At 69.9% G+C, this 56775-nt stretch carries 52 protein-coding genes (2 of these 52 cut by a window edge); 16 read left to right on the forward strand and 36 right to left on the reverse strand.

Going from position 1 to position 56775, the window contains the following annotated elements; translation table 11 throughout:
- A protein-coding gene (locus tag VZL07_RS01300; RefSeq protein ID WP_426753487.1) for a DUF3427 domain-containing protein crosses the window boundary here: on the reverse strand, positions 1-752 show its start. The gene continues 2398 nt to the left of window position 1, outside the view; 752 of the gene's 3150 nt are visible here — the first part of the coding sequence; its start codon is at positions 750-752; its stop codon lies beyond the left edge, outside the window.
- 499 nt (positions 753-1251) lie between these two features.
- Here VZL07_RS01300 and VZL07_RS01305 point away from each other — a divergent pair, with 499 nt between their 5' ends.
- Positions 1252-1602, forward strand: coding sequence for a calmodulin (locus tag VZL07_RS01305; protein ID WP_426753488.1), 351 nt, complete (start codon positions 1252-1254; stop codon positions 1600-1602).
- A gap of 521 nt (positions 1603-2123) precedes the next feature.
- Here the strand turns inward: VZL07_RS01305 and VZL07_RS01310 are convergent.
- From VZL07_RS01310 to VZL07_RS01320, 3 genes are all read right to left on the reverse strand, one after another.
- Positions 2124-3152 carry an EGF domain-containing protein gene (locus VZL07_RS01310; protein WP_426753489.1) on the reverse strand — a complete coding sequence of 343 codons (1029 nt, stop codon included), beginning with the start codon at positions 3150-3152 and terminating at the stop codon, positions 2124-2126.
- Positions 3153-3486: 334 nt separating this feature from the next.
- A complete protein-coding gene (locus VZL07_RS01315; protein WP_426753490.1) occupies positions 3487-3774 on the reverse strand; it encodes an SDR family oxidoreductase in 288 nt (95 codons plus the stop codon).
- Positions 3775-3906: 132 nt separating this feature from the next.
- The gene (locus tag VZL07_RS01320; RefSeq protein WP_426753491.1) at positions 3907-4431 is read right to left on the reverse strand and encodes a hypothetical protein; all 525 of its coding nucleotides are present in this window, start codon (positions 4429-4431) and stop codon (positions 3907-3909) included.
- 182 nt (positions 4432-4613) lie between these two features.
- Between VZL07_RS01320 and VZL07_RS01325 the strand changes: the two genes are divergently transcribed.
- Positions 4614-5078: a hypothetical protein gene (locus VZL07_RS01325; protein WP_426753492.1), complete on the forward strand. Its 465-nt coding sequence runs from the start codon at positions 4614-4616 to the stop codon at positions 5076-5078.
- Between the two features lie 57 nt (positions 5079-5135).
- Here VZL07_RS01325 and VZL07_RS01330 read toward each other — a convergent pair whose 3' ends face one another.
- The gene (locus tag VZL07_RS01330) at positions 5136-5936 is read right to left on the reverse strand and encodes a hypothetical protein (RefSeq protein WP_426753493.1); all 801 of its coding nucleotides are present in this window, start codon (positions 5934-5936) and stop codon (positions 5136-5138) included.
- Between the two features lie 856 nt (positions 5937-6792).
- Between VZL07_RS01330 and VZL07_RS01335 the strand changes: the two genes are divergently transcribed.
- Both VZL07_RS01335 and VZL07_RS01340 read left to right on the forward strand, forming a co-directional pair.
- A complete protein-coding gene (locus VZL07_RS01335; RefSeq protein WP_426753494.1) occupies positions 6793-7188 on the forward strand; it encodes a hypothetical protein in 396 nt (131 codons plus the stop codon).
- A gap of 118 nt (positions 7189-7306) precedes the next feature.
- Positions 7307-8344 (forward strand): PA0069 family radical SAM protein, encoded by a 1038-nt coding sequence (locus VZL07_RS01340; RefSeq protein ID WP_426757215.1) that lies wholly within the window; start codon positions 7307-7309, stop codon positions 8342-8344.
- Between the two features lie 21 nt (positions 8345-8365).
- Here the strand turns inward: VZL07_RS01340 and VZL07_RS01345 are convergent, their stop codons facing one another.
- The 3 genes from VZL07_RS01345 to serC form a co-directional block, all read right to left on the reverse strand.
- Positions 8366-8614 (reverse strand): GlsB/YeaQ/YmgE family stress response membrane protein, encoded by a 249-nt coding sequence (locus tag VZL07_RS01345; RefSeq protein WP_426753495.1) that lies wholly within the window; start codon positions 8612-8614, stop codon positions 8366-8368.
- A 182-nt stretch (positions 8615-8796) separates the two neighbouring features.
- Positions 8797-9354, reverse strand: a complete 558-nt coding sequence (locus VZL07_RS01350) for a chalcone isomerase family protein (RefSeq protein WP_426753496.1) — start codon at positions 9352-9354, stop codon at positions 8797-8799.
- 41 nt (positions 9355-9395) lie between these two features.
- Positions 9396-10484, reverse strand: a complete 1089-nt coding sequence (gene serC / locus VZL07_RS01355) for a 3-phosphoserine/phosphohydroxythreonine transaminase (protein ID WP_426753497.1) — start codon at positions 10482-10484, stop codon at positions 9396-9398.
- 159 nt (positions 10485-10643) lie between these two features.
- On the opposite strand from serC, the gene VZL07_RS01360 reads away from it, so the two are divergent.
- Genes VZL07_RS01360 through VZL07_RS01380 form a run of 5 tightly spaced genes read left to right on the forward strand, consistent with a single transcriptional unit; the run spans position 10644 to position 17610 of the window.
- Positions 10644-11219: an RNA polymerase sigma factor gene (locus VZL07_RS01360; protein ID WP_426753498.1), complete on the forward strand. Its 576-nt coding sequence runs from the start codon at positions 10644-10646 to the stop codon at positions 11217-11219.
- A 6-nt stretch (positions 11220-11225) separates the two neighbouring features.
- Positions 11226-12038 carry a hypothetical protein gene (locus tag VZL07_RS01365; RefSeq protein ID WP_426753499.1) on the forward strand — a complete coding sequence of 271 codons (813 nt, stop codon included), beginning with the start codon at positions 11226-11228 and terminating at the stop codon, positions 12036-12038.
- Positions 12039-12048: 10 nt separating this feature from the next.
- On the forward strand, positions 12049-13689 hold the full coding sequence (locus VZL07_RS01370) for a caspase family protein (RefSeq protein ID WP_426753500.1): 1641 nt from the start codon (positions 12049-12051) through the stop codon (positions 13687-13689).
- Positions 13689-14810, forward strand: coding sequence for a carboxypeptidase-like regulatory domain-containing protein (locus VZL07_RS01375; protein WP_426753501.1), 1122 nt, complete (start codon positions 13689-13691; stop codon positions 14808-14810). The genes VZL07_RS01370 and VZL07_RS01375 overlap by 1 nt, the downstream gene beginning before the upstream one ends.
- A 4-nt stretch (positions 14811-14814) precedes the next feature.
- Entirely contained in the window at positions 14815-17610 is a 2796-nt protein-coding gene (locus tag VZL07_RS01380) for a PKD domain-containing protein (protein WP_426753502.1), read from the forward strand.
- Here VZL07_RS01380 and VZL07_RS01385 read toward each other — a convergent pair.
- From VZL07_RS01385 to VZL07_RS01410, 6 genes are all read right to left on the reverse strand, one after another.
- Positions 17595-18338, reverse strand: a complete 744-nt coding sequence (locus VZL07_RS01385; RefSeq protein ID WP_426753503.1) for a DNA-binding domain-containing protein — start codon at positions 18336-18338, stop codon at positions 17595-17597. The genes VZL07_RS01380 and VZL07_RS01385 overlap by 16 nt on opposite strands.
- Positions 18335-19180, reverse strand: a complete 846-nt coding sequence (locus tag VZL07_RS01390) for a DUF692 domain-containing protein (protein WP_426757216.1) — start codon at positions 19178-19180, stop codon at positions 18335-18337. Before VZL07_RS01390 ends, VZL07_RS01385 begins: the two co-directional genes overlap by 4 nt.
- Before the next feature lie 105 nt (positions 19181-19285).
- Complete coding sequence (locus VZL07_RS01395) at positions 19286-19531, reverse strand: hypothetical protein (RefSeq protein WP_426753504.1); 246 nt, start codon at positions 19529-19531, stop codon at positions 19286-19288.
- A gap of 55 nt (positions 19532-19586) precedes the next feature.
- Positions 19587-21029 (reverse strand): hypothetical protein, encoded by a 1443-nt coding sequence (locus VZL07_RS01400; protein WP_426753505.1) that lies wholly within the window; start codon positions 21027-21029, stop codon positions 19587-19589.
- 127 nt (positions 21030-21156) lie between these two features.
- Complete coding sequence (locus VZL07_RS01405) at positions 21157-21774, reverse strand: TetR/AcrR family transcriptional regulator (RefSeq protein WP_426753506.1); 618 nt, start codon at positions 21772-21774, stop codon at positions 21157-21159.
- Between the two features lie 12 nt (positions 21775-21786).
- On the reverse strand, positions 21787-22311 hold the full coding sequence (locus VZL07_RS01410) for a PaaI family thioesterase (RefSeq protein WP_426753507.1): 525 nt from the start codon (positions 22309-22311) through the stop codon (positions 21787-21789).
- Positions 22312-22491: 180 nt separating this feature from the next.
- Here VZL07_RS01410 and fabF point away from each other — a divergent pair, with 180 nt between their 5' ends.
- The 3 genes from fabF (at position 22492) to VZL07_RS01425 (ending at position 26526) form a co-directional block, all read left to right on the forward strand.
- Positions 22492-23754, forward strand: a complete 1263-nt coding sequence (fabF, locus tag VZL07_RS01415) for a beta-ketoacyl-ACP synthase II (RefSeq protein WP_426753508.1) — start codon at positions 22492-22494, stop codon at positions 23752-23754.
- A gap of 310 nt (positions 23755-24064) precedes the next feature.
- Complete coding sequence (locus VZL07_RS01420) at positions 24065-25642, forward strand: helix-turn-helix domain-containing protein (protein ID WP_426753509.1); 1578 nt, start codon at positions 24065-24067, stop codon at positions 25640-25642.
- Positions 25643-25650: 8 nt separating this feature from the next.
- A complete protein-coding gene (locus VZL07_RS01425; RefSeq protein WP_426753510.1) occupies positions 25651-26526 on the forward strand; it encodes a tetratricopeptide repeat protein in 876 nt (291 codons plus the stop codon).
- A gap of 49 nt (positions 26527-26575) precedes the next feature.
- Here the strand turns inward: VZL07_RS01425 and VZL07_RS01430 are convergent, their stop codons facing one another.
- From VZL07_RS01430 to VZL07_RS01440, 3 genes are all read right to left on the reverse strand, one after another.
- Positions 26576-27064 (reverse strand): hypothetical protein, encoded by a 489-nt coding sequence (locus VZL07_RS01430; RefSeq protein ID WP_426753511.1) that lies wholly within the window; start codon positions 27062-27064, stop codon positions 26576-26578.
- Positions 27061-27843 carry a sulfite exporter TauE/SafE family protein gene (locus VZL07_RS01435; RefSeq protein ID WP_426753512.1) on the reverse strand — a complete coding sequence of 261 codons (783 nt, stop codon included), beginning with the start codon at positions 27841-27843 and terminating at the stop codon, positions 27061-27063. Before VZL07_RS01435 ends, VZL07_RS01430 begins: the two co-directional genes overlap by 4 nt.
- A 90-nt stretch (positions 27844-27933) precedes the next feature.
- Complete coding sequence (locus VZL07_RS01440; RefSeq protein ID WP_426753513.1) at positions 27934-28827, reverse strand: hypothetical protein; 894 nt, start codon at positions 28825-28827, stop codon at positions 27934-27936.
- Between the two features lie 136 nt (positions 28828-28963).
- On the opposite strand from VZL07_RS01440, the gene VZL07_RS01445 reads away from it, so the two are divergent.
- The gene (locus VZL07_RS01445; protein ID WP_426753514.1) at positions 28964-30556 is read left to right on the forward strand and encodes a leucyl aminopeptidase; all 1593 of its coding nucleotides are present in this window, start codon (positions 28964-28966) and stop codon (positions 30554-30556) included.
- A 214-nt stretch (positions 30557-30770) separates the two neighbouring features.
- On the opposite strand, the gene VZL07_RS01450 is transcribed toward VZL07_RS01445, so the two are convergent.
- The 6 genes from VZL07_RS01450 to ruvB form a co-directional block, all read right to left on the reverse strand.
- Positions 30771-31379 carry a hypothetical protein gene (locus VZL07_RS01450; protein WP_426753515.1) on the reverse strand — a complete coding sequence of 203 codons (609 nt, stop codon included), beginning with the start codon at positions 31377-31379 and terminating at the stop codon, positions 30771-30773.
- 54 nt (positions 31380-31433) lie between these two features.
- Positions 31434-32669, reverse strand: a complete 1236-nt coding sequence (locus tag VZL07_RS01455; protein WP_426753516.1) for a DUF4388 domain-containing protein — start codon at positions 32667-32669, stop codon at positions 31434-31436.
- Between the two features lie 27 nt (positions 32670-32696).
- Positions 32697-33779 (reverse strand): thioredoxin domain-containing protein, encoded by a 1083-nt coding sequence (locus VZL07_RS01460; protein WP_426753517.1) that lies wholly within the window; start codon positions 33777-33779, stop codon positions 32697-32699.
- A 47-nt stretch (positions 33780-33826) separates the two neighbouring features.
- Positions 33827-34771, reverse strand: coding sequence for a UDP-3-O-acyl-N-acetylglucosamine deacetylase (gene lpxC, locus VZL07_RS01465; RefSeq protein ID WP_426753518.1), 945 nt, complete (start codon positions 34769-34771; stop codon positions 33827-33829).
- A gap of 470 nt (positions 34772-35241) precedes the next feature.
- Positions 35242-36717, reverse strand: coding sequence for a hypothetical protein (locus VZL07_RS01470; protein ID WP_426753519.1), 1476 nt, complete (start codon positions 36715-36717; stop codon positions 35242-35244).
- A gap of 6 nt (positions 36718-36723) precedes the next feature.
- Positions 36724-37755 carry a Holliday junction branch migration DNA helicase RuvB gene (gene ruvB, locus VZL07_RS01475; RefSeq protein ID WP_426753520.1) on the reverse strand — a complete coding sequence of 344 codons (1032 nt, stop codon included), beginning with the start codon at positions 37753-37755 and terminating at the stop codon, positions 36724-36726.
- 227 nt (positions 37756-37982) lie between these two features.
- On the opposite strand from ruvB, the gene VZL07_RS01480 reads away from it, so the two are divergent.
- The gene (locus VZL07_RS01480; protein ID WP_426753521.1) at positions 37983-39062 is read left to right on the forward strand and encodes a hypothetical protein; all 1080 of its coding nucleotides are present in this window, start codon (positions 37983-37985) and stop codon (positions 39060-39062) included.
- A 24-nt stretch (positions 39063-39086) separates the two neighbouring features.
- Here VZL07_RS01480 and VZL07_RS01485 read toward each other — a convergent pair whose 3' ends face one another.
- The 5 genes from VZL07_RS01485 to VZL07_RS01505 form a co-directional block, all read right to left on the reverse strand.
- A complete protein-coding gene (locus VZL07_RS01485; protein ID WP_426753522.1) occupies positions 39087-40613 on the reverse strand; it encodes an ELWxxDGT repeat protein in 1527 nt (508 codons plus the stop codon).
- A 273-nt stretch (positions 40614-40886) separates the two neighbouring features.
- Positions 40887-41495 carry a Holliday junction branch migration protein RuvA gene (gene ruvA / locus VZL07_RS01490; protein ID WP_426753523.1) on the reverse strand — a complete coding sequence of 203 codons (609 nt, stop codon included), beginning with the start codon at positions 41493-41495 and terminating at the stop codon, positions 40887-40889.
- Entirely contained in the window at positions 41492-42067 is a 576-nt protein-coding gene (ruvC, locus tag VZL07_RS01495) for a crossover junction endodeoxyribonuclease RuvC (protein WP_426753524.1), read from the reverse strand. The genes ruvA and ruvC overlap by 4 nt, the downstream gene beginning before the upstream one ends.
- 24 nt (positions 42068-42091) lie before the next feature.
- Entirely contained in the window at positions 42092-42841 is a 750-nt protein-coding gene (locus VZL07_RS01500; RefSeq protein WP_426753525.1) for a YebC/PmpR family DNA-binding transcriptional regulator, read from the reverse strand.
- An 85-nt stretch (positions 42842-42926) separates the two neighbouring features.
- On the reverse strand, positions 42927-44186 hold the full coding sequence (locus VZL07_RS01505) for a response regulator (RefSeq protein WP_426753526.1): 1260 nt from the start codon (positions 44184-44186) through the stop codon (positions 42927-42929).
- Positions 44187-44291: 105 nt separating this feature from the next.
- On the opposite strand from VZL07_RS01505, the gene VZL07_RS01510 reads away from it, so the two are divergent.
- A complete protein-coding gene (locus VZL07_RS01510; protein WP_426753527.1) occupies positions 44292-45014 on the forward strand; it encodes a hypothetical protein in 723 nt (240 codons plus the stop codon).
- Positions 45015-45103: 89 nt separating this feature from the next.
- Here the strand turns inward: VZL07_RS01510 and VZL07_RS01515 are convergent, their stop codons facing one another.
- The 5 genes from VZL07_RS01515 to VZL07_RS01535 form a co-directional block, all read right to left on the reverse strand.
- Entirely contained in the window at positions 45104-45346 is a 243-nt protein-coding gene (locus tag VZL07_RS01515) for a hypothetical protein (protein ID WP_426753528.1), read from the reverse strand.
- Between the two features lie 59 nt (positions 45347-45405).
- On the reverse strand, positions 45406-47895 hold the full coding sequence (locus VZL07_RS01520; protein ID WP_426753529.1) for a CARDB domain-containing protein: 2490 nt from the start codon (positions 47893-47895) through the stop codon (positions 45406-45408).
- Between the two features lie 382 nt (positions 47896-48277).
- Positions 48278-49132, reverse strand: coding sequence for a bifunctional DNA-formamidopyrimidine glycosylase/DNA-(apurinic or apyrimidinic site) lyase (mutM, locus tag VZL07_RS01525; RefSeq protein ID WP_426753530.1), 855 nt, complete (start codon positions 49130-49132; stop codon positions 48278-48280).
- Between the two features lie 147 nt (positions 49133-49279).
- Complete coding sequence (gene rtcA, locus VZL07_RS01530; protein WP_426753531.1) at positions 49280-50299, reverse strand: RNA 3'-terminal phosphate cyclase; 1020 nt, start codon at positions 50297-50299, stop codon at positions 49280-49282.
- Between the two features lie 163 nt (positions 50300-50462).
- A complete protein-coding gene (locus tag VZL07_RS01535; RefSeq protein ID WP_426753532.1) occupies positions 50463-51698 on the reverse strand; it encodes an RtcB family protein in 1236 nt (411 codons plus the stop codon).
- Between the two features lie 146 nt (positions 51699-51844).
- Here VZL07_RS01535 and rtcR point away from each other — a divergent pair, with 146 nt between their 5' ends.
- A complete protein-coding gene (gene rtcR / locus VZL07_RS01540; RefSeq protein WP_426753533.1) occupies positions 51845-53479 on the forward strand; it encodes an RNA repair transcriptional activator RtcR in 1635 nt (544 codons plus the stop codon).
- Positions 53480-53486: 7 nt separating this feature from the next.
- Here the strand turns inward: rtcR and VZL07_RS01545 are convergent, their stop codons facing one another.
- The 3 genes from VZL07_RS01545 to VZL07_RS01555 form a co-directional block, all read right to left on the reverse strand.
- A complete protein-coding gene (locus VZL07_RS01545; RefSeq protein WP_426753534.1) occupies positions 53487-54887 on the reverse strand; it encodes a M24 family metallopeptidase in 1401 nt (466 codons plus the stop codon).
- A 282-nt stretch (positions 54888-55169) separates the two neighbouring features.
- Positions 55170-55400 carry a hypothetical protein gene (locus VZL07_RS01550; protein WP_426753535.1) on the reverse strand — a complete coding sequence of 77 codons (231 nt, stop codon included), beginning with the start codon at positions 55398-55400 and terminating at the stop codon, positions 55170-55172.
- A gap of 453 nt (positions 55401-55853) precedes the next feature.
- On the reverse strand, positions 55854-56775 hold the 3' portion of the coding sequence (locus tag VZL07_RS01555) for a CHAT domain-containing protein (RefSeq protein ID WP_426753536.1). The gene runs 2066 nt beyond the window's last position; only the last 922 of its 2988 coding nucleotides appear in the window; the start codon falls outside the window, past its right edge — the gene reads right to left on this strand; the stop codon is at positions 55854-55856.

Here is a 56775-nt window from a genome sequence, read left to right on the forward strand (position 1 = left end):
ACCAGCGCGCTGTGGGTCAGGTTGGATGAGCCGATGTAGGCGGTGTGCAGGCCCGTCTTGCGGTGGAAGAGCCAGGCCTTGGCATGGAGGCGCGTCTGGTCGGTCTCGAAGGAGACCTTCACGTTGGCGCCCAGCTTCACCAGGTCGTCGAGCGCGCGGCGCTCCGTGGAGCCGGTATATACGGTGGTGATGACGCGTAGCCGGCCACCCCGGCGGACGAAGTCTTCGAGCTGCTTTCGGACCAGGCGCAAACCCGCGAAGCGGACGAAGGCACAGAGGAGGTCGATGCGATCGGCGCTTTCGATTTCCCGCGCGAGCTCGGGCCCCACCTGGTAGTCGCGGCGGCCATTCACCAGCAGCCCACTCTCCGCGAGGGAGAGGTGGGGCCGGGGTGTTGGCTTCGGCGTCGTGAGGCCATTCCCGACCCGTCGCGCCTCGCGCAGCATCTGCGCCTCTTCGTACACCTGGTCTGTCAGGAGGACGGTGTCGTCGTTCCCCGCCTTGTTCAATAGCGAGATGAGGTCATTGGCGAGACGCACCTGATTTTCGACCTGCGCCTCGTCCGAGGGCACGGAGGCCAGCGCGCGGCGCGCCAGCACGTAGACATGGCGGGCGAGCACCTCGGGCAGCATTGCCGCATCGCACTTCTGAACGTCGAGCCACCAGCCCTCACGGCTCGAAGCATCGAGTTGGTCACGCAGTGCCAGGCTGAGGAGCGTCTCGTAGAGTCCGGGCTCGAGCGAGGAAGACATGCGTGGAGTTTACACCTACGCCCTGGACCGTCGCGCTGATTGCCGCCGCCGCGGCATGCCCTTGCTCGAATCGAAGATGGGCATGACTGCGATGCGAATCCAAGCTCCTGCAGGACATCGTCCCAGGCCCCGCCTCGTCCTATCCGCAGGACCTGCTGCGCGCCGGCGACTTCATCTACTTCACGGCACTGGATGGACAATTCAGCCGGGAGACTTGGGTGTTGCCCGTACCGGCCCCCCTGGCTGCAAGTCACTGACGCCTCGCCACCCCGTCGCGCTGGCGGCCTGCCGGTTCTCGGAGGCCGCCCCAACCCGGCGGAGACGGAGCGCAACGCCGTGAGCACGAGCTCCTTCTCTCGAGGCCCCACTGCCCCTTGCGGCTGTCTCGGACGCCACGCCTCACGGCGCTGCATTCAAGACACACCTCCCCTACCGGTAGGTGATGCAAGCGTGCGAGGACAACCTCCTATATGGGGCCCCTACCCCAAGGAGCCCTGCAATGGCAAACCCAGTACGCTTCGCCTTCACGCAGCATGCCCAGCCCAACCTGGAGTTCATCATCGAGTTGACTGACGAGAATACGATTGCACATGCACGGAGGATTCTCTCTGGCGAGGAGCGGAACGAAGTCCACGTCCACGGACGCATCATCAAGCGGGCCGCGGCCTACAACCCGAAGTTCTCCTTCCACCTGGACCCGAACACCATCCGCTTCTTCTCGATGGCCATCGAAGTCTGCGATGCCAACATGACGTATGTGGAAGACCACCTGGACGAGGCGGGCGGTGCATTCCTCCCGGGCGGCCACTGGTGCCCGTGGGACTCGAGGCTGACGCGCGAAGTCACCTGATCCTGTTCAGGTAGGTCGGCGAGGGGCTGGCCCTGCGTGGCCGAAGAAGCCACGCAGGGCCGAGGGGCTGCGAGCTCACGAACGCCGCATGGATGGCACGGGCCGCCGCAACCCCGTGCCACGAGTGGTCATCGCGGCCAGCAAACGGGCGCCCAGGAGTGAAACTGGGCCGAGCACCCGCGAGCGATGCTCAGCCCCGATGACTCCCCACGGATTGTGCCACCCGCGTTCCCTCCGGCGGCGGCATGTCGCGCCGCGAGGGACGTGCCCCCTCAGCTCACGAGGTCAGCTGGAGACCACTGGGGTACAACCCGGGGCGCTCCGCGCCGGGCAGGCGAGCGAAGCCCACTGCCTTGAAGCAGACGCCATTCGACGGCGTCTTGCCAGCGGTCCCAATGCCCCACTCCAGCCCTCTCCCACCTGACTCCTTCAGGGCCATCGCCTTGAAGTCCTCCCTCGTCAGGGCCCCGGTTGTCGGAGAAGTTGCTCCTCCCCGTGGGGTCCTGACGATGAGGTTCCCATCACCTTCGCGGTTCCACGTCGTGACCATCTTCACCGGGAAGCGCGCCCAGCACGCAGACTCCCGACGAGCAGGTCTTCGCCGCGGGGCAGACAACGCCGCAGGCGCCGCAGTTTTGCTCATCCGACGTCACATCGACGCACTGTGAGCCGCACTGCATCAGGGGAGCCGAGCAGCCACCGCCCACGCAATCGAAGCCACCAGGCGTGTTCACACACTGCTGGCCCGGCTGGCACGTGGCCGTTCCGTTCGAGCACTCGTCGATGTCACTGCACACCCAGCCATTGCCCCAGTAGCCCGGCTTGCACGTGCAGGTGTAGCTGCCCGGCGTGTTCGTGCAGGATGCATTCACCGAGCACTGGGCGGTGCCATTCGCGCATTCATTGACGTCGCCGCAGATGCTGGGCTGCGTGCCCTGGCAGGTGTAGCCCGGCTCCTGCTGGCAGGTGCTGCTACAGCCGTCCGCCGCCACCCGATTGCCGTCGTCACACTGCTCTCCGGTGCCCACCCGGCCGTCTCCGCAGAAGGCGCCCACGCCGCCACCCGTATCCTCCACGGCGTCCAGGCCGTACAGCGCGGCCAGCCCACTGCGCAGCCGCACGTAGCGGTACGGCGTGGCGTTGCTGAAAGCCACCAGCGTGGAGTGTCTACCGAGTCCCAGGTCCAGCAGGTTCGCCTGCCCCGTGCTGATGACGCTCATGTCGGCACGGAGGAAATCCACCTGGGCAATCACCGCCAGCGAAAGTCCCTGATAATAGATGCGCAGAGGTCCCGTGCCTTCTTCGCCCTGGCCCATGTCCAGCACCAGCGAGCCGCCCAGGAGGCCCAGGAAGGTGGCAACGTGGCCGTCCGGCGCGCCCACGGCGTTGTTCGGGTTGAGGACGGCGATGACGCCGCTCTGGACCACTGCGTCGGCGTAGCGGTCACCCGCCATCGCCGACACCGTGTCCGACGTCCCCTCGTCCTCCACCAGCGCCTCATCGGCAACGAGGAGTTCCTCCTCCAACTCGGGGCCGCACGCGCCCAACATTCCGAACGCCAAGGCCGCACTCAGCCATTGCCACCTGGGGGCCACTCGTCTGCCATTCATTGTCTCGCTCCATTCCACTGGGAGTTGGGGGTCGGCGGCCTGGCATGTAGACAGTCACGGAGGAGAGCCGCCAAAGCAACTTACGCACGAGGGCCCGCCCGAGTTTTAATCACACGTACTCGGCTCGAATTCGCGTATGCCATTGGACAGCATTCCCGCCAGGTATCGCTGCGACGAATACAAGGCGACACCTACCCTGGACACGAAGGCTGAGACTGACGTCCCAACGCGAAACAGCCTTCTCGATTCTCGGGAGTGGAGAGGCGTGAGTCAGTCACGCGCCGGCGGAGCGGACTGACGCAGAAGTGGAGGCCGCCCGCGACGCGGCTCGACGCAAGAGCGAGCTGACGCCGCCATCCACCATCATCGAATGGCCGGTGACCAAGGAGGTTGCATCCGAGCAGAGCCCGAGCACCACGGCCGTCGCCTCGGAGGCGTCACCGATGCGCTGGACGCCCAGGGCGCTCCATTGTGCGGCGTCGCTGCCTGACGCGGCGAGCCGCGCGATGCGATGGCCAATGACGACGAACGACTTCCGGGCCGCTGTGGAGCCCGAAGCCACATCGCCGATATGAGGGGCACGCGGAGGAACCGAGGAGCGCCGCTGGACGGGTGCTCCTCGGGAACGGCATCGCAGGCAGGTTCCAACGCCTGCACGGGCGCTCAATGGAGGGCGCCATTTGGCGGAGAGCCGTCAGTTCTTGACGACGGTGGTGATGGTCAGCGGAGTCGGGGTGCCGATGAAGCTCCCAGCGGTGTTGGTGCACGGCATCGGCACCTGCGAGAAGTCCGCGGCATAGTAGCCGTAGGTGGAGCCATTGCCCTTCTCATAGAACTCATGGCCATCCGGAAGGACCACCTTCCAGACGTAGTTGATGCTCGTGTACTGCGTGGACGACCGCGCCCGGATGACGCCCGTCACCGTGGTCCCCCAGTGGTACGGCGCCACGGCCGGCACCTCGACGGTCTGCGGAGCCGGGGCCCAGTCGAACGTGCTGGAGGGGCCAGAGCTTCCGCCCCAGCCATAGATGAGGAACACGCTGGTTCCCCACGGCAGGTCGTCGTTGCGGTATGTGAGGGTGATCTCCGCCTGCGCGGTGCTGAAGTAGCCGCACGTGTTGAGCACCGTCCGCGCCTGTACCCACTGCGCCCCCGCGAGGGCAGAGGTGGAGGTGAGCAACAGGGCGAGGACGAGCGCGTGGCGGGAAAACCGGGACATGCGAAGACTCCTGGGAGTGGGTTGACAGCCGCGTCCCTCTACCAGAGCCGGCGAATCACTGAAACCCAGACGGGGCCATCCGTCATCGCCACGCTTCAGCCGGATGCCTGCACGCGCTCGTCGCGGAACTGTTCGAATGCCTGTCCGTCACGTGCGACCTCGGTCGTCGCGTACGCCCACGCATGCCTCGCGAACCTCCCATCGTCCTGCCCGTTTCCCTGTCGTTGCTCCGGCACGCGAATCCGTGGGCGCTGCTCCTCGCGAAGGAGGAAGGCTATCCGCTCGCTACCGCGAGCCTCCTCTCCGAGCGCTACGCCCTGAAGAGTGACGAGAAGCCCTTCGTGCGAGAGCTGCTCGACCGCAAGCGAAACCTGTGGGTCTTCCGGTGCGATCAGCGCCGCTTCGCGGGTGACTTCGTCGTCGTGGATATGGCGGAGCCCCGACCCGCGCGGCGCCGGGTGGTGGTGCTCGACCTCAAGATGGGCGCCCCCCTCGTTCTCGGTGGAGGCGGAGCCGGCGTACAGCTCACCCACGCCCAGGACGCGGTGGACGGTGTGGCGGCACGCAAGGGCGTCATCGCACCGGGCACACCGTACGTGCTCGCAACAGGCGACAAGGACGTCATCCTCGCCTACCTGCGCGCGTGACGGCTCGAGTCGCGAGCCCGTGGCGCGTGTTGCGCTCCCACCGCGAGCGAAGACAGCTCAGCGCACCTTGTAGCGAAACGCCCCGGCACCGATGCGACGGAGCTTCCTCTCCCGCTCGGGATTCGACTCGGCCGCGTTCTTGATTTCCTCCTCGCTGAAGATGACGCCGAGCAGCTCCAGCGAGTGGGGATTCTTGATGCGTTCGAGCGCCGTCGCCATCTGCTTGAGGTAGCGCTCCTGCCAGTCCAGCTCGGTCCCTGACTTCAGCTCGTCCGGGGACGTATGCACCATGACGGACAGCTCCGCGAGCAGTCCCATCCGGGCGTACTCGTCCTCGGGCGTGAGCCGCAGCACCTCCTCGAAGTGGTGGATGGCACGCTCCGTCTCGTACTGCTCCGCCAGACAGCGCGCGAGGACGAAGTGCCCCAGCGCGCGCAGGTCCGCGGGCGCGTCCTGAGGCGAGGGCTCCAGGACGTGCCCAAGCGTGCCGACGCAGGCCTGGATGCCGGGCGGGTTGTGGCCAAAGCGGCCCTGCCGGTAGTGCCGGACGCCGCGGACGACCGTCTCGGTCAACGAATCCGCCGCGGTAACGGGCCAGCCCAGTCTTTCCCCGCCCATACCGACGGCGACCGGCAGGGGGGCATCGGGCGGGAGATGAAAGACGACGTTATCTCCCTCCTGCACGTCCTTGAGGTGTCGGGGGGCGTTGAGCAGGATGCCCAGGAAGGCGCCGCTCGCCGCATCATGGGCGATGACGGTCACCCACATCACCTCGTCCTTCATCGGGTCTTCGGACTCCGGATTGGGGAAGAAGACCTGGATGTCGTCCGGTGCCTTCTCGTGGAACCGCCCTTTCATGCGGGGATGGTCCCGCCACACGGAAGCGCGGGCAGCGTCCGCCTCCCCCCACACCACCAACTCGCGCTCCCATCGGGGACGCGGCGCCGGAGAGCTCTCGACCGAAGAAGGCGGCGTGTGGGCGCAGCCGAGAGCCCCCATGACGGCGATGAGGAGACCTGCGGAGGCAGTGCGAAGGGACATGAAAGGATTCCAAGGCAAGGTGTGGTGGAGCCTACGCCACTCCCCGTCCTCATGGAACGCGGGCCGCCGCCCTCACCTCCCGCGCCGCGGTGACGTGAGCAGCACCCGCCCTGACGACATGCGCTTCGAAGGGCATCACCCTCCGCGCGCCTGCACAATCGAAAGCCCCAGCAGCGACTCCACGAAGGCGAAGAGCTTCGAGTCATCCGGCCGAAGGCTGCTCAAGACGATGACCGTCCGGCCGTCATCGAGAACACGCCAGGCAACGCTGCGATAGGCGCCCGAGGTCCCGTCATTCGTCGCGACAGTCAGGGATGCCTTCCCCGCGGCCTCGAAGGTCCGGACGCACCCGACGAGGGCATAGGCCGACTCGGGACGCTCGTTCGACTGACTCGTGGCCCTTGAGGCCCTTCACGACCCGATATTCACCGAGCCGCTTCCTTCGGAGTCCGGACTCGCGAACTCGAAGCAGAGGGCGGAAACAGCGAGGGCTTCAGGCATGCGCGGAAGCTCCGGCGCGTGAACAAACCCAGACAGCCGCTGCGACGCGTCACCCGCAACACAATCATGTTGACCCCACCAGGTGTCAAAAACACACCATTTACAATATATGAAGTCATACACACACAGCGCGAACCCCAATCCTGGGGCAACTCGCAATGAGGGGGAAGCCATGAAGAAGTTCCATACGTTGGGAGTCGTGGGTCTGCTGTCTCTGGCTGCCGTGGGCTGCGGCGGGGAGTACACGCCGGAAGAGGAGCAGGCCCTGCAGCAGCGGGAGCTGGGAGATATGGGGCAGGCCATGGAGTCCGCGTGGATTGACGCAGGCCAGACGCGCGACTTCTCGACCTGGCTGTTCGGCGTGACGCCGTTCTCCATCCAGAACGTCGGTACCGCCCCCACGTCCTACTACGCGTACTGCGGAGGCAATAACATCTCCGGTACTGTTGACGTCGGCCAGACGCACAGCAACCTGAATCTCAACTGCGCGTGGCCCGGGGCGCGGCTCTACGTGAGCAACACGGGGGGCACCGTGGGTGTCCACAAGCTCTACGTCTGGACCTGGTAGCGCGGATTCCAGAGCCCGCCATCCGGATGGAGCACCGGGGAGCCCTCTGCAGGGGGTTCCCCTTCTTCACGCTCGCAGGGCCCTTGACTGAACGTGCTTTCAGGCCCACGGTATGCCTGTGAAGGCGCGCCCCATCGACAATCCGCCCAACCCCTGGGCCAGCACCGCGGTGGAGTACCTGGACGAAATCCCGCCGTCCAAGCTGGAGGTCTTCGAGGACCACAGCCGCCAGGTGCTGTCCCACAACGACAGCCCGGACGTGGGCTTCGACTGGAGCGTCAACCCCTACCGGGGCTGCCTCCATGCCTGTGCGTACTGCTACGCGCGGCCCACGCACCAGTACCTGGACCTGGGCGCCGGCACCGACTTCGAGACGAAGCTGGTGGTGAAGCCGCGCGCGCCGGAGCTGCTGCGCGAGGCTTTCGAGAAGCCCTCCTGGAAGGGTGAGACCGTCGTCTTCAGCGGCGTCACCGACTGCTACCAGCCGCTGGAAGCCTCGCTGCGCCTGACGCGCGGCTGCCTGGAGGTCTGCGCGGAGTACCGCAATCCGGTGGGCATCATCACCAAGGGCGTGCTCATCGAGCGCGACCTGGACGTCCTCCAGCGGCTGGCCCGTGACGCACGGCTGTGGGTGAGCATCAGCCTCCCCTTCTACAATGCCGAGCTGGCCCGGGCCATGGAGCCCTATGCCGCCTCTCCCAGGCGCCGGCTGCTCACCATCCAGCGGCTCACCGAGGCCGGCATCGACGTGGCGGTGTCGGTGGCGCCCATCATCCCGGGCCTCAACGACGAGGACATCCACCGCGTGCTGTCCGCGGCGCGCGAGGCCGGCGCCACGCGCGCGCACCACACGCTGGTGCGCCTGCCCGGCCCGGTGAAGGACGTGTTCGCGGAGCGCCTGCGCGCGAAGCTGCCGCTGCGCGCCGAGCGGGTGCTCCACCGCATCCGCGAGACACGCGGCGGAGAGCTCAACGACAGCCGCTTCAAGCACCGGATGCGCGGTGACGGCCTCTACGCGGAGACCATCCACCGGCTCTTCCAGACGGCGGCGCGCAAGGTGGGCATGCGCGCCTCGTGGGTCACCGAAGCAGCTCCGGACACCTTCCGGCGCCCGGAGCGGAAGCCGCCGCCCACGCCCCAGCTCAGTCTCTTCTGAGCCCGGGCGCGGCGGCGGCCCTCATTTCCGGATGGCCTGGACGATGGTGATGAGGATGACGGAGCCCACCGTCGCCACCAGCAGCGACCAGAGGTTGAAGCCCGTCACCCCCGTCCCGCCCATCATGCTGAAAACCCAGCCGCCAATCATGGCCCCGACGATGCCGGTGGCGATGTTGGCGAACAGGCCCATGCGCGCATTGGTGCCCTTTATGATGCTGGCCAGCCACCCCGCGATTCCACCCAGGACCAGCCACGTGCAGATTCCCATGACGACCTCCTTCGAGCCCTCCGGTTGCTATCAGACCTCCCGCCGGCGTGCAGCGGCGGCCGTCTCCCCCCACCTACGAATGAGCCGCGGAGCCATTGCCCCGCGCCCCTTAAAAACGGCGACGCCCCGTGCCTCGCCTGGGAGACACGGGGCGCCCGCGGCGCAGCGGGTGCGCGCGTCACTCAGTCCTTGCCGAGCATGCCGTCACGCAGGCCGCCGTCCACCGGGCTCTTCCCCACGAAGACGGAGAAGAGCGCGTCGGCGAAGTCCTTGCCCTCGATGGAAATCTCCTTGCCCGACTTGCTCGACACCTGCGTGCCCTGGCCCGGGATGTACGTGAGGAGGAGCTCGTCGCCCTTCTTCACGTCCGGAATGGCCGAGTTGAAGGTGTCCAGCTTGGGCTGGAGCTCCGCCAGCTTCGAGCCCGCGTTCTTCTTGAACCCGTCACCAATGGCCTCGACAATGGTCTTCTTGTCCAGGTCGCGCAGCATGTACATGCGCACGCGCTTCACCTGGTCCGAGCTGATGATGGCCGCGCCGTCCTTCGACGGCGTCTCCAGGTAGAGCCCCGCCGTGTAGACCTTGAACACGAACTTGCTGCGCAGCCCCACGCCGTTGAGCTTGAGCTCCTTGCCGGCGACGGTGGCCGTCTCCGGGTACTTCACCCCCGCGACCTCCTTGGCGAAGGCGGGGACGGCGAACATCAGGGAGAGCACGACGGCGGTCAGCGTGGCTTTCATGAATCCTCCGGGAGTGGGAAATCCGTGCGGTTGGACGCAGCCTAGCCGCGGGTCTTCACGAAGTGGTCCATGAAGGAGACCAGCGTCCGCACATTCTCCACGCTCACCGCGTTGTACATGGAGACGCGGATGCCGCCCGCCGTGCGGTGCCCCTTGAGGCCCACCATTCCCTGCTGCTTTGCGTCAGCGATGAAGGCCGCCTCCAACGCCTCGGTGGGAAGCTGGAAGACAGCGTTCATCATTGAACGGGACTCGCGCTCCACGGGCGCGCGGTAGAAGTCCGGGTATTTGTCGACGAGGCCGTAGACCAGAGCCGCTTTTTCACGGTTCCATTGCTCCAGCTGTCCCAGGCCCCCCACGGACTCCGCCCACTCCAGCACGTTGCGCATCAGGTAGACGGCGAAGGACGGCGGCGTGTTGTAGAGCGAGTTGCTCGCCGCGTGCGTCGCATAGTGGAAGATCTTCGGAACATCCTTGCGCCCGGTGGCGATGAAGTCCTTGTGCGCCAGGACCACCGTCACGCCCGAGGGCCCCACGTTCTTCTGTGCCCCCGCGTAGATGAGGCTGAAGCGGCTCACGTCGAACTTCCGCCAGAGGAAGTCCGAGCTCATGTCCGCCACCAGTGGCACGCTCCCCACGTCCGGGAACGACTGCCACTGCGTGCCGAAGATGGTGTTGTTGCTCGTCATGTGGACGTAGGCGGCCTTCGGGTCCAGCGCGAGCTCCTCCTGGCGCGGCACGCGGGTGTAGCGCTTGTCGGGCCGCACCGTGGTCGCGGCAACCCGAGGGACGCCGAAGAACTTGGCCTCCTCGAAGGCCTTCTCGCTCCACACGCCCGTCATGATGTAGTCCGCGCTCGCGCCGGGCGGCAGGAAGTTCATGGGCACCTGCGCGAACTGGTGCGACGCGCTCGCCGCCATGAAGAGGACCTGGTGGGTATCCGGAACACCGAGCAGCCTGGACACCAGGGCGAGGGCCGCCTCGTGAACGGCCATGTACTCCGGGCTCCGGTGGCTGTGCTCCAGCACCGACATGCCGGTCCCCTCGAAGTCGAGCAGTTCGTCACGGGCGCGCTCGAGCGCGGGCAGGGGCAGACTTGCGGGGCCGGGATTGAAGTTGATGACGCGCATGGCAGTGTCCTTTAGGGAGATGAACAGCCGTGGAGGCATTCTTCTCCCCACCGCCCCCCTCTGTGCCAGCGGGAAGAAGTCCACCCGTCTGCCCGCTGGGGGACGGGGGTGTTCACCGGCACTGTGGCCGGCGGTCGTTCGCGAGGGTCTGGAGGACAGGTGGCTGCGTCAGAGGGACTGACGGAGTGGGTACGGCGGGCATCGCAGGGGGAGGCGTCTGCCTACAGCGAGCTCTATCGGCGCATGCGCCCGCTGGTGGCGCGCTTGGTGGGTGGTTTCACGCCGCTCGACGCGGATGAGGTGGAGGACGTCATCCAGGAGACCTTCGTCCGGGCGTTCCGGGCGCTTCCTCGGCTGAAGGAGCCGGGGGCGTTCGAGCCCTGGCTGCTGTCCATCGCCCGCAACCGGGCCCGGACACGGCTGGAGCGGAAGTCCAGCACCCGGCGACTGGAGGAGGACGTGGCGGACCCGGAACCCGAGACGGTCCCCCACATTCCCGAGGCACTCCAGCTCGAGCGCGACATCGAGGTGGTGCGGCGGCTCATCGCGGAGCTGCCCGAGGGCGAGGAGAAACGGACGGTGCACCTTTTCTACATTGAGGGTGAACTGTCCGCGCGAGAGATTGCGGAGAAGCTGGGCGTGGGAAAGAGCGCGGTGACGATGCGGCTGGAGCGGTTCCGGTCTCGAATCAAGCGAGAGCTGCTGCGGCGAGTCCTCGCCGGCCGGTGGGAGTGAGTGCTCATGAGACACCTGGATGACGCATGCCTGCGCGCCCTGGCCCGCCGTGAGCCGGAGACGGTGGCGTACTTCGCGGAGCATCTGGCGCACCCGTGCGAGACGTGCGAGGCCTTCCTCGCCACGCACCCAGGCCCGGACCTGCTCGATGGACAGGTGGACGCGCTGCTCCTGGGCCTCTCCCAGCGCGCGACCACGGACGCCCCGCTGGACGAGGTGGGCCTGGCGCGGATCCGCCGCGCGCTGCGCGGGCCCTGGCGGCATGCCCGGAGCTGGGGGCTGGCGGCGGGAGGAATCGCCGCCTGTCTGCTGGCCGTGGTGCTCGTGCCGCGCATGCGGGCGGAGGACCCCGCCATCCAAGCCGGCACGGCGGCGCGGTGGACGGGGGAAAAGGGAACGACGCCGCGTCTCGCGCTGGAGCTGTCCGTGGCGGCGCGCGACGGTGAGGGGGTGCTGCGGCGCCTGGACCCGGGCAGCCCGGTGGCGGACTCGGATGTGCTGCTCCTGCGCTACCACGCCACCGAGGCCGGTACCGCCCTGCTCTTCGAGCAGCGGGAGGGCCAGCCCGCGGAGCTGCTGGGCCACTTCCCCATCAAGGCGGGAACCCATGATTTACGGGGAGCGCAGGGGCTCGCCGGGGTGAGCCTGGCGGGTGAGACTGGCTCGGTGACCCTGTGGCTGGTGGGCACCGCGGGGGAGGCGCCCCCGGCCGAAGTGGTGAAGGAACTGTTGGAGGGCGACAACGACGGCTGGGAGCATGCCGCACTGGCAGTGATCCGGTTCGACGTCAGCGTGGGAAGCAGTCAGAATCGTCCCTGAACGGTTCCTCGTGAGGCGACTCCTTCCCATCCTGCTGACGTGCATGGCCGCGTGCGCGGCGCCCTCCTCGCGGGAGAAGGGCGGCCTGGTGCCTCTCGAGCTCGATGAGGCCTCGCTCTCCAGCGCCTACCAGCCGCGGCGGATGGCGCTGCTGGTGGGCATCTCCTCGTTCGACGACCCGCGCTGGCAGGGGCTGCGCTACACCGGCAAGGATGCCCGGGACCTCGCCGCGGCCTTCCGGGACCCGGCGCGCGGCCGTTTCGACCAGGTCCGGGTGCTCACCCGCCCCGAGGAGACGACGCGCGACGCCATCCTCGCGGCGCTCCGCCGGCTGAAGAAGGAGGCGAACCGGCCGGACGACGTGGTGGTCGTCTACTTCTCCGCGCACGGCACGCTGGCCCGCGACGCCCGGGGCGAGCTGCGGCGCTACCTCGTCACGAAGGACGCGTCGTACCGCAACATCCCCCAGACGGCGCTGAGCATGGACGCGCTGAAGGCGGAGTTCGACGGGCTGGCCAGCCGGCGGCGGCTGCTGGTGCTGGCCACCTGCCACAGCGGCAGCGGCAAGTCGTTGCTGCCCAAGGAGCTGAAGGCGGAGCTGGCCGGCATCAAGGCCGGGTTCTACGCCCGTCCCCTGGAGGAGTCGTCGCGCGCGTCCATGGTCTTCGCCGCCTGCGACTGGGGCGAGACGGCGCGCGAGGACGAGAGCCTGCGCAACGACATCTACACCCACTTCCTCATCGACGGACTGGGCGGCGCGGCCGACCGCAACGGCGACGGCGCCGTCACCGCCACCGAGGCCCATGACCACGCACGCCGCCGCACCTTCGCCTTCACCGAGGGACGGCAGCGGCCGTCGGCGGAAATCCTGGAGGTGGGCGCGGACCCGGTGGTGCTGTCCGGCAGCATCACCCGGACGGGCCGCCCCGAGCTGTTCTCCTACAACCCGCGCCTGGACGGCTTCACGCTGAAGGTGGATGGCGAGCCCCGCACGGAGCTGCCCGGCGGCGCGGCGGTGACGCCCGGCAAGCGGACGGTGGAGCTGACCAAGGGCGACGCCATCCTCATGCGGCGGGAGGTGGACGTGGGTGAAGGGGCCCGACTGCCCCTGGAGCGGCTGCTGGCGGAAGCCTTTCCCCGCCGCTCGCTGTCGCTGCTCGGCGGGATGTTCTCCTTCGTGGACGCCCGGAGCCGCGCCGAGCTGCTGCCCCTGTCGCCCGAGGTGGCGCTGTCACTGCGACTGGAGGACCAGCCGCTCCAGGACTTCGGACTGCTCTTCGACGTGGCCTTCAGCACCGGCCGGCGGGCCCTCCAGCTCACCCCCGGGAGCGAGCTGCCCTTCCGATACACCACGTTCTCCGTGGGCACGGCCCTGCCCTATCTGTGGCGATGGAATCGGCTGACGCTGTTCGCCGGCCCCCGTGTGGCCGGCCTGTACCTGAGGCGGTCCTTTGACGTAGACGCTGCTTCCCAGGGGCAACGGTACTTCACCGTCAGCCCGGGCGTGGTGGGCGGAGTCGTATGGCGGGTGGGCGAGCGGTTGGAGCTGACGACACAGGCTCAGCTCATGTTGACGTACGTCGTCGTGGACGGGCAGGGGCAGGCCGTGGGGTTCACGGGTGGCTGGGCCGGCGCGGGATATCGGTTCTGATGCGCTCAAACTTCATTGCGGTGACCGCCCTGGTGGTGTCGGGGGCGGTGGCCTGCGGAAACCTGGAGAACGCTCCCTTCCGCGTGGGCACCGTGCATGGGCAACTCACGGAGAGCGACACCTCCGTGGCACTGGTGTCCCTGGTGGGGCAGCCGGGCGTGAGCAGCCACGTCGCCGAGGACGGGCGCTTCACGCTGGAGGACGTCCCCGCGGGCCCCGCCGAGCTGTTCATCGTCGCCACCGCCGAGAAGGCCGCGCGCGTCCAGGTGGAGGTGCTGGGCGGCCAGTCCGTGCATGTCGAGCCAGTGGCCCCGACGCCCGCGGGCTTCTTCGACATGCGGGTGAGGACGACCAACGGCTTCCGCCTGTCGGCGGCGGAGGTCTCCGTCGAAGGCACGCCCTTCCAGCGCCTGCTGCTGGATGCGCAGGGACGGCTGCGCGTGGGCCCCCTGCCGAACGGGTGTTACACGGTGTCGGTGTCGGCGAGGGGCTTCCCGACCACGCTCATCGAAGGCTGTGCGGGCCCGGGCGAGAGGAAGGAGGTCAAGGTCGACCTGGCGGTGGACGACGAGCTGCTCGAGCAGGGCTGCGAGGCGGTCGGCTGTGAGGACGGCCTGGTCTGCGCGCCGAACAAGAAATGCCTCGAGTGCTTCGGCAACTCGCACTGTGGCGAAGGCCTGTCGTGCCGGGGCAACCGCTGCGAGGGCCCCGGCCCCCTGTGCGCGCCCTGCACCGGTGACTGGCAATGCGCCCCCGGCACGCACTGCGAGGTGCTGCCCGAGGGAAGCGCGGCCTGTGTGGCCCGGTGTGGCGGCGATGATGACGTCCCCTCCGTCGCGCGGGCGGGCAGGGGCGAGGCGTATGCGACAGGCTGTCACGCGGGCTTCACCTGCGAGTCGGGCCGGTGCCTGCCGGATGCCGCGCGCTTCGCGGGATGCCACGCCCTGCGCCAGATGGACGCGCCTTGCACCAGCAACGCGAGCTGCCATGAGCTGGGGCTGAAGGACGGTATCTGTGACAGGGGCGCGTGCACGGTGACGTGCATGGAAGACAGCGACTGCCCTGGAGACAGGCACTGCGGCACCTCGGCCGCGGGCCGCATCTGCCAGCCGAGGACATGACGCCGTGGCCCACCTCACCACCACGACGCTCCGGCTCGTGCTGGTGGTGCTGGGCGCGTCCGTGGCGTGGGCCTGCGGGTCCGGGCCACGCCCCGCCTCGGCGGACCCCAGCAATACCCCGCCCCGCCTCGCGCTCCACCGGGGCTCGGAGCTCACCGTCGTGCGCGTGGGACAGTCCGTCGAGTTGGAGGCGGTGGTTCACGACGCGGAGGAAGGCGGCGCGCTCGCCGACAGCGTGCTGTGGGTGTCGTCGGTCGAAGGTCAGCTCGCCCGTGGCGCGCGGGCCACACTCGTCTTCACCGAGCCGGGGGAACAGCGGCTGACGGCCTCGGTGGTGGACGCTGGCGGTCTGGCCGCGAGCGCGTCGCTCACCTTGACCGTCCTCGCGCGGGGCGCGCCCGTCACCACCGTGCTCCGGCCGGCCCCTGGCAGCACCTTCAACCTGGGTGAGGTGCTGCTCTTGGAGTGCGAGGCCCTGACGGAGCGCGGCGTGCGGCTGCGAGGGCGCGCCGTGCAATGGGCCTCCGCCCTGTCGGGTCCGCTGCCAACCGGCGATGTGGTGCGGGCGGCGCTGTCGGTCGCGGGCGAGGACACGCTCCGTTGCACGGCAGTGGATCCGGAGTCGGGCGTCTCCGCCACGGCGGCCGTGCGCGTCACGGTCCGCGCCACGCGAGCGCCCACCGTGCGCATCACCCGGCCCGAGCCAGCCTCCGAGGTGTTCGTGAAGCAGGGCGAGGCCCCACCCCATGGCACCACCGTCCGCTTCCAGGCCACCGCCCAGGACTTCCACACCGAAGGTGGCGCGGGGAACCTGGACGACGCCGTGGAATGGACGCTGGCGCCAGGTGGCCTGCCGCTGGGCCGTGGCCCCACGCTGACGCATACCTTCACCGCGCCTGGCGACTACACGGTGACGGCGCGGGTGGTGGACTGCCAGGGGAACACCGCCACGGCCAGCGTCCGCGTGCGGCAGGTCACCAACCTGCCGCCTCGCTGCGAGATGGAGCTCCCCGCCAGCGAGAGCCCGCGCCTGCTGCTCGACGTGCCGAGCCCGCTGCGCGCCCGCTGCGTGGACCCGGAGACGGAGCAGCCCCTCCAGCCCGTCTGGGCCACCAGCGCGGGGCCCAGGCGCCTGGGCGCGGGCGAAGCCGTGAGCGCCGTGCTGCCTGTGGCCGGTGCCCAGGTGCTGTCCGCCTGCGCCGTGGACCCGGAGGACGCCACGCTGCGCGGCTGCGTGGAGCGGCCCGTGCGCGTCATCGTCAACGCCCCGCCCACGGACTGCGCCATCCAGGCTCCCCTTCCTGACACCGTGGTGAACGCGGGCGTGCCGCTGGCGCTCCAGGGCTCGGCTTCAGACGCCGAGGACGCGCGAACGGGCCTGCGCTACACGTGGATGTCCTCACGGGACGGCGCGCTGGCACAGGGGGCGAGCACAAAGACGGTGCGCCTGGCCACGCCGGGCCGCCATGTGCTGACGCTCACCGCGACGGACCCATGGGGCCTGGCCTGCGCGGCCACCGTGGCCGTCCACGTGAATGGCGCGCCCGAGGTGCGGGTGGAGGGTGCGCTACAGGGCCTCCTCGACTGCGGCCGGGTCCCCTGCGTGGAGGGACAGCCCGTGCTCCTCTCCGGCTACGCGAGGGCGGTAACGAGTTCGGGCAGCATCGCCGAGCTGACGTGGCGGGACAGCCTTGCTGGAAGCCTGATGTCCGTCGGCGCTCCGCCCTTGCCTTCCGCGACGCTGGCCCTCCCCCGCGCGGGGCGGCACACGACGGTGCTGACCGCCAAGGAGGCTGGGGGGGCGGTGGGCCGGGCCGCGGCCTCCTTCACGGTGCTGCCGCCGGGACACACACGATTGCTGGAGGAGGTGGGCGACACCGAGCGGCCGGTGGTCGCCCTGGCGCTCGCCAGTGATGGGCTCCGCCATGTGGACGGCACTTCGCCGTGGGTCTACGGGGCCGCCTCCGCCCCGGCGCTGGCGGTGAGCGCGCCGGCGCTCTCGCTCTTCGCGCTGAGGGGGACAGGGGAGGAGACGCTCTTCGTGGGCACCGAGGGCGCCAGCGTCCACCGGTGCGTGCGCGGCGCTTGCTCGCGCCATGCGGGGGCCATGCTGGGCGCGGCGGATGCGGCGGTGACCGCGCTGGCCGCGTGGGAGTCCCCGGACCTGCTGCTGCTGGGCACGCGAAAGGGGCTCGTGCTCACGCGCGCGAGCGACCCCTCCGCGGGGGGACGCGCGGGCACGGTGGGCGGACGCCGCCTGCTGCAAGGTCGCGAGGTGCGGCAGCTCGTCGTCTCTCCGACGTCCACCGAGGACGCGGTGAAGGCATGGGCCGCCACCTCCGCGGGCCTGGCGGAAATCACCATCTGGGCGGAGGAGGACTTCGAGCCCGCGCTCGCCGCCGTCGCGGTGGTGCTCCACACGCCGCCCGCCGTCCCTGACGATGACATCCTGTCCGTGGCCGTGGGGCCCGAGGGCCAGGTATTCGCCGGCACCCGGAAGGGCTTCAGTGCGTTGGGGCAGCCCGGCCCGGCCCTGCGGGATGCACCATGGGGACTCCAGGACGAGGAGATTCGCGCGCTCCACTTCGAGCGGCAGTCCCTGGAGGGGCGCGCGCACGACATCCTCTGGGCCGGAACGAACGGAGGCCTGGTCCGCCATGACCTGACGGCGGACATCGTCACCCACTTCGGCACGGAAGAAGGGCTGCCGGCCCCGGGCGTGAACACACTGCTGCTCAACCCCGAAGGCGCGCTCTACGTCGGCACTGCCCAGGGCCTGGTGCGCTACCCCTGGGACTGAGCACTCGACGCGGGGAGGAACACCAGCCCGTCCTGGGCGTGGCGGGCCACCGTGGCGCGCAGCTCGGCCTCCGGCATGCCCGTGGCGCTCACCACGTCCTCAAGGGGCAGCCCCTCCACCGCCATCTTCAGCACCAGCAACGCGGGTGGCGTGGCGGCCATGTAGAACGTCTTCAACTGCTCCGGGTGCCGCCACAGCAGTGCCAGCTCCGCCCCGGCCTCCGGTGCCGCCGGGGCGCCTCGGGCGCGCACGTAGGCGCAGAGGCGGAAGCCGTGCTCCAGCACGACCAGCGTGGGATTGGCCGTCAGCCGCGCCACGCATTCGGGGCCGGCGTCCTCGGCCGCGTACACGGCGAAGTCGGTCCACTCGAAGCGCGCCAGGGCGGCGACGAAGGGCGCCAGCCCCCGTGGGGCCGATGTGTCGGCGACGAAGGCGGGAAAGCCCTCGCACAGGTGATTGAGCTCGTGGTGACGCGCGGGCCGCGTCCGCGTGAAGCCCTCCACCAGTGCGTCCCACGCGCCCTGCCCCACCGCCTTGCGCGTCAGCGGAAACACCTTCTCCAGCGCCGCGCGCACGTGGCCCACCACGAAGTCCCCGTAGAGCGCCACCCGCTCGCGCGGTGCCTCCCAACCCGGGTGCCGGGCATACAACGCGGACAGGGACTCCGGACCCGGCCGGGCGAGGTACGCGCCCATGCTGTCGAAGAAGTCCCGCAGGGAGGGTTTCATCGTCCAGCAACCTCCCCCAGCACGGCCCGCGCGGCGTCCGCCTCGTCGAGCACCGCGTCCATGGAAGGAATGTCCTGGTCCCACTCGATGAGCGTCGCCACCGGGCCCGTGCGCGCCAGCACGTAGCGATACAGCGCCCACACGTCGCCGCAGACGCGGTCACCATGCGTGTCCACGATGACGTCCGGGTAGCGTGTGTGGCCGGCCAGGTGAATCTGCACCACGCGCTCCAGCGGCAGCGCGTCGATGAAGGCGCGCGCGTCGTAACCGTGGTTGAGCGCGTTGACGTAGACGTTGTTCACGTCCAGCAGCAGGCCGCAGTCCGCCTGCTCGACGACGTGCCGGAGGAAGTCGGCTTCCTGGAGCGTGCCGCCGGGCATGCGCGCGTAGTAGCTGGGGTTCTCCAGCAGGAAGGGACGCCCGACCCGGGCCATCACCTCGCGCACGCGGGGCACGACGTGCTCCACCGCGGCCTCGCTGAAGGGCAGCGGCAGCAGGTCATGCAGATACACGCCGTCCAGCCGTGAATAGCAGAGGTGGTCCGAGAAGAAGGGCGCATCCACCCGCTTCACCAGCGCCGCCAGGCCGCGGACATAGTCCTCGTCCAGCGCATCCGGCCCGCCGATGTTCAACCCCACGCCGTGGGGCAGCACGGGCCACCGCTCCGCGCAGGCGTCCAAGGCGCGCTGCGAGCGCCCGCCCAGCGCCAGGAAGTTCTCCGGGATGATCTCCACCCAGTCGAGCGCGCGCTGCGTGCGCGGCAGCTCCGCATAGAAGCTCCTCCGCAGCCCGATGCCCGCCCCCAGCGGCCTCAACCCATGTCGCTGCGCATACGTCACCACCACGGCGGGAGCCCTCTTCCGGAGCAGAAGAACAGCCCGGGCGGCGGCAGACATTTCCGACCGCCCGGAAGCCACAGGGCCCGGCCTTCACCAGGCCCGCGGCCACTACTCCTGCTTCTGGCCGCCGCAGGAGCCGGAGCCGCACGAGCCGGCGCCACAGCTGCCCTCGGCGCCCTTCTCCTCGGTCGCGGCGGGAGCGGCCTCCTGCGACTCGGTCGCGCCGCTGCTCTCGGCGCCCGTCTCCTCCGCCGTGGCGGGCTCGACCTCCGCCGACTTCTTGGTGGCGCAACCGGTCGCCAGCGAGGCCAGGGACAGGGTGCCGACAACCGCTGCAAGAGCCTTGACGTTCATGACTGGGTACTTCCTTTCGGTACTGCGTGGGGGGTGTGCGGGGTCGTGGATGCATTCAGGGTGTTTCGCCGTGGCTGCGCCGACCGACCACCGAATCACGCAACAGACTGTCTCGACCTGGGATGAGCGAGACGCCGTTGGGTCCATCCTGGACACCCAGCGCTTCTAGCAGACCCGCCTGTTCCGCAAAAGCAGGCCGCCGCAAGTGCCGCTCCAACAGAGCATTGAAAAGCGGCTGTCCGGCAATGGCATCCACCGCCGCGCCGAAAGCACCCAAGGTGGAGGAACTTCCACGCCGCGCGAGCCACTCCAGGACGTCATCCAGGCCCCGCGTGTTTCCAGTGAGACGGCGCAATTCCACGTCGACATGCAACGCGAACAGCGCTCCCGTCCAATAGACAGCGAGCGAAAAGCCGTCCTGAGACACGGCCTCTTCCATGGTCCGCGTCTCGTTCCCTTCGCGTCCGCGCGCGAAGCCGCCCACCAGCTCCGTCCAGGCCTGTAGCGCGTCCTGGCGTCCGGAGCGGGCGCGGGCGACCTCGGTGTAGTAGGTGGCCAGCCCCTCCGACAGCCACGGCACGCGGGGGAGGAAGACGGGGTGGGCCAGGTGCAGCATCTCGTGCACGGCCACCCAGTCCCGCTCGAAGTCCTCGGGCCACGCCTCCTGCCCCACGCTGATGGAGATGCTGGGCGGCGAGCTCCAGCGCACCATGCCGAAGACGCTGGGGCCCGGGTGGCCCGGCACGGGGATGACGCGCACGGTGATGCGTGGATGGGGAAAGCCGCGCCGCACGGTACGGACCTCCTCGGCGGCCTTGCCCAGCCACGTACAGACCGCCGCATCGCTCAGGTGCGTGAAGTGCCCCAGGATGGCCACGTCCAGCACGGCGTCCGGCAGCCGCACCTGGCATCGGCGCCCGCCGAAGCCATGGAAGCCCGAGTCCACCAGGTCCTCGCCCCGCAGGTGGTAGATGCCATGCGCGTCGGGGTGCCACGGGAGCAGCGCCTCGGCGCCGGACAGCGAGAGCTCCACGCGCATCCCCGGCGTCACCACCAGCGGCCGGATGAGATAGACGCGGCCCGCGACGTGGCGTGCGTCTCCCTCTCCCGAACCTTGAAAGAAGTCCGGCCCCCGCTCGCGGATGAACGCATCCAGCGCGTAGCGGTAGCGCAGGACGCGGGTGCCCCGGGGCAGCGAGACGCGACCGTCCTCCACGGTCAGCGTGCGGACGCCACCATCCTCCCGATGCGCGGACACCGTCTTCACGGCGCCCGGCTGGCTGAAGAGGAAGTCGCGAGGGGCGCCCCGGGCCAGCACCACCTCCACGTCCAGGGCGTGCTCGGGCACGCGCACGTAGGTGAGGTGGTAGCGCAGCGCCGCGGGCGCCTCCGACGCGCGTTGACGCCCGGACGCCCGGCAGGACACGAGCCCCAGTCCGAGCAGGATGACAGTGACGGCGAGCCACCCTGGCCGCGGCCGACCCAGCACAGCCTTCATAGGGATGGCAGCGTGACGCATGGCGCGGCGGACGTGAACCCCGCCCTCACGTCGCGGGGATGGAGGCCGACACTTGTCTGGCGGCACCGCACATTCGACGGCACGTCGGGGCAGCCCCTTCACGACGTCAGCGGGCCTTCTTCCGGGCCGCGGCGGCCGGCGAGCCCCCGTCGCCGCCCGTCAGCAGGAACTCCCGCGCGGCTTCCAGAATCTCGTCGGAGAGCGGGAGGGGCCGGGTGGCCCGGGCCAGCGTCATGGCCCCGAAGAGGAGCGCCAGCGTCGCCAGCGCGCGCTTGCGGGCCGTCACCCCACCCTCTCCCGGAACGCGGGCGCCCATCTCCGCCACCAGCCCCTCCAGGCCCTCGGAGATGGCGGCGCGGGCCTCGGGCGTGCCGCGCGTCAGGTCCGACAACACCGACGGCAGGATGCAGCCCGTCTCCAGGTTGTCGCGGATGTGGTGGTTGAGGTAGCGCCGGACGAAGTGGCTCAGCCATTCGCCGCCGCGAAGCTCCTCCAGCCCTCCGAGCCACCGGCCGTGCTGGCGCTGGAAGAAGGCGCGCACGGACTCGGCGAACAGCACGTCCTTCGAGCCGAAGTGGGCGTAGAAGCCCCCCACCGTCAGCCCCGCCGCGCGCATGACGCGCTCCACGCTCGCGCCAGCGAGCCCCTCCTTGCGGAACAGCGTCTCCGCCGCCGCCAGGATGCGCTCGCGCGTGGCCTGCTTGTGCTCGGGTCCGTACCGCATCGTCACCGTCTCCTATTCACGACCTCCCGCTCCGGGCGGCCGGAACAGCATGCACGTCGTCGTGCCGTGGGCATACAGCTTCCCACTGGCGTCCGTCAGCTTCGCCTGCGCGGTGGCCGTGCGGGCGCCCACGTGCACCACCTCCCCGGTACACGTCAGCCGGCCCGTGTCCTGCGTGATGGCGCGCACCATGTTCACGTGAAGCTCCAACGTGGTGTAGCCCGCCCCCGCGGGCAGCGTGGAGTGCACCGCGCAGCCCAGCGCCGAATCCATCACCGTCGCGGCCAGCCCGCCGTGCACCGTGCCAATGGGGTTGTAGTGGTACTCCGCCGGCTGCACCTCGAACACCGCCCGCCCCTCGGAGACTTCCACCGGCGCGAAGCCCAGCACCTCCGCGATGGGAGCCCCCGGCACGTCCCCCCGCAGGATGGCGCGCAGGTACTCCAGCCCGGAGAGTGACTTCGCCGCGGCCACGCCCTCCCGGGTGTCCTTCCACGTCACGGTCCGCGTCCGCGGCCCACCCGCCTCTTCACGCATCGGCGTTCCTCCTCGAATAGATGATGCCCATCATTCCATGAATCCAGGCCACACCCTGACAAGAACAGGACTTTGTTGCCATGTTTAAATGATGGCCATAATTCTATCCGGGACACAACGCGAACGGGAGCCAGGGGTGGGCCGGGCCCGGCTCCGCGGGACGCGTACAGGGAGTGGGGCATGCAGAAGCGGCGGATCGCGGTGACGGGACTGGGGCTCATCAGTCCATGCGGTACGGGGGTGGAGAAGAGCTGGGACGCGTTGGTGCGGGGGCAGAGCGGCGTGGGGCCCATCTCGCTCTTCGATGCGAGTCGGCTCGACTGCCGCATCGCGGGGGAGGTCCGGGACTTCAAGCCGGAGGACTTCATCGACCGGCGCGAGCTGCGGCGGATGGACCGCTTCGCGCAGTTCGCGGTGGTGGCGGCGGACATGGCGCTCGCGGACTCGGGACTGAAAATCACCCCATCGAACGCTGACCGGGTCGCGGCGGTCATCGGCTCCGGTATTGGCGGCATCGCCAGCATGGAGGAGACGTACCGCCGCGCGCTGGAGAAGGGCCCGGACCGCATCAGCCCCTTCTTCATCCTCCAGATGATCATCAACCTGGCGCCCGGCTACGTCTCCATGCGCCACGGCATCAAGGGCCCGTCCTGGTCCACGAACTCGGCGTGCTCCACCAGCGCCCACGCCATTGGCGAGGCCATGCGCGGCATCCAGCGCGGCGACTTCGATGTCGCCGTGGCGGGCGGCGCCGAGGCGCCCATCTCCCTGCTGGGCGTGGGCGGCTTCGCGGCGATGAAGGCCCTGTCCACCCGAAATGACGCGCCGCAAGCCGCCAGCCGGCCCTTCGACGTGGACCGGGACGGCTTCGTGCTCGCCGAGGGCGCGGGCATGCTGATCCTGGAGGCCTGGGAGCACGCCGAGGCCCGCGGCGCCCGCATCCTCGCCGAGCTCGCCGGCTACGGCGCCAGCTCCGACGCGTATCATGTCACCCAGCCCGCGCCGGGGCACGAAGGCGCCCAGCGCAGCATGCGCGGTGCCCTGGCCGACGCGGCGCTCTCCCCCGCGGACATCGGCTACATCAACGCCCATGGCACCTCCACGGACATCGGTGACGTCCTGGAGATGGAGGGCATCGCCCAGGTCTTCGGCGACGCGGCCGGCACGGTCGCCGTGTCCTCGACCAAGTCGATGACGGGCCACATGAACGGCGCCGCGGGTGCGGCCGAGGCCGTCATCAGCGTGCTGGCCCTCACCCGGGGCGTGCTGCCGCCCACCATCAACCTGGAGCGGCAGGACCCGCGCATCCCCCTGGACTGCGTCCCCAACGCTGCCCGCACCGCGCAGGTGGACGCCGTCATGAGCAACTCCTTCGGCTTCGGCGGCACCAACGTGTCGCTGATCTTCCGGCGATCGCCACCAGCACCCGCTGCTCGCCTGTAAACCGACGAATCCGCGCTTACCGAACCGTTACCCGGGGATGCCGCAACGCATCAGTAAATGTTTGACAGGCCGGGGCAGTGGAGACGCCGGCCGGACGGGCGCCTACTCCATCACGCAGTAATTCCGTGGGGTTGAGCTCGTCCATATCGGACACTCCGCCTCCAGGGCAGTCGGCCCGTCGCCGGGCCGACAGGGCTCCGGCGGCCCCAAATCCGTCATTGCAAATCGGTAAATCGATTTGCAGAGTGGAAGAGGCACCCGAGGCGCGCGCGGCCATTCGCGATCTCCGAAGGCGCCTCTGCATCCGGCCATGAACGACAACGCACTGAACGCCAACGTGGGCCTGAAGCTCCGGGGACTGCGGCTCGCCCGGAACATCAAGCAGGCGGACGCGGCAAAGGACCTGGGCGTTTCCCCGGCGTACCTGAACCTCATCGAGAAGGGCAAGCGGGTGATGCCCTTTCCCCTGCTCTGGAAGGCCCTGCGCTACTTCGACCAGGACCCCGAGCAGTTCATGTCCACGCTGGGCGAAGGCCGGGTGGACGAAGCGCTCGCGAAGCTGCTGGACGAGCCGCTCCTCAAGAGCCTCGACATCGACCCCGAGTCGCTCCAGTCCCTCTCCGCGGAGCCGAAGCTCGCGGGCACGGTGGCGGCGCTGTTCAACCTCTACAAGAACACGCGCACGCAGCTGGAGAACGTGCTGGCGCAGCTCAACGTGGAGGAGCGCACGCGCGCCCAGGGCGGCACGGCGCACGGCATGTCGCCGGGCGTCCGCTTCGACTATTCGCCCTTCGACGAGGTCAGCGACTTCCTGGAGAAGCACCGCAACTACTTCCCGGAGCTGGAGGAGCAAGCGGACGCGCTGCGCCGCGACGTGCGCCTGGAGCGGCAGCTCACCAGCGGGCAGCTCATCCGGCTCCTGGAGGAGCGCTTCGGCTACCGCGTCCTCTTCGACGACCCGTCCCCCACCGGCTCGTCCGTGGTGCGGCGGTTGGATCCGGAGGAGCGGACGCTGACGCTGTCGCCCTTCCTCACCGAGCAGCCCCTGAAGTTCCAGATCGCGGCCTCCATCGGTCTGCTGGTGATGGACCGCGAGAAGCTGCTGGAGCGCGTGCTCGACGCGGGCCGCATGCGCCACGGCGAGACGCAGCGGCTCATCAAGGTGAACCTGGCCAACTACTTCGCCGGCGCGCTGATGCTGCCCTACGGGGACTTCTTCAAGGAGGTCCAGCGCACGCGCTACGACGTGGAGCTGCTGTCCAGCATCTTCGGCTCGACCTACGAGACGGTGGCGCACCGCCTGTGCAACCTGTCGGACCCGAAGCGCCCGGGCATCCCCTTCCACTTCCTGCGCGCGGACATCGCCGGCAACATCTCCAAGCGCTACAGCGGCACCGGCATCCGCTTCGCCACCGGCGGCGGAAGCTGCGCGAAGTGGGCCGTGCACCTGGCCTTCCTCAACCCGTCCCAGCTGACGCGGCAGTACTCCATCATGCCGGACGGCACCGCCTACTTCTGCTTCGCCAAGGTGCAGCTCCAGCCCATTGAAGGCTCCATCGTCAAGGGCACCGCGTACTCCATCGGCCTGGGCACCCACGCGGAGAACGCGAAGTACCTGGCCTACGGCCTGCCCACCACGGACCTGCGCAAGGACGCCATCCCCTCCGGCATCTCCTGCCGCTTCTGCGAGCGCACCGACTGCAACCAGCGCGCGGCGGCCAGCTACCGCTTCGCCTTCGCCTTCGACGAGTACACGAAGAAGGACTGCTTCTTCTCCCCCATCCTCGTCCACGAAAAGGCGGACAAGAACGCCAACGGGACTGTCGGGAGCGAGAAGGACGATTCGCTGGACAAGACCTCCCGCCGCCGCAAGGGTGGCGACGCCTGAGGCCCCCCATGCACCACCCGCCCGAAGACACCCAACGCACCCACATCCTCGACGCCATCCAGCGGCAGAAGAACGCGCTGGCGCCGCTGCGCATCACCGGCTCGCCCACCGAGGTGGGCCAGGGCCTGGTGAACCTGGCCGAGCTGCATGGCCTCCTGGAGGACCACGCCGCCAGCCGGCAGTTCTACGAGGAGGCGCTCGAGAAGTTCCAGGAGGCGAAGTACAAGCCCGGCCAGGCCAAGGCCCTGCTGGGCCTGGGCGTGGTGAAGGCGAACTTCGAGGACCACCGCGGCGCCATCGAGCAGATTGCCCGCGCCGCCATGCTCTTCAACGAGTCCAAGGACCGCGAGGGCGAGGCCCTGGCCCGCGCCTGCATCGGCGAGTCCCTGCGCTCCATGGGCCAGCCGGAGGCCGCCGAGGAGAAGTACCAGGAGGCCCTCATCCTCCTGCGCCAGACGCGCAACCACGAGCGCGTGGCGCGGCTGCTGCTCGACATCGGCGACATCCGCATGGAGAAGGGCGAGTACGAGCCGGCCCGGAAGCGCTTCCTGGAGGCCGTGCCGCTGCTGGAGCAGGGCGAGGACCCGGAGGCGCTCGCGCTGGGCCACCTGCTGCTGGGTGAGTCGGAGGGCCTGCTCGGGAACCACGAGGGCGCGCGCCCGCACCTGCTCCGCGCGGTGGAGCTGTACCAGGAGCTGCACGACCATGTGTACGAGGCCCGCGCCCGGTGGGATCTGGGCCTGGCCTGCTACTACCAGCAGGACTTCGCCGCCGCCCGCACGCAGTTCGAGACGCTGATTCCGCTCTACGAGGCGCAGGGCCAGACGAACGAGGTCGCCAAGGTGCGCAACGTGCTGGCCCACTTCGCCGCGCGTGGCGTGTGAGCGCTCTTCCCCGAGACACCGGGAGGAGCGCCCTCACGCGTGCTCCGCCCTACGCGTGGATGCCGGCCCCCACGGCGAACGCGAGCAGCCCCAGCACGCCCGCGGCCATCATCATGTAGCGCCACTCACCGCGCAGGCCCAGCAGCGTGCCCGCCACCGCGAGCCTCGCCACGGGCGTCACCAGCAACAGTGACGCGGCGCCCTTGCGCAATAAGTCGATGGCGACATGGACGCGCTCGGATTGGGGCAGGGACTCCAGGCCCAGCGACAGGACGAACATTCCCCCGCTGGCCACCGCCCCGATTCTCAGCACCCGCGCAATCCACCGGTCTCCCGCCACCGCGCGCTCCCGGTGGTGGTGTTGCACCTGCCCCGCCGCGCCGGCTTCGGCGTGCGCCATCGGCTCGGGCGCCGCGCGGGATGTCAGCGATGCGGCGCCTGCCGACACCGTGACGTTGTGAACGGCCGCGGCGTGCTCGGACGCCACCACCGCGGATACGGACGCGCCTACGGCACGCTCTTCCTCGGGCTCACTCACTTCACCATGCTCGGCCACAGTCCCTCCCCTCCCTTCCACAGCATCTGCCCCGCGACCACCAGCAGCACCAGCGCGAACAGCCGCTTCAGCACCGCGGTGGGCACCCTCGGCATCAGCCGGCTGCCGACGTAGGCGCCCCCCAGGACGCCCACCACCAGCGGCGACACCAACGCCAGCTTCAGATGGCCCCTCAACGCGTACGCGGCAACGCTCGCGGCGCCGGTGACGCCGATCATCAGGTTGCTCGTCGCGCTCGCCACCTTGAACGGCACGTGCATGCCGTACGCCATCAGCGGCACCTTGAGCGGCCCTCCGCCCACCCCCAGCAGCGAGGACAGGCCGCCGGCCACGAAGGAGCCGGAGAAGCCCAACGGGTAGTTGGTGGGTGCGTAGTCATCGAGCGCGGCGGGCTCCTGACGCGGCGAGCGCAGCAGCAGCATCTGCAGCGCCACATAGAGCGTGAAGAGGCCGAAGACCACCGCCAGCATCGCGGGCGCCACCAGCGCCGCCACCATGCCGCCGGCGATGGCGCCCAGCACCGTGGCGAGCTCCAGGGAGAGCCCCAGGCGGATGTCACTCAGGTGATTGTGCACGTAGCCCGCGGCGGCGGAGCACGAGCTGGCCACCACGCACATGAGGCTCGCCGGAATCGCCTGCTCCAGCGGAATGTCGAACCCCAGCACCAGCGCGGGCACCAGCACGATTCCGCCTCCGATGCCGAGCATCGCGCCCAGAGTGCCCGCGAGCGCGCCCACAGCGATGAGGAGTAGAACCGTCATTCCTCTTCGAGAATAGGAGCGACTTCGCGCTTCGGACAGCGGCATTCCCCGAGCGGCGCCAGGCTCGCCAGGACGCCTGCTCTGCGCGTGTCACGCCGCCCTTGCGCCCAGCGTTCCCTCGGGGAAGACCTCCAGGAAGCGGGCCCGCGTCCGGGGCGTGAAGGTGCCTCGCGCCATGTAGCCGTTCAGCCGACGCAGCACCCCACGCGCGGTCTCCAGCGCACCTTCCACCTCCGCCGCGAAGTCGAAGGCGTCGTTGCGGTACAGCTCCTGGAAGGACAGGCGCGCGTAGGCAGGCAGCGCGCGCGCGCGGCCCATGGGGCTTGAAAGGAAGAGCCCCGAGACGTACAGCCCGCGCACCCAGCCATCCACCTGCGCCTTGCTGGGCGCCTGGCCCACGCGCTCCTGCGAGGACAGACGGACCAGCTCGTAGAGCCCTCCGCCGATGCCTCGCCACGGGAAGCCGGGGCTCTTCACCACCTGACACTTCTCGCGCAGCCGCGACGTGCCCAGCAAGTCCATGCCGTGCAGCTCGCGCAGGTAGAAGAGCGTCTGGGCCCATTCGATGTCGCGGTGCGCCTCCAGGGCGCGCTCGCCCCGGCGGCGGTGGCGAACCACCAACCTGTCCACCACCGGATACAGCCGCCGGTCCAGACACAGGTGCGTGAAGTAGCCCGCGAGCACGGCCAGGCCCGGCTCGGTGCCCACCAGCGCGCCGGAGGCCACCAGCTCCGCCATCTTCAGCCCGAAGCCCACGGGAGCGCGCTCGTGGTAGAGCCGGGCGAAGTGCGGCATCTCCCGCTCCGGCAGGAAGGCGGCGAGCCCGCCCCGGATGCCTTCGCACAGCGGCAGGTCCGGCAGCGCCGCGCCAAAGCGCGCATAGGGCAGGTCCTCCGACAACGCACGCACCCAATCCGCCGGCAGCTCACCCGGGTTGGCGGCCATCCGTTCAATGGCGGTCAGATGCATCAGCAGCGTGGGCATTCCCCACAACTGCTACCCAGTGCAACGGAGCAATGCAATGCTCGAATGAAATCCAACGCTTTGCGCGTAACAAGGCGGGCGTTACAGTCCGCGCCCTTTCCGCAGCCCTTTTCACCGTTCAGGAGTTCCACGGCCCATGAACTTCAGCTTCGCTTCCGGCGATGCCACGCGGACGAGCGGCGACCTGCTCGTCATTCCCCTCTTCGAGGGCGAGCTGGGAGACAGCGCCCCGTCCTCCCTCTCCACGGCGGACGGTGCCCTGGAGGGACGCCTGCGCGGCGCCGCCACCCAGGAAGGCTTCAAGGCGCGTGCGGACCAGAGCCTGGTGATGCACACCCTGGGACGCACGTCCGCCGACCGCGTGCTGCTCCTGGGCCTGGGGAGCCGCGCCCGCTTCCACCCGGAGGTGCTGCGCCTGGCCGCCGGCCGCGCGGCCAAGACGGCGCAGCGGCTCAAGGCGACCTCGCTCGTCTTCGCGCTGCCCGCCACGGACGCCGCGCAGGACGTGGTGCGCGCCGTGGTGGAGGGCCTGGAGCTGGGCGTCTACCGCTTCGACAAGTACAAGTCGTCCGCGCGCGAGGAGAAGAAGGGCGCCCCGAAGCTGGGCAAGGTGGCCCTGGTGCTCCCGGAGGGCACGGAGCGTGCCCGTGAGCTGGATGACGCCCTGGCGCTGGCGCAGCGCGTCGCGGCGGCGACCAACTGGGCGCGCGACCTCGTCAACGAGCCGCCCAACGCGGTGACGCCCACGGTGCTGGCCGAGGCCGCCCGTCAGGCCGCGAAGGAAGGCGGGCTGAAGGTCACCATCGGCGGCCGCCGCGACATCGAGAAGCTCGACATGGGCATGTTCCTCGGCGTCGCCGCCGGCAGCACCGAGGAGCCGCGCCTCATCCACCTCGAGTACACGCCGAAGAACGCGCGCGACGCCAGGCGCCCGCCGCTGGCGCTGGTGGGCAAGGCCATCACCTTCGACTCGGGTGGCCTGTCGCTCAAGCCGACGGACGGCATGGTGGACATGAAGACGGACATGGCGGGCTCGGCCGCGGTGCTGGGCGCCATGAAGGTCATCGCCGCCCTCAAGCCGCCCTTCCCCGTGCACGCCTTCATCGGCGCGTGCGAGAACATGCCCGCCGGCAACGCCTACAAGCCGGGTGACATCCTCACCTCGCGCCTGGGCAAGACGGTGGAAATCACCAACACGGACGCGGAAGGCCGCCTGGTGCTGGGCGACATCCTGACGTGGGCCAACGAGCACCAGCCGTCCGCCATCATCGACCTGGCGACGCTCACCGGTGCCTGCGTCGTCGCGCTGGGCAACTACATCGTCGGCGCCTTCGGCGAGCACGAGGAGACGGTGGCCCAGGTGCTCCAGGCCGCGCGCACCGCGGGCGAGGAGATGTGGCGCATGCCCATCAGCGACCTCCAGAAGGACGCGCTGCGCTCCGAGGTCGCGGACATGAAGAACTCCGGCGAGCGCTGGGGCGGCTCCATCAACGCCGCCCTCTTCCTCCGGGAGTTCGTGGGCGACACGCCGTGGGTGCACCTGGACATCGCGGGCCCGTCCAACAGCCCCAAGGAGCGCGGCTACCTCAACAAGGGTGGCACCGGCGTGGGCGTGCGCACCCTGGTGGAGTGGGTCCGCCTGCGCGCCCAGGCCCAGGAGGCCGCGCCCGCCGACGAAGCGCCCGCGCCGAAGGCCAAGGCGAAGCCCGCCCGGAAGCGCGCGAAGTAGTTTGTACGGAAGTTCCTGAGGAGGGCGCCCACCGGGGCGCCCTCACCTCACGGCAGTGGCAGGCGCCACGCCGGACCTGGCCCCAGGGACGGACGCGGGCACAAAGAGGTGTCGCTACGAGCCGGTGTCACGCCCTGGATGCGGCAGCTATATCGCCGGGGCCGGGAGCGGACGAACACCTCCGCCGAGGCAGCCTCCGCGAGCCGGCGTCACCTCACCGCCGCGGCAGGCGCCAGGCCGTTGCCGGAGCCTGAAGCGGGCGGACGCCCTGGATGAGGGCGTCCACGCTCTTCGGAACGTCCGCCGCCGCCTGGGCAGGCCACGTGGCCAGCATCATCAGCACGCGGCCGGGGCTGCCCTCGCGCACGGCCACCTTGCCGTGCACGCCTTCCCCCACCTGGAAGTCGAAGCCCACGGCGTTGTCCGACAGCGGAATGGGCTCGGGGTCGGACGTGGTGAAGCCGGGGTGCTGGCGAAGCCCCTCGGTGAGGCGCTCCGCGAACTGCGTGGGCGACGCCACCGCGGGCGCCACCTGCAACACCACCTGCGCGCCATAGACGGTGTGACGGAGGATGACGGGAATCGCGAGCCCCTCCGGCGTGCGCTCGTTCGTCTCATCGAGCTGCCAGTCCGCCGTGGGCCGGACGATTTCGAAGCCGAGGTCCTCGTCCACATAGCGGCGCGTCGTCGAGCGACTCTCCGCGCTCGGGGCCTCCACCACCCCGGAGCCGCCGGTGCCCTCGTCCTTCGTCACCTGGCGCGAGCCGGCGCAGGCCGTCGTCAACACCAGAACTCCCCACGCCCACCTGCTCATCGCGCCCATGCCGACTCCCCGCCCCCGACTGCCGTGAGGACGAACGTGGGCATGCGCCGACGACTAGGCCAGTCCTCCCTGGAGTGTGCGGTAGGTGTTGGACAAGCGCTCCGCCACCTCCGGAGGCAGGACGTTGCGCGCTGAAAACAGCGCATAGGAGACGAAGGCGTCCAGCGCCTCCAGCGTGAGGGCCCGGCCCACGGCCTCACCGCCCGCGGAGAGGTTGGTCCTCAGCCGCGCCACGTCCACACGCCCATCCTCGGCCAGCGCCACGCCGGCGTACGCGTCCTCCAGGCCCTGCGGCGGCGCGTCCAGGAAGCCGCGGAGCAGGTCCGTGTCCTTGCCCGCGTCGCGCAGCGCGCGGTGCACCAGCGACAGCAACAGGTTGTAGCGTTCCTCGGCGGACAGCAGCTCCCACGCCATGCCCTCCACGGCGGGCGCCTTCGGCGGGGGCGGCTCCGCGGGCCGAACGGCCACGTTGCCGCCGCGGACGGCCTCGTCCAGCCACGTGTAGAAGGCATGGGGCCCGCCCTCGTAGACGCCGCGCAGGCTGCCCAGCGGCAGCCCGTCCGCCAGCCGGGCGAACAGCTTCTCGTCCCCTGGTAGCGGCCCCTCCGGGCCCACCATGACATGCATGTCATCCGGGAAGCGGCGGCGCAGGCGCGATACCAGCTCCGCCCGCTTGATGCCGGTGAGGACCAGGTCCCGCGTGCGCTCCGGCAGCTTCACCACGTCCGCCATGGGCGCGGGGCCCTCGACGAACATGAAGCTGCCCTCCTCCAGCTCGAAGAGGCTGAGCACCACCTCGCGCACCACGTACGTCATGGCGCTGTACAGGTTCGCCTCGGAGACGAGCCCCTCGGACGTCAGCACCTGACCGATGCGCCGCGACGGCGTCACACGCACCAGCGCCTGGGTGAGCTGCGCCTGTGTCAGGAGGCCCAGGCGCAGCAGCGCCGCGCCCAGCCGCTCCCAGCGCTCGGTGGAGGTGGCGAACACCACCTGCCCGTCGCGGAAGGACACCGTGCGACGGCCCGTCGCGTGCTGCACGGCCAGCAGCCCACTGCGGATGCCGGACAGGACGTGGGCGAAGACCTCCTCCATCGACAGGGTGCTCAGGCTGCCGGCCAGGAAGCCGGAGAGGCCTTGCGACTCCTGGAGGAGCACCATCCCCTCCGGCCCGTTGAACCAGGCCTGGAGGGGACGGGATGAGGACAAGCCCTGGGTGAGCGGCAGCTCCAGTTCGAGCGTCGCCGCGTCCCCCACGAGGCGGGGCGTGGCCTTGGGTCGTGTCGCCACAGCCCGTCTCCCCAGGAACGACGGTGACTACTTCTTCGGGTTCAGCTCCGCGTCGATGATGCTCTTGAACTCGTCGAAGGGCTGCGCGCCGGACAGCAGGATGCCGTTGATGAAGAAGGCCGGGGTGCCGGACACGCCCGCCTGCTTGCCGTCCGCCAGGTCCTTCTGGACGATGGCGGCCTTCTCACCCGAGTCGAGGCAGGCGTTGAACTTCGCCGTGTCGAGCTTCAGGTCGGCCGCGTACTTCTTCAGGTTGTCCACGCCCAGCGCCTGCTGGTTGGCGAAGAGCAGGTCGTGCATCTCCCAGAACTTGCCCTGGTCCTGCGCGCACAGCGAGGCCTCGGAGGCCTTCGGCGCCTCCTTGTGGAAGTCCAGCGGGAAGTGGCGGAAGACGATGCGGACCTTGTCGCCGTACTCCTGCTGCACCTGCGCCAGGACCGGGTTGGCGCGGCCGCAGAACGGGCACTGGAAGTCGCTGAACTCGACGATGGTGACGGGCGCGTTCTCCGGGCCACCCTTGGCGGCGCCGGTGGCGGCCACCTGCTTGCGAACGGCCGGCGGGCGCGGAGGCTCGGGCAGGGTCACCTGGACGTTGGCCGCCTTGCGCAGCTCCTCGAAGAGGGCCTGCGCGCGCTCCTGCTTCGGCTGCTGCGTCAGGAACTCCACGATCTGCGGCTTCATCTGCTCGAAGGTGGAGCCCTCCGGGAGCTGCCCCGCCGCGCCGTCGTAGACTTCCTTGATGCGCTCCTCGGTGGGCGCGGGGACCTTGTCGTCGATCTCCGCCTTCAGGTACTGGTCCTGGGTCATGCCGCGCTTCTTCGCCTCGGCATCCACCAGCTTCTCCGTCACCATGCCGTCCAGGCCACGCTTGAGGAGCTGGAACTTCTGCTTCTCCAGGTTGGCCAGCGGCTCCTGGAGGCGCTCGTTGAGTTCCTTGTAGGTAATCTTCTGCCCGTCGCCGAAGGTGGCGACGACGGTGTCGGGCGCGGGCTCACCCGCCGCCGGCTGCGCCGCGGGAGCGGTGGCCGGCGCCTTCTCCTTGTTGCAGCCGGCGGTGAAGGTGGCCGCCAGGAGCGCGGCGAGGATGACGCGGGTGGGACGGTTGAGCATAGCCCGCCCACTTAGCCGAGCCTTACCGGACCTGCAAGTTAATGCAGTCAGGCGACCAGAGGCTCGAGGTCCAGCGCGCCCGCCAGTCCAGAGAAGCCCAGTCCCATACCCTCCAGCTCGCGGCGGCGGGCCGGGACAATCTCATAGCAGCTCGGGTCGGACATCACCTTGCGCACCAGCTTGTGGTTGAGCGCGTGACCCGTCTTGTACGCCGTCATGTGGCCGATGACGGGACGGCCGAAGAGCGACACGTCGCCGATGGCGTCGAGAATCTTGTGGCGGACGAACTCGTCCGGGAAGCGCAGGCCGTCCGGGTTGAGGATGGACACCTCGTCCACGACGATGGCGTTCTCCAGCGAACCACCACGCGCCAGGCCCAGCTGCTTCAGCTTCTCCACGTCCTTCAGGAAGCCGAAGGTGCGCGCCCGGGAAATCTCGCGCGCGAAGTCACGGTCCCCGAAGTCCAGGTCGAACGACTGGCCCTGGATGACGGGGTGCTCGAAGTCGATGGTGCAGCTGATGCGGAAGTGCCGCGCCGGCGTGAGCGAGGCCTGCTTGTCACCGTCCACCACGGACACGGCCTTGCGGATGACCAGCAGCTCCTTGGGCGCCTCCTGCTCACGCACGCCCGCGCTCTGGATGAGCGCCGCGAAGGGCGCCGCGCTGCCGTCCATGATGGGGACTTCCGGACCGTCCAGCTCCACCCGGAGGTTGTCGATACCCATGCCGGCCAGCGCCGCCATCAGGTGCTCCACCGTCCCCACGCGAACACCGTCACGCCCCAGCGTCGTGGCCAGCGACGTGTCCACCACGTACTCGGCCAGCGCGGGAATGCACAGCGGACGGGCGAGGTCCGTGCGCACGAAGACGATGCCGTGGCCCGGGGGCGCCGGGCGCAGGGTGAGCGTCACCCGGGCACCCGAGTGGAGGCCGACGCCCTGCAGTGAGGCGGTCTTCGAGAGGGTGCGCTGGTTGTAGGAGGACGGTCGCATTGTGGGTGTCGCCTCGTGGCTGCTCGGTGCTGCGGGACTTCCGCTCCAGGCCCCGCCGGAGGGGCCGGAATCGTTCATCAGTGGTCTGATGCGACGCGCGAATCGAGCAAGCAGCATGCCACTACCTCGTGACATTCCCAGCAACTCCGAGGGGCCTCAAACATGCTTCAAGCCTTGGGAATTGCTTGGCTTTTTCGTGCGTCGTGCTGGGTGCCGGTTCCGGCCTGGCACCCCTCCTCCTTTTGCGGGCTGCTGAAACCCTCCTGAACCGCGACACCGATGTCGGGGATTTGTCATCCCCGCCCTTGGCGCCCCCACGCCCTAACCCGCCCCCATCAACCCGTGTCTTCCATGCAACACGGGCGCGTCCATAGCGCAAGGAAGTCAACGAAGCAAACACGCGCCGTGAAAGCTGCCCCCACGAGAGGGCTGGCCCTCGGGCCGTGCAGTAGTTACGCGACATCGCTGTATCAGCGACCCGGGGCGGAGAGGAAGCGGTCCCGCAGGGCCTCTGCGTCCTGGCGATCGAACCCTCTGCCCTGGAGCAGGGTTCGCCGGCTGACGGCGTGGAAGGTGGACTCCAGCGTCTGGATGAAGCGGCGCAGGTCCTCCCCGAGCCGGGCGCGGATGCCGGGCCCTTCCGGCGGCCAGGGCAGCTCCACCAGCAGCGAGGTGAAGCGGTCGAAGGCGTCGTAGTCGCCGTAGCGCAGCAGCTGGTAGCTGCCGTCGTGGAAGTAGCCCAGGAACCCCTTGAGGGCGTCCAGCGCGCGCTCGGCGGCGGGGACGTCCTCCGCGCGCAGGTGGGACTCGGCGGCGCGGCACAGCTGCGCGTACACCCACAGGTCCTTGCGCAGGCGCAGCGCCGCCTCCTGGGGGTTCATCAGCTCGTCGAAGACGCCTTCGGCCAGGCCCCCGTTGGGCGCGAGCGCCTCCACCAGCGCCACCACCTGGGTGCGCAGCACCGTCGTGAAGGCGGTCGCGGCGCGCAGGGGGGCCTCCGCGTCCCGGTCCAGGTTCACCAGCACCTCGCGGGCCACGCGCTCCGTCTCCCGGGCGATGTCGCGCGCCGCGCGCAGGGTGGCGGCCTGCAGGGCCTTGGAGCCGGCCTTCGGGGACAGCTCCGCGTGCATCCACGACGCGAGCGAGTTGGCCTCGCTGCGCACCAGCGCCAGCAGCACGCGCACGCGCCGGGAGAAGGGCGGCTGCTCCTCGGCGTCCACGTAGGCCAGGTAGTGCAGCAGCCGGAAGAGGCCCAGGAAGGCGGTGGCGAAGACGGTGCGCTGCTCCTCCGGGAGCGCGGCCAGCGTGTCCAGCAGCCGCACCGAGCGGAGCCGGTCGTACTCGACGCGGAACTCCAGGGGGCGGAAGGGGCGGAAGTAGCGGTTGAGGACGATTTCCCGCAGGGACAGCTTGCCCACGTCCTGGAACAGGCCGAGGTTCGCCGCCGGCAGCTTCAGCAGGTGGTCCAGCAGGTTCTTCAGCGCGTCGAAGGCCTCGCGCAGCACGAAGAGGCTCTCGGGCGGCGTCTCCTGGTCCAGCTGCTCCTCGATGAGGGCGCGGCGGACGCGGTCGTCCGCGAGCTGGGTCTCCACGTACTTGCGGAAGACCATCTTCTGGTCGCTGTCCGGGTCCTGCAGGTGGCGCGCGACGCGGATGACGCGGTCCATGGCGTCGCGCACGTCCGCCAGCTCCTCGCGAAAGTCCCGGGTGACGAGCGGCCGGTCGCGTGCGTCCACCACCGTGTTGAGGTTGAGGTAGCGCTCCACCGCGCGCAGCAGCATCTCGAACTCGAAGAGCAGCTCCTCGCGCCCCTCCACCGGAATACCCCGCAGCCAGCGCTCGCGCTCGGCGAGGAAGCCGGCGCGCGAGGTCTGGGAGGCGCGCATCAGGTCGGCGTAGAAGTCACGGGCGACGCGGGGCGGGGCGGGAGGCGTGTCCTGGCTCATGGCATCTCAGAAGAGGCTGCCCTGCGGCGTGGGCGGGGGTTGCTTCTTGAAATACTGGTAGGTGCGGTGCGTGGCCATCCGGCCCCGCGGCGTGCGCTGGAGGAAGCCCTCCTGCATGAGGAAGGGCTCGTACACGTCCTCGATGGTATCGCGCTGCTCGCCCACGCTGGCGGCGATGGTCTCCACCCCCACCGGGCCGCCGCCGAACTTGTCGAGGATGGTCAGCAGAATCTTGCGGTCCATGGCGTCCAGGCCGCTGGCGTCCACCCCGAGCCTGTCCAACGACTTCTTCGCCAGCTCCAGCGTGATTCTGCCATCACCCTCCACCTCCGCGAAGTCACGCAGCCGGCGCAGCAGGCGGTTGGTGATGCGCGGCGTCCCCCGCGAGCGGCTGGCCACCTCGCGCGCGGCGTCCCGCTCCAGGGGGATGCCGAGGATGCGCGCCGAGCGGTGGAGGATGCTCTCCAGTGCCTTGGCGTCGTAGTACTCCAGGCGCTCCTGAATCTGGAAGCGGTCGCGCAGCGGCGAGGTGAGCAGGCCGGTGCGCGTGGTGGCGCCAATCAGGGTGAAGGGCGGCAAATCAATCTTCATCGCCCGGGCGGCGGGCCCGGTGTCGATGGTGATGTCCAGCCGGAAGTCCTCCATGGCCGGGTAGAGGTATTCCTCCACGGCGGCGTTGAGGCGGTGGATTTCATCGATGAAGAGCACGTCCCGCGCGTCGAGGTTGGTGAGCAGGCCGGCCAGGTCGCCCTTGCGCTCCAGGGCGGGACCGCTGGTGACGTGGATGCCCACGCCCAGCTCGTTCGCGATGATGTGCGCCAGCGACGTCTTGCCCAGGCCCGGTGGGCCGGAGAACAGGCAGTGGTCCAGCGCGTCTCCACGGCTGCGCGCGGCCTGCACGTATACCCTGAGCTTTTCGACGACGGGCCCCTGCCCCACGTACTCGTCGAACGAGCGCGGACGCAGGGAGGCCTCGAGCCGGACGTCCTCGGGCAGGACCTCTTCCGAGAGTGTGTCGGACTTCCTCGCCATGACCATCCGGACCCTATACAGGAAGGGCGCGCCTGTCGCCGCACATCTGGTGGCGAGCCCCTCCGGGAGCCGCCGGCCCCGCCAGCCAGGCGGGCAGAGGGAGGGGAAGGCGGCTCCTCACCGAGCGTTTCCAACACATTCCCTCCGCCGACACCCCGAGGCGATTGAAGTGCTCCGGGCGTGTGCGAGATTCCAGCCCGTGAAGCAGGTCTTCGTCCACCCCCGGTGACCGCATGAACATGAGCCCTGTGTTCCGCCCCCTCCCCTCGCTCGCCGGCGCGCGCGCCGAGCCCGTCCCGGGGCTCCGGCTGCAGAAGCTCCGCCGGGCGGCGCTGGACGCGCGCGAAGCCTTCGTGAAGGAGGGCCCGGTGGCCGCGGTGGCCACGTGCGACCTCGTCACCTTCCCCTACCCCGCCCAGTTCGCCTTCAGCGGCGCCGCGCTGTCCCCCGCGCCGTACGTCATGCTGACGAACCGGATGCAGGTGGTGCAGTTCGTGGACCGGGAGGGCGCGCGGCGCACGCTGCTCTTCAACCCGTCCGACTACGAGCGCGGCGTGGCGGCCCCCTTCTACCGCGCGCTGCGCGAGCGCTACGGCGCCTTCGTCTCCGACAAGGTGATGTCCACGCGGCACGGCTCGGTGCAGAGCCACCTGGCCGCGCTGGGGCTGACGCCCGCGGACGTGGACTACCTCGCCTTCGACCACCTCCACATCCAGGACCTGCGCGGCTGGCTGGGCGGTGACGGCATGCCCGCCTACTTCCCCCGGGCCCGGCTGCTGGTGCAGCGCGCCGAGTGGGAGGTGGTGATGGACCTGCACCCCATGCAGGCGGTCTGGTTCGTCCCCGGCGGCGCCGACGTCCCCCGCGAGCGCGTGGTGCTGCTGGACGGCGACGTGTGGCTGGGCCAGGGCGCGGCCCTCCTCAGCACGCCGGGCCACACGCGGGGCAACATGTCCCTGGCGGTGGCCACCTCGCGCGAGGTCTTCGTCACCAGCGAGAATGGCGTGGCCACCGAGAGCTACACGCCGCTGCAGTCGGCCATCCCCGGCGTGCGCCGCTTCGCCGAGCACATGGGCTGGGAGGTCGTCCTCAACGGCAACACGCGCGAGGACTCCCTGGACCAGTATTCCTCCATGGTGGTGGAGAAGCTGTTCGCGGGCACCTCGTCGGTGGACGGCGCGTTCGTCAACTTCCACCCGTCGTCGCAGCTCACCGCGCACGTCATGGCACCCGGCCTGTCTCCCACCGTCGTGCTGCCCGCGCCCAACTTCGGGGACGTGCGCCCCACGCCGGCCTCGCGGCGCGCGGCGTAGCCCGAGCGCCCATGGAGCCCGTGCTCAGCAGTCCTTGCTGAAGCACAGCCACCAGGGACGGAAGGGCACCGCATACAGCTCCTGATCCCGGTCCCCATCCGAGGCGACGAAGAAGACGTTCCAGCCGGCGCGGACGAACCCGAACGGATTCGACGAGGCCTCCGCTGGCGCGATGTCCAGCAGCCGGCTCGTCACCCACGGGTGCCCCGCGCTGTACCAGACCTCGCGTCCGCGCCCCGCCGTCTCGGCGGAGAAGAACAGCCAGCCCGACTCCGCCGCGAGCCCCATGGGGGCGCTCCCCACCGGCCCCGGCTCGAGGTCGCGCACGAGCTCCGTTCCCCGCGCCGTGCCGTCACTGCGCCACAGCTCACGGCCACGCGCCCCGTCGTCCGCGGAGAAGTACAGCACGCCGTCCATCACGACGAGCTCCTTGGGCATCGAGCCCTGCGGCCCGGGCCACAGGTCCCTGACGAGCTCCGTTCCGGCCGCGCTCCCGTCGCTGCGCCACAGCTCGCCACCGTGCATCATGTCGCCCGGGTTGCCGTACCAGTCGTTCGCCCCCGCCAGGAAGTACAGCACGTCGTCCATCGCGGTGAGGTCCGACGGGTAGTCGCCCGGGAAGACGCGCACCCGCTCCGCCGACGCGGGGGCCTTGCGCGCCACCCACAGCTCGCCCACCTCCGTGCCCGGATCCAAAAGGAAGAAGAGGTGCCGGCCCGCCGCCGTCAGTCCGAAAATCACCCCGGCCCCCTCGCGGGAGAAGAGCCGCCTGGGCGCGCCCTGCGGCCCCACCCACCACAGCACCGTCTCGCTGGCATCGGAGGACACCAGCGCCAGGCCCTTGTCCCACGCCGTCAGCTGGCTCAGGGACTGCGCGCCCGCACCCGGCAGGAACGCGTACACCAACGCCGTGCCCTTCTCCGTGCCATCGCTGCGCCACAGCGCGCGGCCGGACAGGCCGTCATCCGCCGTGAAGTAGAGGGCACCGTCCACCTCGGTGAGGAACTCCGGCGCCGAGCCCACCGCCCCGGGCCGCACGTCCCGCACCAGCTTCGTGCCCGCCGCCGAGCCATCCGTGCGCCAGAGCTCCGCGCCGTGGATGCCGTCGTCCGCGACGAAGTAGACCCAGGGCCCCACCTGCGTCAGGTCCCTCGGCTGCGAGCCCGAAGCCCCCGGCTTCAAGTCCTTCAGCCGCGCCGTCCGCTGCGTCCCCGCAGTGCTCGCCCACAGCTCCCGGCCGCTCACGCCGTCATCCGCGCTGAAGACGAGCCCCCGGTCCGCCCGGGCCAGCTCCTGCGGCTGCGAGCCCGAAGGCCCCGGGCGGATGTCCTGTACCCGGCTCGCCACGTCACTGCACACCGCCCAGGGCTGGGACAGCAGCCACGGCGACAGCCCCTCCTCGTCCTCTGTCACCAGGTCGACAGCCGCCTTCGACCTCGGGGCATCGCGCAGCTCTTCCAGGCCCGCCCCCGCTTCCGGTGTGGGCTCGCACCCCACCACGCCCCCACACATCAGCACCGCCCACACCGGCATCGCACGCCATGACGTCATGAATGCAACCCTCGTCTACGGCGTTGCGCCGGACCTCGCCGCTGGAGCTGGAAAGTGTCACTCACGTCGCAGGCCCCTCGTCCGCCCCCAGGTAGGAAATCGCGTCTGCTGTCCGCCATCACGCGACGCCTGACGACGGATGCCGACAGGGTGACACTGGGGCCGTCCAACCCCAGACCCCTTCAAGTTCTCAACAGGAGAGAGGCCAGTACGGCCCAGGCGACGCCCCGGATTTCGCAGTCACAGCGCCGTCACACCGAAGTGTCGCGCGGTTCAGCCTCCGGAGCGCAGCGCCTTGAGCGCCTCGCGGAACAGCGCCTGGAAGGTGGCGTCCGTCCCCAGGCGCTCGCCCGCAAGGTCCGCGGCCTTCTCCGCCTGGGGCTGCTTGTAGCCGAGGTTGAGCAGCGCGGACACCAGGTCCGAGCGCGCGCCACTGGGCGCCGCCGGCGCCGTGCCACGCGACACCGCTTCCAGGTGAATGGTCTTCACCTTGTCCTTGAGCTCCAGCACCAGGCGCTCGGCGGTCTTCTTCCCCACGCCGTGAATCTTCGCCAGCCGGGCCACCTCGCCCCGGGCCAGCGCCGCCACCAGCTCGGGCACCTCCATGCCGGACAGCACCATCAGCGCCAGCCGGGGCCCCACGCGCGACACGCTGTTGAGCAGCTGGAACACCTCCTCCTCGCCCTTCGACAGGAAGCCGAAGAGCTCGAAGGCGTCCTCGCGCACCACGGTGCGCACGCGCACGTCCACCGGCTGCCCCTCTTCCGGCAGCTTCCCCAGCGTCAACGAGGAGAAGTTCACCCGGTAGCCCACGCCACCCACGTCGATGGTGGCGTCCTCCAGGTCCTTCTCCAGCACCGTCCCGCGCAACCGCGAAATCATCTCGCCTCCGGGCGCCGGTACGCGGGCGCCAGCCGGTCCGCAAGCAGCGACGCCGCGCCCTTGCGCTTCTTGCCCGTCGAGGCCGCCGCCGGCACCGCGGCCCGTCCATGGTTGAGGTGGCACAGCGCCACCGCCAGCGCATCACTCGCGTCCGCGCGCTCCAGCGCCGACGCCTCCAGCTCCAGGAACGTGCGCACCATCCGCGCCACCGCGTCCTTTCCGTCCGCGCCGCCCGCGCCCACCGCCTTCTTCACCTTCGCCGGGGCGTACTCGAAGACGGGCAGCCCCGCCTGCGCCGCGGCCAGCAGCGCGACGCCGCGCGCGTGGCCCAGCACCAGGGCGCTGCGCGCGTTCCGGAAGGTGAAGACGCCCTCCACCGCCACCGCTGCCGGCCGGTAGCGCACCAGGGCCGCCGTCAGCGCGCCGTGCAGGTCCTTCAGGCGGTCCGCCAGCGGCAGCGTCGGGTCGCCCTTGATGACGCCGTGGCCCACGTGCACCAGCCGGCCCCGCTTCTCCTCCACCACCCCGAAGCCCATGAACCGGCTTCCCGGGTCAACGCCAAGCACGCGCACGTTCCACTCCGTTCCAGACCGCCGCTACTGCAACAACGACTCCAGCATCGCGTCTTCGATTTCGTAGTTCCCGTGCACGTTCTGCACGTCGTCGTTCTCCTCGAGCGCGTCCAGCAGCTTCAGGAGCTTCTTCGCGGTGTCCATTTCCAGCGCGACGGTGTTCTGGGGGAAGAACACCCACCGCTGCTGTCCCAGCGGCACACCGGCCTCCTGGAGGCGGCTGGCCACCGTGTGCAGGTCCGCCGCCGCACAGCGCACCTCGGCGCCCTCGTCCCCCAGCATGATGACGTCCTCCGCGCCCGCCTCGATGGCCCGCTCCATCAGCTCGTCCTCGGTGGGGCCGGATTTCACGCTGATGACGCCCTTCTTCTGGAACATCCAGGCCACCGCGCCCTCGGCGCCCAGGTTGCCCCCGTAGGCGTTGAACGTGGAGCGCATGTCGGCCGCGGTCCGGTTGCGGTTGTCGGTGAGGCACTCCACCAGGATGGCGACGCCGCCCGGGCCGTAGCCCTCGTACGTCACCTCCTCGTAGCTCTCCCCCTCCAGCTCGCCGGTGCCCTTCTTGATGGCGCGCTCGATGGTGTCCTTGGGGATGTTGGCCTCACGGGCCGCGGCCAGCGCCACGCGCAGGCGGGCATTACCGGCCGGGTCTCCACCACCGAGCCGCGCGGCGACGGTGATTTCCTTGATGACCTTGGAGTACAGCCTGCCCTTGGTCGCGCCCATCGCGGCCTTCTGGCGCTTGATCTTCGACCACCGATTGTGACCGGACATGGTGGGTGTGCCTCGGCGGGCGCCCAGCGGTTGGAGCACTCGCGCCGGGCCTTGTCCCCCACCGGGGGCCGCCGAGTCAAACCCTTCAAACGCCCGCGTCGTCGGACCGCACAGCGCCGTCGAGGCCCCCCACGCCACCCGGTGCGACCCGGGACTTCTTGGGGAAGTCGAGGATGACGGGAGGCTGCGTCCCCCCCACCAGGGTGAGAGGCTCGGCGCCGAACTCCGCGCGAGGATTGGGTACGTCGGCCCCCTCCGAGTCCACCGCCACCGCCTCCACGGAGGGCGCGGGCTCGAAGAAGCCGGGCACCGTCGCGCCGCAGCGCGCCCGCTCACGCTCTTCCACGAGACACGCCGGCACCAGCACGCCCAGCGCGAACAGCCGCGTCGACGCCTCGTAGGCGACCGCCTCGGGGAACGGACACTCCAGCAACATGGCGCGCAGCGTGCGGCGCCCGTCGAAGAGCCGCACCACCTCGCCCACGTCCTCGGGCAGCGACGACAGCACCTCCGCCAGCCGGGCGAAGTCCACCGTCAGCCGTGACGCGAGCGGAAGGCCCCGGGCACGCAGCGCGTCGAAGCGCTCCAGGCCCTGCAGCACCGTCTCGCACAGGTAGGGCCGGTCCATGGAGAACGAGCCCTTGTGCAGCTCGGGCCCGAGCATCACCGCGTACTCGCCGCGGCCGAAGCAGAGCATGCGCCGGAAGGCCAGGCTGCCGCGCTCGCCCTGGAAGACGGCGTCCACCACCAGGCCGTGCCGGAAGGCGAACCAGCCCTGGCCCTCGGTCATCACCACGCGGCCGGAGCGGACGCCGGCCAGAAGCGCCCGCGCCACGTCCGGCAGCGGGAGTCGCTCGGTGTGAGACTCGACGGCCGCGTCACCCGTGCACCGGCCCGCCTTGAGCAGGGCCAACGCCACCACGTCGCGCACGTCGACAGGCAGGGCCAGGTAGTCGTCCGCGCCCACGCCTCCCGCGAGGTCGCGGTGGAAGTCCTCCTCGCGCCGTGACAGCAGCAGCACCGGCAGGTGCGCGGTGCGAGTGTCCGCGCGGACCTGGCCGCAGAGGCTGAAGCCGTCTCCGTCCGGCAGCTCCACCGCGGAGATGACCAGCTGCGGCGCCACACCGTCCTCCGCCAGCGCCTCCAGCGCGGCCAGCGCCCCCGTCACCAGCAGCACCTCGAAGCCCGCCTCCGCCAGGGCCGCGGCCAGCGCCGCCTGCGTGCCCGGCTCCGAGTCCACGAGCAACACCCGAGGCCTGCCGCGTGACGCACGGCGACGCAGCCCCATCTCGGCCGGGGTACCCGGTCCGGCGCACTTGGAAGGTTGTGGCAGCGCGGTAGCCATGAATTCCGAAATCTTCGCGCCAAGCCGGACAAATTCGCAAGGAGCATACAAGCCCCTGGAATCGTTGGGTTTCCGCTCGCCACGTCGCGGAGTAGGGTGTGCGGCATGATGCGCCCAGGCTGGTTCGGTCCCCTCCTCTCCGCCCTGTTGCTGGTGTCCCTGGAGTCCGCCGCGCAGGCGCCGGTCCCCACCTCCAATGCAGCTGCGACGCATGGCACCCAGTCGGAAGCGGCGTTGCTGCGAGGCTCGAGCGAGGACCCGCTGGGCGCGGTGCTGGCGCCGGTGACGCTGCCGGACGGGGCCACGGCGCTCTATGGCTTCGTGGGCGCGCCGGAGCTGGGCGTGGGCTTCCGGCAGGGAATCTCCGGCTTCGAGCTGGAGGCCCGCGGACGGCTCCAGTGGTTCCAGCTGTCCGCGGCGCTGGAGGTGGCGGCGCGGCGCAAGGTGCTGGAGCAGGGCGCGCTGTCCCTGGCGCCCACGCTGGGGCTGGGCGTGGTGTTCAACTCGGGCGCCACGTACATGGATGACCGGAACTTCTCCGGCGTGCTGCTGCGTGTCACGCCGGGGCTGGTGGCGGGCTGGCGCGTGGCGGACACGGTGTCCGTGCTGGGCCTGGTGGACGTGCCGGTGGACATTGGCCTGTCCAATGGCGAGTCACGGCGCATCCAGGCGCTGGGCGGCGGCGGCGTGGAGGTGTACCTGGGCAGCAACCTCTCGGCGCTGGCCGCGGGCCAGCTCGGGGTGGAGTCCTTCCAGGAGCGCGCGGGCGAGAGCCACACGCGCCTGGGCTACAGCGTGCGGCTGGGCCTGGGCGCCCGGCTCTTCTGACGCACGTCAGGACGCAGCGCTCCCGCGCCTCGAGCAACCCCTGGCGTGACAGGCCCTGCACCTCGGCGGTGTGCGTTCGGCAGCCCGCGTCAGTCCGGCAACGGCGCCTGCCGCGGCGTCCCCATCAGCTCCAGGGTCCGCAGCGCGACCTGGATGAGCGTCTGCGCACACGGCTCGCATCCACCACCGCAGCAGCGTGGCCAGCGGCCCTCGGGATTGCGCAGCAGCGGCCGCACGCAGGACACGTAATAGCTGGGGAAGCCGAGCTCCTCGCTGGCGCGAACCAGCGCGGCTTCGAACGGCGGTGGCGAGGAGTTGGTGACGTCGGACACGATGGAGTCATAACAGCCACCGTGTCCGATTCCCACCCGTCTGCACGCCGCGTACGGGCTCAGGGCGTGACGAGCACGCGCGCTCCCACTTGCGAATCATTCGCCACCACGAGGTCCGGCGTACTGCCCGCCCTCACGTTCGCGCCCACGTACCAGACGTCTCCAGCGCTCACGTTGGCGATGGAGCGGACCGACCACGTCTGGCAGAGCCCGGGCCCGAGCGACACGCTGACCTGCCCCACGGCAACGTCTCCAGACGTCTCGAGGTGCTCGTCCCGCGAGAGGTAGGTCGTCAAGATCGCGCCGCTCCCCGGAGCGGCGCCCCGATTGCAGACAGTCACCGTCGTCGTGAACGCACTTCCTCTGCGAACGGAGGAGGGAGCGCTGACCGAGGCGACAGCGAAGTCACTCCCCTGCCCCACGGCCATGGGGACGGCGAATGACAGTGCCTTCCATTCGGCCTCGGATCTGGCGGCATACCGATACCCGAGCTGCGCCACCAGCCTGTAGGGACCATCCCGCGCGACATCCGTCGAGCCAAACAGCATGAGCTGCGAGCAGGCGCCACTCGCCAGCTCTTGCTGCGTGCTCGAAGCGGAGAACTCGGCCACGGGAAAATCATCCTCCGTGCGAAGGGAGAGGCGGATTTGGGTAGGAGGCTGAGGCAGCGGACTCCTGTTGCACACCGTCACGGTCGAGATGAAGCCCGTATTGGCGAGCAACCCGGTGGGTGCTTGCACGTCGGTGATGAGCAACCCCGTCTGGCCCGTCACCTGGAACACTGCTCCTCTCACGAGGTTGTTCGACTCCATGACCTCAGGGACTGCATTGGCTTCATCCACCCAGGCCGTGAGCCGCCAGGCCCCCTCCTCCCAGGGCGCCGTCAGCTCCGCGTCCAACGTAGTGCAGCCCCCAGGCACCAGCGGGTCCACGGGCAGCGTCGTGCCCACCATCTGAGGCGAACCATGGGTGTCTGGCTCCGGAAGGAAGGACACCCACACCGGCACTCCGGGCGTCGCGACATTGCCCTTGTTGCACACAGTCACAGAAGCGCTCAGCAGCCCACCCTCCGACACGACCGGAACCGAGGCCTGGACCTGGGTCACCACCAGGTCGGGCCCCGAGCCAATCGCCACCTGCGGCCCCACGAGCGCATTGTCGTCCACATCCAGCTCGCCGCCTTCAGGGATGACGAGCTCCACGAGCGCCTTCACGTAGACGTTGCCAGCCAGCCCTTCCAGGGGGACCGTGCCCACCACGGGAAGCACCACACAGCCTTTCCCGAGCGCATCGAACGTGCGCGTTCCCACCCGCACACCAGTGCGGGCATCCGGGTCACCCGACAGCGCCACATGGATGGCCAACCGGCGCGCGGGGATGCTGCCGGTATTGCAGACCTTCACCTCCGTGGAGAATGAAGCGCCGGGCACCAGCGCATGCGTCAACGGCGTGACGCGAGCGACGCCCAGTTCCACCCAATCCCCCAAGCGAAGCTCGGCGGACCTGTCGTTGTTGTCCGCATGCGCCTCCGGGTGCGACCCCTCCGGATTCACCGTGGCCGTCAAGCGCCAGCGGCCCGCCGCATTCTCCACGGAACCCAGCGGTTCGTCCCATTCGACGCACTGGTTCGCGGCCAGCGCCGGGACGTCACGGCTCGCGACGCTCAGCACGCCTTCGGCCTCAGTCTCCAGGGACTGGAGCTGGAACCGCACCTGCGAGGCCTCCGCGGGCGCAGTGCCCTGGTTGCAGACAGTCAAACGCACCGGGAGGAGGCCGTTGCTCGACTCCACGGTCGGGACGTTCAGCGAGGCGATGACGTAATCGGGAACAGTGCCCACCACCTGGGTGGACACCGCGCTGACATTGTTCGTCACGTCATCCTCGGGCCGGCCGTACGCCGTGGCCGTGATGAATGCGAGGTGCCACCGGCCCATCTGCTCAATCTGGCCATCCAACGGGATGAGCTCGCACGCCCCAGCCTCGAGTGAAACGCCGAAACGCCAGTTCAGCAGGGCGTCCTCGGTATCGACGTGCATGTCGGCTGACAGGTAGAGCCCGACCTGTGCAACGCCATGTCCCATGCCCCGGTTGCACACGCGAGCTGTCGTCGCGAAAGATTCCCCCGGACGAGCCACCGCGGGCACCGACACCGACTCGACGACGAAGTCCGGAGGCGCATCGAACGTCACGGGAGCGCCGTCGTGGGCATTGTTCTCTTCGGACAGCTCGACGACACGCGATTCCCTGTCCACCAGCGCCCCGACAAACCAGGTGTTTGTCCGAACCGGCTCGCCTCGGAGCGCGACCGGCAGCAAGGCACACGCCCCCGCGGCCAACACGCCTGTCGGCACGCTTTCGAGCAGCGCGTCATCAGGGGAGAAACAAGGGTCACGGGAGGCGAACAGCGTCACGTCCGTGCGCGCCTCACGACGCCCCTCGTTGCAGACCGTCACGTCCACCTGATACGGCAGCTCACCATGGACGCGCGCAGGCGCCTGGATGTTCGTGATGACGAAGTCAGGCAAGTCGTTCGCGCGGGCCTCAGTCACGAATCGTGAGGCAACACGCGCCGCCGGAGGCAAGCGGTTGCACATCCCGGGCGTGACCGACGGAATGGCTGACACACGCTCAGATGTGGCAAGCACACTCCACGGCACCAGAGCGCCCAACGCTCCACCCAACACAAGCCCCCATCTCGATGCAATTCCTGACGGCATGATTCCCCCTCATGTGCACGCGTGCCTGCCACCCTGGCGGCATGACACCGGCGGCCCGAGGACGTGCTCTAGCACAGCCTCCTGACCACGAGCGACGCGGCCACTGAGTGCACCAAGGGAGCCGGTGTCCACAACGCCCCGGGCGCGAGTCCGCTTCAAACTGGAGGAGGATTCAGGGGTTCAACGGGTTCCCGAACGGTCGCACCGCCGCGAGTCACCACAGCGAGGACTGTGCGGGAAGCTCAGGCTGAGCCATTGCGGGCTGGCAGGTCGCGCACCAGTGCGTGTTCCGTCCGCCCACCCGCTGATGAGAGACAGGGGTTTGGCAACGTGGACATGGTGCACCGGCGCGGCCGAAGACGTTGCGGCGGTGCTTCGCCAGCCCCTGGACGCCGAAGAGGTCCCGCTGCGTCCCGCGCATGCGCAGGCCCTCGTCGAGCACGGCGCGAATGGCCTGCGTCAGCCGCGCCACCTCGGCGGCCGAAAGTGATGTGGCCATGCGACGTGGATCAATCCCCGCGCGCCACAGGCTCTCGTCCGCGTCCCGGTTGCCCAACCCCGCGATGACGCGCTGGTTGAGGAGCACCGTCTTCAGCGGGCTCTTGCGCCGCCGGAGCCGCTGGGCCAGCAGGTCCGGCGTGAAGCCGTCATCGAGCGCCTCGGGCCCCAGCTCGTCCAGCTTCAGACGCGCGGCCAGCTCCTCGGAGTGCGCCAGCGCGACGCGCGCGTACCCCAGCGAGTCCGTGAGGTGCAGCTCCTCGCCGCCCTCCAGCCCGAGCACCACCAGGGTCGACGGTGAGCGCTCGCTGCCCGTGGGCCGCAGCGCCAGTTCGCCAAAGAGCATGAAGTGGAGCGCGAGCACCGTGCCGTCATCCAGCGGCATGAGGATGAACTTGGCCCGCCGGGACGCGGAGGAGACCCGGCGTCCCCTCAAGGCTTCGACGAAGGCCGTTGGCTCGGGGAAGCGGACGACGGCCGGAGCCAGGACCTCGGCGCCAGTGAAGCGGCGGCCCACGACGGCCTGCCGCAAATCCCGGGTGATGATTTCGACTTCGGGAACCTCTGCCACGCGGACGTCTCCTCCGCACATGCATGGTGCGGAGGCCCGAGGCCGCGCCACGAAGACGTGCCACCCGCCAGCCGGCCTGGCCGCCCTCCAGGATGGAAGCAGACCGCCCCCATGAAGCGCCGTCAGGCACCGGGGGTCCGCGCCTCTCTACGAAGCGCGGACCTCGACCTCCCGCACCTCGCGAGACACCTCCCGGACCTGGACCTTCACGTCGAGGAAGTGGGCCATCGTGTGGAGCTGCGTCTGCGCATGGCCATCCAGCGGCAGCGTGCGGAAACTGCCCCCCTTCGCCAGGGCGAGCAGCAGCAGCAACTGGTCGCACAGGTGCTCCCCCACTGGCACCTCCGCGTCGAGGTAGCGCTTCACCTCCTCGGCCACCTGCTCCGCCACCACCTCGGCCCGCTTCCCGCGCTCGCCGAAGCCCGTGAAGACCTCCGTCACGTGCTCGCTCTCCACTTCGGCGACCAGCACGTTTCCCGGCCCGGGCGAACGCTTGAGCTCCTCCGTCCGGAGCTCGTCCGGCCGCCACTTCAACGCCGCCCCCGCCGTGTGCAGCTCCCGCTGCGCCACGTCGAACGGCACCATCGCAATCACGGCCTTCAGGTCACGGCGGAGCACCCGGCCGCGCTCCAGCAGGTGCAGGGGCTTCAGCGGCGCGGGCCGCACGTCGACGCGGAACCTGCCGCCACCCGCGGGGAAGAAGCCGGGCCGCGACAGGGAGGCCTCCACGGAGGGGCCCATGCGCCGCACCAGCGGCAGGTAGGCCCGCTGGAGGAAGTCGAACGGCGGGGCCAGGGGGTTGTGCGTTCCGCCTTCCAGCAGCAGCGTGGACGGCCCCTCCGCCAGGAGCAGCGCCGGCAGCACCGTCTGCAACACCAGCGTCGCGCTTCCCGCCGTGCCCACCGCGAAGTGGTAGTTCCCCGCGGCCAGGGCGCGCGGACGGAAGGTCAGCGCACGCGAGCCCAGCTCCGCGCCCGACACCTCCGCCGCCCCCACCGCCTCCGCGGCCTTCACGGACGTGAGGTGCTGGCGCAACAGGCCCGGCTTCTTCCGGCCCGCTCGGATGTTCTCGATGGTGAACGGCGTCCCCGTCACCAGCGACAGCGCCAGCGAGGTGCGCAGCACCTGCCCTCCGCCCTCTCCCAATGAACCATCGATGCGGACCATGTCCCGCCTCCTTGCTGCCCGCGATTCACGCACCATCCGGGATGCACTGACACCGCTGTGAAAATAGCGGCGCCCGCCTCCCCATCCTGGCGGCCTTTCGGCCTCTGGGGGAGAGCGGGCGCCTCGGTGTCTTCATCCCGGCATGGTCGCCTCTCGATTTCGCCTAACCCTTCACGCAGACGACCTGCTTCAGCGTGTGGACCACTTCCACCAGGTCCGCCTGCGCCGCCATCACCGCGTCGATGGACTTGTACGCGGCCGGCGTCTCGTCGATGACGTCCGCGTCCTTGCGGCACTCCACGCCCGCGGTCGCCTTCACGTGGTCCTCCAGCGTGAAGCGCCGCTTCGCCGCCTCACGCGACATCACCCGGCCCGCGCCGTGGCTGCACGAGTGGAAGCTGTCCGCGTTCCCCTTCCCGCGGACGATGTACGAACGCGCCCCCATGCTCCCGGGGATGATGCCGAGGTCGCCCTCGCGCGCCCGCACCGCGCCCTTGCGCGTCACGAAGCAGTTCTTCCCGAAGTGATGCTCCCGGGCGATGTAGTTGTGGTGGCAGTTCACCGCCGCGTCCTTCAGCTCGAACGGCGGCAGCTCACCGCTCGACTGCAGCGCTTCCACCGCGGCGTGCAGCATCAGGTCCCGGTTCGTGGCGGCGAAGTCCTGCGCCCAGCTCACCGCGAAGACGTAGTCCTCGAAGTGCTCGGTCCCCTCCGCCAGGTACGCCAGGTCAGCGTCCGGCAGGTTGATGAACCAGCGGCGCATGTCCTCCTTCGCCAGCTCGATGAAGTAGCTCCCGATGCGGTTCCCCACGCCGCGCGAACCCGAGTGCAACATCAGCCACACGCCGTCCGACTCATCGAGGCACAGCTCGATGAAGTGGTTTCCCGTCCCCAGCGTCCCGAGGTGCGCCAGCTCCGGCCCACGGCCGATGCGCGGGTGCTTCGCGACGATGCGGTCGTACCCCTCCACCAGCCGCGCCCACGCCTGCTGGTGCCGCGCAGGCGCCACCCGCCACGCGCCCACGTCGTTGCGGCCGCCGTTGTCCGAACGGCCGTGAGGCACCGCCCGCTCAATCGCCGAGCGCACCCCACGCAGCGAGTCCGGGAGCTGGTCTGCCCGCAGCGTCGTGCGCACCGCAATCATCCCGCAGCCGATGTCCACGCCCACCGCCGCCGGCACCACCGCGCCCACCGTCGGCACCACGCTCCCCACCGTTGCGCCGTAGCCGCGGTGCACGTCCGGCATCACCGCGACCCACTGATGGATGAAGGGCAGGCCGCGCAGGTTGCGAAGCTGCTTCTTCGCCTCGTCCTCGAACGGAACCCCCACCGTCCACGCCTTGATGGGGCGGCCCGCCTCGTCCGACAGCACCTCGTAGTTCCCGTTGTCGCGGCTCATCGTCTTCACCTTTCCCGTCGTCCGCCGGGCGCTGTGTCCCGGTCACGTGGCGGGGATACAGCAGCCGGCGTGCCAACCCCTCCTCCGAGGGAAGGCCCGCCGGGCGACGTGGCACGGCCTATCTCCTGGGATAAAGTGCTATCTCCATGGCGAAATCACGGGCGCGGAAGACGGTGGTCCTGGGCATGCTCGGGACAACGCTGGACAACGGACAGGGGCCCCAGCGCTGGACGCGGTGGCGTCCCACGGTGGCGCTGTGCCAGCAGGAGGACCTGCTGGTGCATCGGCTGGAGCTGCTGCACCCGCCCAACGCCTCCGCGCTGGTGGCCACGCTGGTGAGCGACATCCGGCAGGTGTCTCCCGAGACGGAGGTGCGGGGCACGCCCCTGGCCATCCAGAACCCCTGGGACCTGGAGGAGACCTACGGCGCGCTGCTCGACTACGTGCGCGGCTACGCCTTCAACCCGGAGGCGGAGGACTACCTGGTCCACATCACCACCGGCACGCACATCGCGCAGATCTGCATGTTCCTGCTGGTGGAGAGCCGGCTCATCCCCGGCAGGCTGGTGCAGGTGTCGCCCGACCCGAGGGACCGCGCGGGCCCGGGCACGCACACCCTCATCGACCTGGACCTGTCCCAGTACGACACGCTGGCGGCGCGCTTCCGGCAGGAACAGCGCGAAGGCCTGGCCTTCCTCAAGTCCGGCATCGACACCCGCAACGCCGCGTTCAACCGGCTCATCGAGCGCATCGAACAGGTGGCCGTCCAGTCCCGCGCGCCCCTGCTCATCACCGGCCCCACGGGCGCGGGCAAGTCGCAGCTCGCGCGCCGCATCTACGCCTTGAAGAAGGCCCGGCGCGGCGTGGCCGGCCCCTTCGTGGACCTCAACTGCGCCACGCTTCGAGGCGACGGCGCCATGTCCGCGCTCTTCGGCCACGTGAAGGGCGCCTTCACGGGCGCGCTGAGCGACCGGCCCGGCCTGCTGCGGCAGGCGAACGGCGGCGTGCTGTTCCTGGACGAAATCGGTGAGCTGGGCGCGGACGAGCAGGCCATGCTGCTGCGCGCGCTGGAGGACAAGCGCTTCCTGCCCGTGGGCGCGGACCGCGAGGTGGAGAGCGACTTCCAGCTCATCGCCGGCACCAACCGCGACCTCCAGCTCGAGGTCGAACGGGGGCGGTTCCGCGAGGACCTGCTCGCGCGCATCAACCTGTGGACCTTCCGGCTGCCCGCGCTGCGCGAGCGTCCGGAGGACATCGCCCCCAACCTCCTCTTCGAGCTGGACCAGGCCTCCGAGGCCGTGGGTACCCGCGTCACCATGAACAAGGAGGCCCAGGCCCACTTCCTGGGCTTCGCCACGTCCCAGGAGGCGCGCTGGTCGGGCAACTTCCGCGACCTCAACGCGGCGGTGCTGCGCATGGCGACGCTGGCGGACGGCGGACGGATTACGCGCGACGTCGTGGACGAGGAGCTCGAACGCCTCCGCGAGCAGTGGCGGCCCGCCGGGACGCAGGCGGGCCCGGGCGCCAGGGACCTGGTGGCGGAGCTGCTGGGCGACAGCCTCGCGGCGGAGCTGGACCGGTTCGACCGGGTCCAGCTCGCGGACGTGCTGAGCGTCTGCCGGACGTCGCGCACCCTGTCGGATGCGGGGCGCGTGCTGTTCGCGCAGTCGCGCGCCCAGAAGAAGAGCATCAACGACGCGGACCGGCTCAAGAAGTACCTCGCCCGCTTCGGCCTCACGTGGGCGGACGTCAGCGGGCGAGGTGCTCAGGCCGGGCGGTGAGCCCGACTCACAGCATGGGCATGCCGCGCGTCGTCACGCCCTTGCCGCCCTTGCTCCCGGAACTGCCCGTGTGCCCGAGCAGGTAGAAGGACTCCTGGCGGGGAACGAAGAACTTCCAACCCTCGTCGGTGAGGTAGGCCGGGTCCTCCATCATCACGAACACCTTCTGTCCGTCCCACTCCGGCACCGGGGTGGCGGTATTCAGCTCGATGGCGATGTACGAGCCCTTGCGGAGCGTCTTCGGCGCCTCCTGACGGCTCGCCGAGCGGAAGTCGATGCTCGCGCCCAGCGCGTGTCCCTGGTTGCCCAGCGGATGGCTGTACACCATCGCCTCGATGCCCTTCTCCTTCATCTCCGCCATCGTCTGCTCATACACCTCCGCGGACGAGCGGCCCGGCCGGGAGGCGCGCAGCATCAGCGCGTCCTGGAGCTCGAGGGTGTTGCCCAGCGCGCGCTTCAGTCCGTCGGGCACGTCCGTCTCGCCCTCGCGCAGCACGTAGGCCATCTTCTGCCAGTCCGAGTTCAGCCCCATGTAGGTGATGCCGAAGTCCACGTGCAGCAGGTCTCCGCGGAGGATGACGACGTCCTCCTTCGCGGGCGCCAGGAAGCCTCGCGAGGTGGAGCCGTCCATCCCCTTGCGCTGCACGCGCAGGTCCGGCTGGAACCAGGTGTCCACGCCGAGCTGCCAGAGCCTGTCGTAGAGGAAGCGGCGCACGTCGCCGACCGTCGTCTTCCCCGGCACCACCACCTCCGGAGAGAAGGCCTCCTTCACCACCATCTCCGTCAGCTCCACCAGCCGCTGGTAGTGCTTCCACTCCTCGGGGAGGCGCGTGTCCAGGTACTCCTCGATGAGCGGCGCCGCGCTGATGAAGCGGGCCTCCGCTTCCGCGCCCAGCGCCTCCACCAGGAAGGCATAGCTGTCACGCGTCAGGCTGCGCGTCACCCCGCGCTTGCCGCCAATCCCCAGGGCAATCGTCCGGGGCTGATGGCGCGCGACCAGGTCCGCCAGGATTTCCTGCGGCTTGCGCCCCTCGGCGGGCAGCGCGAAGAAACGCGCGAGCGTGGCCTCCGAGTAGCCGGTGAGCGCCACGCGCAGGAGGCCCGCGTCTCCCCCATCGATGAACACGAAGATGTCCCGATTGCCGGCATAGGGCCGCGGCGGGGCGATGAACTGGGTGAGCGGGTCGTCGTGGAACTCCTCGTTGACGACCACCCACATGCCCACGCCGTGACGGCGCATCATGTCGAGCAGCATGCCGTGGCGCTTCTCCAGCCAGGCCTCGCGCTCGGCAATCTGCTCCGACCAGGGCAACAGCGCCGGCACCTTGGCGCCGGTGGCACCATTCCCCGTGGTGGTACAGGCGGCCAGCAACAACAGCGGCAAGGCCGCCCACTTCACGGACTTCATGCGAGGACTCCCATCGAGAAGGAGCCCTCACCGTACCTCAGGAACCAGGAGTCCTCCGCCCCCAGAGCCCTTGGCGTCTCTGGAGGCGGAGGGCCTGGGGCGCATCCCCTCCCTCGCTCCCTGGAATTCCGCGCTCCAGCCTCTCCGGATGGACCCGTCCCCAACTTCCGAGTCACGTGGTCGTCGGCCCCCCAGGTCACGACGCGTCCACCCTTCCAGATGACGGCTGTCCCCCGACGCCGTCCAGCCAGAGCGGGGCCTTCCCCCTCCCGCGCGCCAACCTCAGAAGCTGGCGATCTGGAACTCGAAGTCGAATGCCTCGAGCTCCATCCCCCCCAGGTCCTCCGCGTTCCCCCCTACTTCCACCACGACGCTCCGTACGTCCCCCTGGCCTCCCCCGGTGATGCCCCCGTCCGACCGCGCCCCCCAGCCGCCGCCCATGGCGCCCCGCCCCTCCTCCGGTGCCCAGATACCGCTCGCGTCTCCACGGCCCCGCGCATCACCACGAAACATCGCTCCCCCTTTTGGGAGGCGCGCCCCTATTGCCTCCCTGATCTCAGATACGGACCCAGCCCTTTTTCTTGTGTATTCTGTTCAAAAAAATCCGGGGCGCCCCGTCTGGAGCGCCCCGTGAGGCCTGTATCGCCTGAGCGATTCAGGAGAGCCCTGAGACGGCTGTGTCTAACGCTGAGGTTCCGTGGCGTCGTCGCCCGGCTGAGACGACGTATTCACGGTCGGAGCGACGGACATCTTCGCTGAGTACGGCGGGTGTGCCGTCAGCCCCGGTGTCGGCTCCGGCGGCGGATCATGCGGATTGATGCTCACCACGCGCCCATCCCGCTGAGGCTTCTTCGAAAGCTTCTTCACCATCGCATCCCCCTCGCTGCGGCACCGGCGGGCTCCGGCGACATGCCATCCCCCGGCCTCCGCTCCCGGTTCAACGCGGCGAGTCGGATTTCTTGGCGCTTATTCGAAGAGAAGGATGCCGTGGACCCAGTCCGAGGACGGGTGGGTGGCCAGCCAGTTGCGCCGCTCGTCCCGGAGCGCCAGCGCGGCGGGCGCGCCGCCCCGGATGCGCTCTCGCACCGCCTCGAAGAAGCGGCCCGCCGAGTCGGGGATTTCGACCGTGGACGCCAGCACGGTGGAGGCCCCCGCCTCGATGAACGCCACGGGCAGGCTGAAGGCCTCATGAAGGAAGGGCGTGGCCCGGGCCGCGCTGCACGTGGCCAGCAACACCAGGGGCGCGTGCTCCAGCTTCAGCGCGCGCACCTGGGCGGCGGACAGCGCGTAGCGGCCATCCATTTCAGGCGAAAGCACCACCAGCGAGGCATCGGACATCTCCGGACTGAAAACGCCGTGCGCGTGAATCTCCACCTCGCTGGCCTGGGCCATGGCGGCGAGCACCCGGGTGGGCGTGGCCTGCATGCCCGACAGCTCGAGGCGCCTTGGGTCTGGCGTGGCTGGCGGCGCCAGGGGCGGCAGTCGAGGCAGGCCCAGCGCCGACGGGGCGTCCACGCCGTTGACGACGAGGTGCGGGCCCATGTCCGGCGCCCGCTTCGGGGGCGCCCCCTGAGGACGGCCCACGCGATAGCTCCAGGCGATGTCGGCGGGGAGCAGCCCTCGCAAGCCATGGACGGGGGGCAGCGCCAGCACATCCACCTGCGCACACCCCCGCAGGGCGGACTGAAGTGACGGGGGCACCAGGCTGGAGGCATCCCGCCCCAGGGGCTCCTTCCGGCTGGCGTCGAAGTGGCCGCGCAGCTCGCCCTGGGCGTCGCGCAGGGCCACCACGGAGCGCTCGTAGTCCACGGCCACGCCCAGCACACACCGGTCCGGAGCCTCCACCCGAAGCGCGGCGCCCATCAGCGAGAGGGCTTCGCCCGCATCC

The sequence above is a fragment of the Pseudomyxococcus flavus genome (assembly GCF_050038885.1).
Lineage (GTDB): Bacteria > Myxococcota > Myxococcia > Myxococcales > Myxococcaceae > Myxococcus > Myxococcus flavus.

Bases quoted from the DNA above. Each gene is read 5' to 3' on its own strand.
- VZL07_RS01305 (WP_426753488.1), top strand. From the start codon at position 1,252: ATGGCAAACCCAGTACGCTTCGCCTTCACGCAGCATGCCCAGCCCAAC.
- VZL07_RS01310 (WP_426753489.1), bottom strand. From the start codon at position 3,152: ATGTTGGGCGCGTGCGGCCCCGAGTTGGAGGAGGAACTCCTCGTTGCC.
- VZL07_RS01320 (WP_426753491.1), bottom strand. From the start codon at position 4,431: ATGTCCCGGTTTTCCCGCCACGCGCTCGTCCTCGCCCTGTTGCTCACC.
- VZL07_RS01325 (WP_426753492.1), top strand. From the start codon at position 4,614: ATGCCTCGCGAACCTCCCATCGTCCTGCCCGTTTCCCTGTCGTTGCTC.
- VZL07_RS01330 (WP_426753493.1), bottom strand. From the start codon at position 5,936: ATGAAAGGGCGGTTCCACGAGAAGGCACCGGACGACATCCAGGTCTTC.
- VZL07_RS01335 (WP_426753494.1), top strand. From the start codon at position 6,793: ATGAAGAAGTTCCATACGTTGGGAGTCGTGGGTCTGCTGTCTCTGGCT.
- VZL07_RS01345 (WP_426753495.1), bottom strand. From the start codon at position 8,614: ATGGGAATCTGCACGTGGCTGGTCCTGGGTGGAATCGCGGGGTGGCTG.
- VZL07_RS01350 (WP_426753496.1), bottom strand. From the start codon at position 9,354: ATGAAAGCCACGCTGACCGCCGTCGTGCTCTCCCTGATGTTCGCCGTC.
- serC (WP_426753497.1), bottom strand. From the start codon at position 10,484: ATGCGCGTCATCAACTTCAATCCCGGCCCCGCAAGTCTGCCCCTGCCC.
- VZL07_RS01365 (WP_426753499.1), top strand. From the start codon at position 11,226: ATGAGACACCTGGATGACGCATGCCTGCGCGCCCTGGCCCGCCGTGAG.
- VZL07_RS01375 (WP_426753501.1), top strand. From the start codon at position 13,689: ATGCGCTCAAACTTCATTGCGGTGACCGCCCTGGTGGTGTCGGGGGCG.
- VZL07_RS01385 (WP_426753503.1), bottom strand. From the start codon at position 18,338: ATGAAACCCTCCCTGCGGGACTTCTTCGACAGCATGGGCGCGTACCTC.
- VZL07_RS01395 (WP_426753504.1), bottom strand. From the start codon at position 19,531: ATGAACGTCAAGGCTCTTGCAGCGGTTGTCGGCACCCTGTCCCTGGCC.
- VZL07_RS01400 (WP_426753505.1), bottom strand. From the start codon at position 21,029: ATGAAGGCTGTGCTGGGTCGGCCGCGGCCAGGGTGGCTCGCCGTCACT.
- VZL07_RS01405 (WP_426753506.1), bottom strand. From the start codon at position 21,774: ATGCGGTACGGACCCGAGCACAAGCAGGCCACGCGCGAGCGCATCCTG.
- VZL07_RS01410 (WP_426753507.1), bottom strand. From the start codon at position 22,311: ATGCGTGAAGAGGCGGGTGGGCCGCGGACGCGGACCGTGACGTGGAAG.
- fabF (WP_426753508.1), top strand. From the start codon at position 22,492: ATGCAGAAGCGGCGGATCGCGGTGACGGGACTGGGGCTCATCAGTCCA.
- VZL07_RS01420 (WP_426753509.1), top strand. From the start codon at position 24,065: ATGAACGACAACGCACTGAACGCCAACGTGGGCCTGAAGCTCCGGGGA.
- VZL07_RS01425 (WP_426753510.1), top strand. From the start codon at position 25,651: ATGCACCACCCGCCCGAAGACACCCAACGCACCCACATCCTCGACGCC.
- VZL07_RS01435 (WP_426753512.1), bottom strand. From the start codon at position 27,843: ATGACGGTTCTACTCCTCATCGCTGTGGGCGCGCTCGCGGGCACTCTG.
- VZL07_RS01440 (WP_426753513.1), bottom strand. From the start codon at position 28,827: ATGCCCACGCTGCTGATGCATCTGACCGCCATTGAACGGATGGCCGCC.
- VZL07_RS01445 (WP_426753514.1), top strand. From the start codon at position 28,964: ATGAACTTCAGCTTCGCTTCCGGCGATGCCACGCGGACGAGCGGCGAC.
- VZL07_RS01450 (WP_426753515.1), bottom strand. From the start codon at position 31,379: ATGGGCGCGATGAGCAGGTGGGCGTGGGGAGTTCTGGTGTTGACGACG.
- VZL07_RS01460 (WP_426753517.1), bottom strand. From the start codon at position 33,779: ATGCTCAACCGTCCCACCCGCGTCATCCTCGCCGCGCTCCTGGCGGCC.
- lpxC (WP_426753518.1), bottom strand. From the start codon at position 34,771: ATGCGACCGTCCTCCTACAACCAGCGCACCCTCTCGAAGACCGCCTCA.
- VZL07_RS01470 (WP_426753519.1), bottom strand. From the start codon at position 36,717: ATGAGCCAGGACACGCCTCCCGCCCCGCCCCGCGTCGCCCGTGACTTC.
- ruvB (WP_426753520.1), bottom strand. From the start codon at position 37,755: ATGGTCATGGCGAGGAAGTCCGACACACTCTCGGAAGAGGTCCTGCCC.
- VZL07_RS01480 (WP_426753521.1), top strand. From the start codon at position 37,983: ATGAACATGAGCCCTGTGTTCCGCCCCCTCCCCTCGCTCGCCGGCGCG.
- VZL07_RS01485 (WP_426753522.1), bottom strand. From the start codon at position 40,613: ATGACGTCATGGCGTGCGATGCCGGTGTGGGCGGTGCTGATGTGTGGG.
- ruvA (WP_426753523.1), bottom strand. From the start codon at position 41,495: ATGATTTCGCGGTTGCGCGGGACGGTGCTGGAGAAGGACCTGGAGGAC.
- VZL07_RS01500 (WP_426753525.1), bottom strand. From the start codon at position 42,841: ATGTCCGGTCACAATCGGTGGTCGAAGATCAAGCGCCAGAAGGCCGCG.
- VZL07_RS01505 (WP_426753526.1), bottom strand. From the start codon at position 44,186: ATGGCTACCGCGCTGCCACAACCTTCCAAGTGCGCCGGACCGGGTACC.
- VZL07_RS01510 (WP_426753527.1), top strand. From the start codon at position 44,292: ATGATGCGCCCAGGCTGGTTCGGTCCCCTCCTCTCCGCCCTGTTGCTG.
- rtcA (WP_426753531.1), bottom strand. From the start codon at position 50,299: ATGGTCCGCATCGATGGTTCATTGGGAGAGGGCGGAGGGCAGGTGCTG.
- VZL07_RS01535 (WP_426753532.1), bottom strand. From the start codon at position 51,698: ATGAGCCGCGACAACGGGAACTACGAGGTGCTGTCGGACGAGGCGGGC.
- rtcR (WP_426753533.1), top strand. From the start codon at position 51,845: ATGGCGAAATCACGGGCGCGGAAGACGGTGGTCCTGGGCATGCTCGGG.
- VZL07_RS01545 (WP_426753534.1), bottom strand. From the start codon at position 54,887: ATGAAGTCCGTGAAGTGGGCGGCCTTGCCGCTGTTGTTGCTGGCCGCC.
- VZL07_RS01550 (WP_426753535.1), bottom strand. From the start codon at position 55,400: ATGTTTCGTGGTGATGCGCGGGGCCGTGGAGACGCGAGCGGTATCTGG.